Origin of the sequence: Mucilaginibacter boryungensis, assembly GCF_015221995.1 — a bacterium.
GTDB lineage: Bacteria > Bacteroidota > Bacteroidia > Sphingobacteriales > Sphingobacteriaceae > Mucilaginibacter > Mucilaginibacter boryungensis.
Genome location: NZ_JADFFM010000002.1, coordinates 517,823 through 575,493, shown reverse-complemented (window position 1 = coordinate 575,493; position 57,671 = coordinate 517,823). Strand labels below are relative to the sequence as shown.

At 42.4% G+C, this 57,671-nt stretch carries 56 protein-coding genes and 1 tRNA gene (1 of these 57 cut by a window edge); 30 read left to right on the top strand and 27 right to left on the bottom strand.

The features are described from left to right. Both fabG and IRJ18_RS15435 read left to right on the top strand, forming a co-directional pair. Positions 1-430, top strand: the 3' portion of a protein-coding gene (fabG, locus tag IRJ18_RS15440; protein WP_194107210.1) for a 3-oxoacyl-[acyl-carrier-protein] reductase. It extends 314 nt beyond the left edge of the window; 430 of the gene's 744 nt are visible here — the last part of the coding sequence; its start codon lies beyond the left edge, outside the window; its stop codon occupies positions 428-430. A gap of 201 nt (positions 431-631) precedes the next feature. Then, positions 632-2,707 carry a hypothetical protein gene (locus IRJ18_RS15435; RefSeq protein ID WP_194107209.1) on the top strand — a complete coding sequence of 692 codons (2,076 nt, stop codon included), beginning with the start codon at positions 632-634 and terminating at the stop codon, positions 2,705-2,707. An 88-nt stretch (positions 2,708-2,795) separates the two neighbouring features. Here IRJ18_RS15435 and IRJ18_RS15430 read toward each other — a convergent pair whose 3' ends face one another. Further along, positions 2,796-3,095, bottom strand: coding sequence for an FtsB family cell division protein (locus IRJ18_RS15430; RefSeq protein ID WP_194107208.1), 300 nt, complete (start codon positions 3,093-3,095; stop codon positions 2,796-2,798). Between the two features lie 23 nt (positions 3,096-3,118). Continuing rightward, entirely contained in the window at positions 3,119-3,304 is a 186-nt protein-coding gene (locus tag IRJ18_RS15425) for a hypothetical protein (protein WP_194107207.1), read from the bottom strand. A gap of 151 nt (positions 3,305-3,455) precedes the next feature. Here IRJ18_RS15425 and rpmH point away from each other — a divergent pair, with 151 nt between their 5' ends. The 4 genes from rpmH to tsaB all read left to right on the top strand — a co-directional run bounded on the left by rpmH (position 3,456) and on the right by tsaB (position 5,067). Beyond that, positions 3,456-3,614, top strand: coding sequence for a 50S ribosomal protein L34 (gene rpmH, locus IRJ18_RS15420; protein ID WP_173415870.1), 159 nt, complete (start codon positions 3,456-3,458; stop codon positions 3,612-3,614). 70 nt (positions 3,615-3,684) lie between these two features. Next, positions 3,685-4,065 carry a ribonuclease P protein component gene (locus tag IRJ18_RS15415; protein ID WP_194107206.1) on the top strand — a complete coding sequence of 127 codons (381 nt, stop codon included), beginning with the start codon at positions 3,685-3,687 and terminating at the stop codon, positions 4,063-4,065. Then, positions 4,062-4,307, top strand: a complete 246-nt coding sequence (gene yidD / locus IRJ18_RS15410) for a membrane protein insertion efficiency factor YidD (RefSeq protein WP_194107205.1) — start codon at positions 4,062-4,064, stop codon at positions 4,305-4,307. Before IRJ18_RS15415 ends, yidD begins: the two co-directional genes overlap by 4 nt. 79 nt (positions 4,308-4,386) lie before the next feature. Next, entirely contained in the window at positions 4,387-5,067 is a 681-nt protein-coding gene (gene tsaB / locus IRJ18_RS15405; RefSeq protein ID WP_194107204.1) for a tRNA (adenosine(37)-N6)-threonylcarbamoyltransferase complex dimerization subunit type 1 TsaB, read from the top strand. Here the strand turns inward: tsaB and IRJ18_RS15400 are convergent. Further along, the gene (locus IRJ18_RS15400; RefSeq protein WP_194107203.1) at positions 5,064-6,491 is read right to left on the bottom strand and encodes a DUF5723 family protein; all 1,428 of its coding nucleotides are present in this window, start codon (positions 6,489-6,491) and stop codon (positions 5,064-5,066) included. The two genes, tsaB and IRJ18_RS15400, sit on opposite strands and share 4 nt — an antisense overlap. Positions 6,492-6,617: 126 nt before the next feature. Next, the gene (locus IRJ18_RS15395) at positions 6,618-8,210 is read right to left on the bottom strand and encodes a hypothetical protein (protein ID WP_194107202.1); all 1,593 of its coding nucleotides are present in this window, start codon (positions 8,208-8,210) and stop codon (positions 6,618-6,620) included. A gap of 77 nt (positions 8,211-8,287) precedes the next feature. On the opposite strand from IRJ18_RS15395, the gene IRJ18_RS15390 reads away from it, so the two are divergent. The 3 genes from IRJ18_RS15390 (at position 8,288) to IRJ18_RS15380 (ending at position 11,925) form a co-directional block, all read left to right on the top strand. Next, a complete protein-coding gene (locus IRJ18_RS15390) occupies positions 8,288-8,674 on the top strand; it encodes a DUF423 domain-containing protein (RefSeq protein ID WP_194107201.1) in 387 nt (128 codons plus the stop codon). A 4-nt stretch (positions 8,675-8,678) separates the two neighbouring features. Continuing rightward, positions 8,679-11,165 carry a replication restart helicase PriA gene (priA, locus tag IRJ18_RS15385; RefSeq protein WP_194107200.1) on the top strand — a complete coding sequence of 829 codons (2,487 nt, stop codon included), beginning with the start codon at positions 8,679-8,681 and terminating at the stop codon, positions 11,163-11,165. Between the two features lie 100 nt (positions 11,166-11,265). Next, positions 11,266-11,925, top strand: coding sequence for a protein-L-isoaspartate(D-aspartate) O-methyltransferase (locus IRJ18_RS15380; RefSeq protein ID WP_194107199.1), 660 nt, complete (start codon positions 11,266-11,268; stop codon positions 11,923-11,925). A gap of 8 nt (positions 11,926-11,933) precedes the next feature. Here IRJ18_RS15380 and IRJ18_RS15375 read toward each other — a convergent pair whose 3' ends face one another. Then, complete coding sequence (locus tag IRJ18_RS15375; RefSeq protein ID WP_194107198.1) at positions 11,934-12,605, bottom strand: LolA family protein; 672 nt, start codon at positions 12,603-12,605, stop codon at positions 11,934-11,936. Between the two features lie 153 nt (positions 12,606-12,758). Further along, on the bottom strand, positions 12,759-15,377 hold the full coding sequence (locus IRJ18_RS15370; RefSeq protein WP_194107197.1) for an FtsK/SpoIIIE family DNA translocase: 2,619 nt from the start codon (positions 15,375-15,377) through the stop codon (positions 12,759-12,761). Positions 15,378-15,769: 392 nt separating this feature from the next. On the opposite strand from IRJ18_RS15370, the gene IRJ18_RS15365 reads away from it, so the two are divergent. Continuing rightward, positions 15,770-16,417 (top strand): ankyrin repeat domain-containing protein, encoded by a 648-nt coding sequence (locus IRJ18_RS15365; protein WP_194107196.1) that lies wholly within the window; start codon positions 15,770-15,772, stop codon positions 16,415-16,417. A gap of 82 nt (positions 16,418-16,499) precedes the next feature. After that, entirely contained in the window at positions 16,500-16,736 is a 237-nt protein-coding gene (locus IRJ18_RS15360; protein WP_194107195.1) for a hypothetical protein, read from the top strand. A 146-nt stretch (positions 16,737-16,882) separates the two neighbouring features. Here IRJ18_RS15360 and IRJ18_RS15355 read toward each other — a convergent pair whose 3' ends face one another. The 3 genes from IRJ18_RS15355 to IRJ18_RS15345 form a co-directional block, all read right to left on the bottom strand. Beyond that, a complete protein-coding gene (locus IRJ18_RS15355; RefSeq protein ID WP_194107194.1) occupies positions 16,883-17,173 on the bottom strand; it encodes an RNA recognition motif domain-containing protein in 291 nt (96 codons plus the stop codon). A 166-nt stretch (positions 17,174-17,339) separates the two neighbouring features. Beyond that, entirely contained in the window at positions 17,340-17,564 is a 225-nt protein-coding gene (locus tag IRJ18_RS15350) for a hypothetical protein (protein ID WP_194107193.1), read from the bottom strand. 332 nt (positions 17,565-17,896) lie between these two features. Then, positions 17,897-18,115: a hypothetical protein gene (locus IRJ18_RS15345; RefSeq protein ID WP_194107192.1), complete on the bottom strand. Its 219-nt coding sequence runs from the start codon at positions 18,113-18,115 to the stop codon at positions 17,897-17,899. A gap of 176 nt (positions 18,116-18,291) precedes the next feature. On the opposite strand from IRJ18_RS15345, the gene IRJ18_RS15340 reads away from it, so the two are divergent. Continuing rightward, a complete protein-coding gene (locus tag IRJ18_RS15340; RefSeq protein WP_194107191.1) occupies positions 18,292-18,627 on the top strand; it encodes a cupin domain-containing protein in 336 nt (111 codons plus the stop codon). A 65-nt stretch (positions 18,628-18,692) separates the two neighbouring features. Here IRJ18_RS15340 and IRJ18_RS15335 read toward each other — a convergent pair whose 3' ends face one another. The 7 genes from IRJ18_RS15335 to IRJ18_RS15305 form a co-directional block, all read right to left on the bottom strand. Further along, on the bottom strand, positions 18,693-20,489 hold the full coding sequence (locus IRJ18_RS15335; protein WP_194107190.1) for an ATP-binding protein: 1,797 nt from the start codon (positions 20,487-20,489) through the stop codon (positions 18,693-18,695). A gap of 73 nt (positions 20,490-20,562) precedes the next feature. Next, positions 20,563-23,256 carry a valine--tRNA ligase gene (locus IRJ18_RS15330; RefSeq protein ID WP_194107189.1) on the bottom strand — a complete coding sequence of 898 codons (2,694 nt, stop codon included), beginning with the start codon at positions 23,254-23,256 and terminating at the stop codon, positions 20,563-20,565. A gap of 193 nt (positions 23,257-23,449) precedes the next feature. Continuing rightward, entirely contained in the window at positions 23,450-24,661 is a 1,212-nt protein-coding gene (locus IRJ18_RS15325) for a glycosyl hydrolase family 8 (protein WP_194107188.1), read from the bottom strand. A 60-nt stretch (positions 24,662-24,721) separates the two neighbouring features. Further along, positions 24,722-25,645, bottom strand: coding sequence for an aspartate carbamoyltransferase catalytic subunit (locus tag IRJ18_RS15320; RefSeq protein WP_194107187.1), 924 nt, complete (start codon positions 25,643-25,645; stop codon positions 24,722-24,724). Positions 25,646-25,648: 3 nt separating this feature from the next. Next, positions 25,649-26,191 carry a bifunctional pyr operon transcriptional regulator/uracil phosphoribosyltransferase PyrR gene (gene pyrR / locus IRJ18_RS15315; protein WP_194107186.1) on the bottom strand — a complete coding sequence of 181 codons (543 nt, stop codon included), beginning with the start codon at positions 26,189-26,191 and terminating at the stop codon, positions 25,649-25,651. Positions 26,192-26,352: 161 nt separating this feature from the next. Then, positions 26,353-27,363: a recombinase RecA gene (recA, locus tag IRJ18_RS15310; protein ID WP_194107185.1), complete on the bottom strand. Its 1,011-nt coding sequence runs from the start codon at positions 27,361-27,363 to the stop codon at positions 26,353-26,355. Between the two features lie 288 nt (positions 27,364-27,651). Next, positions 27,652-28,293, bottom strand: a complete 642-nt coding sequence (locus IRJ18_RS15305; RefSeq protein ID WP_228072889.1) for a DsbA family oxidoreductase — start codon at positions 28,291-28,293, stop codon at positions 27,652-27,654. A gap of 128 nt (positions 28,294-28,421) precedes the next feature. Here IRJ18_RS15305 and dinB point away from each other — a divergent pair, with 128 nt between their 5' ends. The 3 genes from dinB to IRJ18_RS15290 all read left to right on the top strand — a co-directional run bounded on the left by dinB (position 28,422) and on the right by IRJ18_RS15290 (position 30,958). Then, positions 28,422-29,534 carry a DNA polymerase IV gene (gene dinB, locus IRJ18_RS15300; RefSeq protein WP_194107184.1) on the top strand — a complete coding sequence of 371 codons (1,113 nt, stop codon included), beginning with the start codon at positions 28,422-28,424 and terminating at the stop codon, positions 29,532-29,534. Between the two features lie 372 nt (positions 29,535-29,906). Further along, positions 29,907-30,125, top strand: a complete 219-nt coding sequence (locus tag IRJ18_RS15295) for a DUF2442 domain-containing protein (RefSeq protein ID WP_194107183.1) — start codon at positions 29,907-29,909, stop codon at positions 30,123-30,125. Continuing rightward, entirely contained in the window at positions 30,125-30,958 is an 834-nt protein-coding gene (locus IRJ18_RS15290; RefSeq protein ID WP_194107182.1) for a hypothetical protein, read from the top strand. The genes IRJ18_RS15295 and IRJ18_RS15290 overlap by 1 nt, the downstream gene beginning before the upstream one ends. A 121-nt stretch (positions 30,959-31,079) precedes the next feature. On the opposite strand, the gene IRJ18_RS15285 is transcribed toward IRJ18_RS15290, so the two are convergent. Both IRJ18_RS15285 and IRJ18_RS15280 read right to left on the bottom strand, forming a co-directional pair. Further along, a complete protein-coding gene (locus tag IRJ18_RS15285) occupies positions 31,080-33,473 on the bottom strand; it encodes a TonB-dependent receptor (RefSeq protein ID WP_228072887.1) in 2,394 nt (797 codons plus the stop codon). 351 nt (positions 33,474-33,824) lie between these two features. Next, on the bottom strand, positions 33,825-34,466 hold the full coding sequence (locus IRJ18_RS15280; protein WP_194107181.1) for an HAD family hydrolase: 642 nt from the start codon (positions 34,464-34,466) through the stop codon (positions 33,825-33,827). Between the two features lie 115 nt (positions 34,467-34,581). On the opposite strand from IRJ18_RS15280, the gene IRJ18_RS15275 reads away from it, so the two are divergent. The 3 genes from IRJ18_RS15275 (at position 34,582) to IRJ18_RS15265 (ending at position 36,754) form a co-directional block, all read left to right on the top strand. Then, positions 34,582-35,304, top strand: coding sequence for a CPBP family intramembrane glutamic endopeptidase (locus IRJ18_RS15275; RefSeq protein WP_194107180.1), 723 nt, complete (start codon positions 34,582-34,584; stop codon positions 35,302-35,304). 62 nt (positions 35,305-35,366) lie between these two features. Next, a complete protein-coding gene (locus IRJ18_RS15270) occupies positions 35,367-35,942 on the top strand; it encodes a pentapeptide repeat-containing protein (RefSeq protein ID WP_194107179.1) in 576 nt (191 codons plus the stop codon). Positions 35,943-36,172: 230 nt separating this feature from the next. Further along, positions 36,173-36,754: a fasciclin domain-containing protein gene (locus tag IRJ18_RS15265; protein WP_194107178.1), complete on the top strand. Its 582-nt coding sequence runs from the start codon at positions 36,173-36,175 to the stop codon at positions 36,752-36,754. 80 nt (positions 36,755-36,834) lie between these two features. Here the strand turns inward: IRJ18_RS15265 and IRJ18_RS15260 are convergent, their stop codons facing one another. Beyond that, complete coding sequence (locus IRJ18_RS15260; RefSeq protein ID WP_194107177.1) at positions 36,835-37,044, bottom strand: hypervirulence associated TUDOR domain-containing protein; 210 nt, start codon at positions 37,042-37,044, stop codon at positions 36,835-36,837. Positions 37,045-37,186: 142 nt separating this feature from the next. On the opposite strand from IRJ18_RS15260, the gene IRJ18_RS15255 reads away from it, so the two are divergent. The 4 genes from IRJ18_RS15255 (at position 37,187) to IRJ18_RS15240 (ending at position 43,437) form a co-directional block, all read left to right on the top strand. Beyond that, on the top strand, positions 37,187-38,821 hold the full coding sequence (locus tag IRJ18_RS15255) for a L,D-transpeptidase family protein (RefSeq protein ID WP_228072885.1): 1,635 nt from the start codon (positions 37,187-37,189) through the stop codon (positions 38,819-38,821). Between the two features lie 274 nt (positions 38,822-39,095). Next, entirely contained in the window at positions 39,096-41,681 is a 2,586-nt protein-coding gene (locus IRJ18_RS15250) for a non-ribosomal peptide synthetase (RefSeq protein WP_194107176.1), read from the top strand. A gap of 13 nt (positions 41,682-41,694) precedes the next feature. Continuing rightward, on the top strand, positions 41,695-42,561 hold the full coding sequence (locus tag IRJ18_RS15245; protein ID WP_194107175.1) for a beta-1,6-N-acetylglucosaminyltransferase: 867 nt from the start codon (positions 41,695-41,697) through the stop codon (positions 42,559-42,561). 27 nt (positions 42,562-42,588) lie between these two features. After that, a complete protein-coding gene (locus IRJ18_RS15240; protein WP_194107174.1) occupies positions 42,589-43,437 on the top strand; it encodes an alpha/beta fold hydrolase in 849 nt (282 codons plus the stop codon). A gap of 43 nt (positions 43,438-43,480) precedes the next feature. On the opposite strand, the gene IRJ18_RS15235 is transcribed toward IRJ18_RS15240, so the two are convergent. From IRJ18_RS15235 to IRJ18_RS15225, 3 genes are read right to left on the bottom strand one after another with little or no spacing between them, the layout of a single operon-like run. Continuing rightward, positions 43,481-43,915, bottom strand: coding sequence for a VOC family protein (locus IRJ18_RS15235; protein WP_194107173.1), 435 nt, complete (start codon positions 43,913-43,915; stop codon positions 43,481-43,483). A 38-nt stretch (positions 43,916-43,953) separates the two neighbouring features. Further along, entirely contained in the window at positions 43,954-44,451 is a 498-nt protein-coding gene (locus IRJ18_RS15230) for an SRPBCC family protein (protein WP_194107172.1), read from the bottom strand. Further along, positions 44,444-44,767, bottom strand: a complete 324-nt coding sequence (locus IRJ18_RS15225) for an ArsR/SmtB family transcription factor (RefSeq protein WP_194107171.1) — start codon at positions 44,765-44,767, stop codon at positions 44,444-44,446. The genes IRJ18_RS15230 and IRJ18_RS15225 overlap by 8 nt, the downstream gene beginning before the upstream one ends. A 243-nt stretch (positions 44,768-45,010) precedes the next feature. On the opposite strand from IRJ18_RS15225, the gene IRJ18_RS15220 reads away from it, so the two are divergent. The 3 genes from IRJ18_RS15220 to IRJ18_RS15210 all read left to right on the top strand — a co-directional run bounded on the left by IRJ18_RS15220 (position 45,011) and on the right by IRJ18_RS15210 (position 46,726). Next, positions 45,011-45,829, top strand: coding sequence for a helix-turn-helix domain-containing protein (locus IRJ18_RS15220; RefSeq protein ID WP_194107170.1), 819 nt, complete (start codon positions 45,011-45,013; stop codon positions 45,827-45,829). 66 nt (positions 45,830-45,895) lie between these two features. Continuing rightward, complete coding sequence (locus IRJ18_RS15215; RefSeq protein ID WP_194107169.1) at positions 45,896-46,336, top strand: DUF6223 family protein; 441 nt, start codon at positions 45,896-45,898, stop codon at positions 46,334-46,336. Between the two features lie 12 nt (positions 46,337-46,348). Next, the gene (locus IRJ18_RS15210; protein ID WP_194107168.1) at positions 46,349-46,726 is read left to right on the top strand and encodes a VOC family protein; all 378 of its coding nucleotides are present in this window, start codon (positions 46,349-46,351) and stop codon (positions 46,724-46,726) included. 74 nt (positions 46,727-46,800) lie between these two features. On the opposite strand, the gene IRJ18_RS15205 is transcribed toward IRJ18_RS15210, so the two are convergent. Next, complete coding sequence (locus tag IRJ18_RS15205) at positions 46,801-48,840, bottom strand: copper-translocating P-type ATPase (protein ID WP_194107167.1); 2,040 nt, start codon at positions 48,838-48,840, stop codon at positions 46,801-46,803. Positions 48,841-49,160: 320 nt separating this feature from the next. On the opposite strand from IRJ18_RS15205, the gene IRJ18_RS15200 reads away from it, so the two are divergent. Next, positions 49,161-49,622, top strand: a complete 462-nt coding sequence (locus IRJ18_RS15200; RefSeq protein WP_194107166.1) for a DUF3659 domain-containing protein — start codon at positions 49,161-49,163, stop codon at positions 49,620-49,622. A 755-nt stretch (positions 49,623-50,377) separates the two neighbouring features. On the opposite strand, the gene IRJ18_RS15195 is transcribed toward IRJ18_RS15200, so the two are convergent. Beyond that, on the bottom strand, positions 50,378-50,797 hold the full coding sequence (locus IRJ18_RS15195) for an SRPBCC family protein (protein ID WP_194107165.1): 420 nt from the start codon (positions 50,795-50,797) through the stop codon (positions 50,378-50,380). 106 nt (positions 50,798-50,903) lie between these two features. Then, positions 50,904-50,991: transfer RNA gene (locus IRJ18_RS15190), tRNA-Ser, on the bottom strand. 287 nt (positions 50,992-51,278) lie between these two features. Here IRJ18_RS15190 and IRJ18_RS15185 point away from each other — a divergent pair. Both IRJ18_RS15185 and IRJ18_RS15180 read left to right on the top strand, forming a co-directional pair. Next, a complete protein-coding gene (locus tag IRJ18_RS15185; protein ID WP_194108251.1) occupies positions 51,279-52,250 on the top strand; it encodes a polyprenyl synthetase family protein in 972 nt (323 codons plus the stop codon). Further along, a complete protein-coding gene (locus IRJ18_RS15180) occupies positions 52,250-53,302 on the top strand; it encodes a TerC/Alx family metal homeostasis membrane protein (RefSeq protein WP_194107164.1) in 1,053 nt (350 codons plus the stop codon). Before IRJ18_RS15185 ends, IRJ18_RS15180 begins: the two co-directional genes overlap by 1 nt. Positions 53,303-53,591: 289 nt before the next feature. Here the strand turns inward: IRJ18_RS15180 and IRJ18_RS15175 are convergent, their stop codons facing one another. After that, entirely contained in the window at positions 53,592-55,250 is a 1,659-nt protein-coding gene (locus IRJ18_RS15175) for an SUMF1/EgtB/PvdO family nonheme iron enzyme (RefSeq protein ID WP_194107163.1), read from the bottom strand. A 230-nt stretch (positions 55,251-55,480) separates the two neighbouring features. Here IRJ18_RS15175 and porV point away from each other — a divergent pair, with 230 nt between their 5' ends. Both porV and ispF read left to right on the top strand, forming a co-directional pair. Beyond that, positions 55,481-56,680, top strand: coding sequence for a type IX secretion system outer membrane channel protein PorV (gene porV, locus IRJ18_RS15170; RefSeq protein WP_194107162.1), 1,200 nt, complete (start codon positions 55,481-55,483; stop codon positions 56,678-56,680). Continuing rightward, complete coding sequence (gene ispF, locus IRJ18_RS15165) at positions 56,681-57,163, top strand: 2-C-methyl-D-erythritol 2,4-cyclodiphosphate synthase (RefSeq protein ID WP_194107161.1); 483 nt, start codon at positions 56,681-56,683, stop codon at positions 57,161-57,163. It begins immediately after the preceding gene. Between the two features lie 7 nt (positions 57,164-57,170). Here ispF and IRJ18_RS15160 read toward each other — a convergent pair whose 3' ends face one another. Further along, entirely contained in the window at positions 57,171-57,620 is a 450-nt protein-coding gene (locus tag IRJ18_RS15160) for a TonB-dependent receptor (protein WP_194107160.1), read from the bottom strand. Positions 57,621-57,671: the final 51 nt, after the last annotated feature.

Here is a 57,671-nt window from a genome sequence, read left to right as displayed (position 1 = left end):
GGAAAACTGGGACGAAGTGCTGAATGTGAACCTGAAATCAATCTTCAATGTTACCAAGGCCGCTTCTAAAATTATGATGAAAAACCGCAACGGTGTGTTCATTAATATGAGTTCGGTAGTTGGTGTGCAGGGCAATGCTGGTCAGGCTAACTATGCTGCTTCAAAAGCCGGCATCATTGGTTTCTCAAAATCTATCGCTAAAGAATTAGGTTCGCGTAATATCCGTTGCAACGTGGTGGCGCCGGGCTTCATTAAAACAGAAATGACGGAAGTGCTTGACCCTAAAGTGGTTGAAGGCTGGGCGCAGGCTATCCCGCTTAAACGCGGCGGTGAAACCGAAGACGTAGCGAATGCCTGCGTATTCCTGGCATCAGATATGGCAACTTACATCACCGGCCAGGTAATCCCGGTTGATGGTGGGATGTTGTAGGTTCAAGTCCGGAAGACCGAAAGTCGGAAAGTCCTGAAAAGATATATTGTAGAGGCGCGTGATTGCGCCTCTTTTTTATATAGTGATTATACAGGTGTAACATCTTTAACATAACCCTCATTCCCGCCTATCAACATTCATCATAATTTCGCATATTGCGTAAGCGTAAAACGTTCAACGTAATACGTATCACGTTAATATATGGTGTTTCTATTTTCAATTAACTGGGGTTCGGTTTCAGGGTGGTGGACGCTTGTTTGCCTGCTGCTTGGTGCACTGTATGCCTGGCTGATGTACCGCAACCCGGTAAATACTACACCAACCATTCGCAATATATTAGCCGCGTTACGTGGGTTAGCGGCGTTTGCTATCGCTTTTCTGCTGGTATCACCTTTGGTGAAATCGGTGAGTTACCAGCCGCAAAAACCATTGGTGTTGATAGCACAAGATAATTCAGAATCCATCAAACTGTTCAAATCGCCCGGTTTTGACGCCCAACAATTTGCTACAGATCTGGGCGGACTAAAGAAAGCCTTAGGCGATAACTACGATGTGCGTGAATATCATTTCGACGCCACTCTGCACGATGGCCTGACCAATGATTATACCGGCAAACAAACAGATATTTCAGCGGCGCTGCACCAACTGAATGACCGGTTTGTAAATCAAAACATTGGCGCGGTGGTGTTGGCTACCGACGGTTTGTACAACCGTGGTGCCGATCCGCAATACGAGGCTAAAAATATCAAAGCCAATATTTATACTATTGCCCTTGGCGATACTATCCCGCACCGCGACTTGCTGATCGCTAACGTAAACTATAATAAAACGGCCTTTCTGGGTAACGATTTTGAAATTGAAGTAATGGCTGCGGCTTATCAAAGTAATGGTGAAAATATCAGGCTAAGTGTAGCCGAAGATGGGCATGCAGTGGCATCGCAACAAGTACCTGTTACCAACGATGCGTTTAAAAAGAGCGTTAAAATAAAGCTGAGCGCAGATAAAAAGGGCATCCATAAATTCACTATTAGCATAGCGCCGGTTAAGAACGAGATATCGCTGCAAAACAATACGGAAACTATTTATGTAGAAGTGCTGGATGCACGCCAAAAGATATTATTGTTATACAACAGCCCACATCCGGATATTACCGTAATTAAGCAGGCGATAGAGAGCAATAAGAATTACGAATTAAAAACTATCCGTGCTGCTGAAGCCGGGGCTATCAACTGGAACGATTACAGCCTGGTGATTATGTATCAACCAGCCGAGGGCATGGCAGCATTGGCGGGTAAAAGTAAGGTGCCGGTGTGGTATATCGCAGGCAGTCAGACTGATTTGAACGTGCTTAATCAGGTGCAAAAAATTGTACAGATTAATGCCAACCGCGAGGAAATGCAGGAGGTGTTCGCACTGCAATCAAGCGGGTTCTCCTTATTCACCCTGTCCGATTCTACACAACAAAAGTTAACTAAATTGCCGCCGCTGCTGGCGCCCTATGGCAATTATAGCTCACCAGCTAATGGTATGCCCTTGTTAAAGCAAAAGATTGGTCAGGTACCTACACCATATCCATTATTAATTTTCGGGGAAGAAGGCGGTCGGAGGGAAGCGGTAATGACGGCAGAAGGCATTTGGCGCTGGCAACTTTCAGAATATCAAACTTATGGCAGCCACGCCGCGGTTGAGGAATTGTTGAGCCAAAGCGTACAATACCTTACAGTAAACGCCGGTCAGCAACGCTTTAGGGTTTACCCAGCCAAAAATATATTTGATGAAGGCGACAATGTACTGCTAAACGCGGAATTATATAATGATGCCTTACAACTGATAAACACGCCCGATGTGCGTACGGACATTAAGAGTGAAACAGGCAAAAGTTATAGCTTCCTGTTCAGTCGCAATGGGCAAAGTTATCAGCTTGATGCAGGGACGCTGCCTGCCGGCGAATACACTTATACAGCAGGCGTAAAACTGGGTGATAGGTCGTTAGCGGCGCATGGGCAATTCAACATTAAAGCGTTGAACCAGGAGGCGCGCCAAAGCACGGCTAACCATCAGCTGTTATATGCGCTCAGCAAGCAATCGGGCGGGGAAATGCTGCAGCCATCGCAGATCAGTAAACTTGTTGACCTGATCCGCAAGAACGAGACCATTAAAACTGTTGAATACGAGGATAAACACTATACCGACCTGATAGACCTGAAATGGGTTTTTGCGCTGATCCTGTTGCTGCTAAGTACCGAATGGTTCATGCGGAAACGGGAAGGGATTTGATTAATATAAATAGGGGCGTCATGTCGAAATTGTTTCGGCATCTCATCATGTAGGAAATTTGGCTCGAAGATAAACCGCGGTAACCCGATTATTTTTTTACTGAATCCCGGACCACTACAAAAACATCCTCATTATCCTTTTTCATCAGGTATTTTTCGCGCGCAAATTTTTCAAGGGCGTTGTTATCGGTATTCAATTCGTTTAGCTGCTTATTTACCTCGGCGGTTTCCTTTTGGTAAAAATCGCGTTCATGGCGCAGCTTAGTTACCTGCTGGCGGTATTGATATTGCGAGAAAAGGTCGTTCTTATCAAAAAATATCATCCATACCACAAAAGCTACGGTAACCAGGAAGAATTTATTTTTGAAAAGACCAATCAAGCGGTTCATACTGCAATAAATTAAATTTCGAGTTAAAAGTAGTGGTAAATGTGCAAATGTGCAAATACGTAGATATGCACATGGTGTGGATAACCGGCAATAGCCCGAGGCCATTCAACATAAACTCCGATAGTAGTGGAAACCCCGCAGCGTAGCGAGGAGTTGGAAAGGATAGCGGGACTATCGGCAGCCATGAAAAACTGACTTTCGTTTTTCAAGCTTAAATACTTTCAATACGGGAGATGGATAATCATCTGTCTCTATAGGAGATACTATACTGAACTTTTTTAAAATTAGGTTTGAAACTTTTAAATATTTACCCTACATTTGCACTCCTGTTTAAAAAGGAACGAATAGAAAATATAAGTCATGAAAAGAACGTTTCAGCCCTCTCAGCGTAAAAGAAGAAATAAACACGGTTTCCGTGAGCGTATGGCATCTGCCAATGGCAGGCGTGTTTTGGCCTCAAGAAGGGCTAAAGGCAGAAAAAGATTAACAGTATCTGACGAGCGTCGTCATAAAGCATAGTACGGATTGCTTGCTCCGGTAATGGAGTTTGACCGGTTATGCACAATCATATCGGGTCAATTTAGCAATAATGTATACCTTTAAAAAAGAAGAACGGTTATGTAATAAAAAGCTTATTGATGGGCTTTATCATAACGGTTCTTCTTTTTTATGTTACCCCTATAAGGTTTCATGGGCTTTTATTGAAACCGCGCCGGCACCTGCCCAGGTAGTTTTTGGTGTACCAAAAAAACGTTATAAACGCGCGGTTGACCGCAACCTGGTAAAGCGCCGCATGCGTGAGGCTTACCGCCTGCATAAGCAACAATTTTTGTACGATTTACTTACGGAACGTAATCAGCATATTGCCTTGTCATTGGTGTATGTGGGTAACGAAATACTGGCGTACGATTTTATAGAGAAGAAAATGCTGAAGATGCTTATTCAATTAGCCGAAGCTTTGCAAAAATGAAATGGTTGTGGAATATATTCAAAACCTTTATAGGCAGTATCTTCCTGCTTATTATTAAAATATATCAATATTTTGTCTCACCGTTAACCGGAGCATCATGCCGTTATACGCCCACCTGTTCGCAATATGGGGTAGAAGCTATAAAAAAGCATGGCGCGTTTAAAGGCGGATGGTTAACTTTGAAACGGATTGCCAGTTGCAACCCTTGGGGCGGCCACGGGCACGATCCGGTACCGGATTGAAATTTGAAGTCTTAAGTCGAAAGTTCTAAGGCAGGACAATAGACTTTTAACTTAAGACTATCTACTTAAGACTTAAAAGATGATCCTTCAGATAGAAACAGCTACTACATCATGCTCTGTTGCATTAACACAAGATGGACAGGTATTGGCTAAAAAAGAATTGAACCAGCGCAATGTACATGCCGAGGTGCTGACCTTGTTTATTGAGGGTGTTTTTAAGCATGCTGATAAACAATATGCCGATCTGGACGCGATAGCCGTGAGCAGCGGGCCAGGCTCATATACAGGCTTGCGTATTGGGGTCTCAACAGCCAAGGGGTTATGCTATGCATTGGATAAGCCTTTAATAGCTGTAGAAACGCTAAAGGCCATGGCTGATGGTATGATAAGCCGGTTGACACTTACCCCTGAAAGTTTGTTATGCCCTATGATTGATGCACGACGGATGGAAGTGTTCACAGCAATATTTGATATAAACGGGAACAAGATAACACCCACGTCTGCAGAAATAATTGATCAAAGCAGTTTTGCCGACTTACTTAATGATCATAAAATATACTTTTTTGGCGATGGTGCCGCCAAGTGCCGAGAAACTTTAACCCACCCTAACGCCATTTTTATTGATGGTTACGAAAATAGTGCCAATGACCTCACCTTTGCAGCACTAAAAAAGTTTAACAGCAAAGATTTTGAAGACGTTGCCTACTTTGAACCCTATTACCTGAAGGAATTTATTGCCGGTGTAAAAAAGATAGTTTAATCTTCTTTTTTAGTGATGCGCTGCCAAAAACGTTTTACAAAGTTACGGTGATCGCCCATTGGGATGCTGCTGGCATTGTAAGGATGTTCGATAACAGCGCCCATTTTAATGGAGAATCCCATAAAGAAATTCGCTCCGGAAAATGTACTGTTTTTTGAAATTTGGCTCGATGTTGTATTGGTAGACCGTGCTAAGCTTAGACTTTGTACCAGGCGGTCTGTGCCAATAAAAAATTCAGCATTAGGCGATTTTATCATTAATTGAGTGCCAATACTAAAAAAATGCATGTCACTATAAGCGCCGGTTAATGTGCCTACTAAATTGTGGTATTGAAAATGGTTAACCATTGCGGCGGTAAAGCCAGTATAAAACAATTCCTTTGATAAAATCACGGTAGGCGTATATTTAATATAGCTATTTAATAAATAAGCTTTTGATGCACTAACTTCCGCTTTACTGTTTGTAGGCGTAGTAAAACCATGCTCAACAGGGTTGCTCTGCACTAATGACGACGCGGTTCTGGCCATCCGGTTTTCGATACCGGGAAAAGAAAGACTATCAATTATACCCGTGTTATTAAAATGACCGGTATGGGATAAGCTGTTCCAGTGTATAAAGCCAAGGTCTTTAATGTTCAATTGAATCCTGGTTTTATCATCGGCTATATATAAAGTGCCGAAGCTAATGGATGCGCCAGGGTTCTTAGTACTCGGCAACAGGTCGTGAATAGAAAATTTGCCCGGATCAAAACTGGCGTAGTAATTACCTTCCATACTCAGGAAAGCACGGTCTTTGGCTCTGTCAAAATTGATGATCGAACGGTTAATATCAACCTTATTCATCACTACCCCCAATAACGCGCTTACCTTAACACCAAAAGCAAGATGTTCGTCAACATTTCCGCGATAGCTGACCCCGATCTGATGATAGGCCTGATAGTTAAACCTGTTATTAAACAAGTCGGAGTAACTGGCTTGTGAGAAAGCAGTATTATCGGCTACAAGTTGTACGCTTTCATCTGAAAACACTCCTCGGCCTTCAAAACGGCTTTGTGCAAAAAAGCCAAGTTCCTGGTCGCCGTTAAGGCTGTTATAAACTTTAAGCATAAAGGAATAAGCGTTTATATTGGCGTTAGCATAATTAAAGTTTTGCTTGCCAATAGTTAAGGCATTATCCTCATAATGGCCCAAAAACGCGCGGTTTTTTAGTGCGGCCTGTACATTTCCGGCTAAAGTGACATCGGTATTAAAGTTTGGAAAAAAAAGGTTGAAAGCTACTTTTCGGCTCGAATCGGGGATAAAGGCTTTTTGCGCAGGGTTCTCAAAAGCATCATATAAAGTCCCGGTATTATATTGGGAAAACTGTTGGGCCGATACACAGAAATGAAGTGTCAGGAAAATCAAAACAAATAGAAATCTCTTCATTCCGTTCAAGTAGCTTAGTGCGCTGGCAATAAAGATATAATTCAAAAATTATATCGCAATTAATTAAATAGTTTAATGTCCTTTAAACGCAATAATAATACCAATAGTTACGTATTTTTTTACAAATTAATTGTTAAGCGCTGTTGTATCTGTTTTGTTAAGGCGCATATTAAAATTTGTATAGAAATTCCCTTCGGCCGCACTGAATTGCCATGATAACGCGTAAAATTTATTTTCGATATTATTTTCAGGGTTAAATAAAGGCGAGAATTCAGGTTTCATATCCCGTTTTAATATGGGGAATATATTCTTGAAATGTAGAAAAAAGACAACGTTGCTGCGTTCGGGTAACAAGCTGTCAAAATCATTATACCCAACAGTTCTGTTCAGGAACTTTTGGTTTAAATAACTATCCTTATAACTATTCAATTCATTAACACTATTGGCGAGTATCAGGTAATTATCCAGTATCATAAAATAGGGATGATTAAGTATGCTAAAGCTATCTCCTAATAGATAAAAGGGCAATTTATTATACTTAAATTGACCAACATCATCGTTCATCATCTGACTGATGTTTACCATTAGCGGGCGTAATTGTGAGCCGTCTTTTACGGTAATGATGCCTAATTTTTCGTCGTACCGGGTTGTTAATATGGCAAATTCACCTGCTAATAAATTATTAAACTCGCTAAGCAGTTGTACGCCTGTTTCACTTTTAATTTTTTTAAACAGGTCTGCCTTTTCCGCAGCTAACCCTGCGGTAACATAGTATCGTGCTAAATCGGTAGTAAACCTTTTGGTATCGGATAACCCAAAGCAGGTACTAAGCGCTGTGGTAGAAGGAAATATCTCTTTTAGTTTCCCTTCGACCGGCTGCTGGTTACGGAACAGAGTTAAATAACTAGCTGACTGGTTGTGCTGTATATTGGTAAACCCATTAAACATCAGCGCATCTGTTTTGTAGTTGAGGGTTAAAGCTGACAGCGCGGGCAACATACGCAGGCTTTTAAATATGCCTGTGTTTTTATCTTTAAAAACCTGGTCGAAAAGCGGGGTAAGCTGCGCGTAGTTGATATAAAGATTTGCCAGCGAGTTTGTGTTTTGCTGATCGGGTATCAGGATAAAGCTTTGCTGGCTTTTTGCAGGGTGGTATTGCGCGCTTTGTAGCGCCAGGTCTTTTGAAAAACTGCCCGAGAGGATATGATTACCGCGGTTAACCAGATAAAAGCGTTTTTTTAGATCGGCAAAGTAAATATTGTAAGCATCTTTACCACCTAAGTTCAAGGTGGTGATAAGGATATCTTTATTATTTTGCTTAACTAACTGGTCCAGATGGCTGCTGTCAAATTTCTCTCCGCCAGCAATGGTGATCAGGAAATCGATACTATCGCGTGGTTGCCCCTGCAGCGAAACGTAAATATGCTGGCCGGTAAAAAAATTCTTTAGCAGTGGGTTGTTTAATAATTGAGCGCGCAACGTAGCAAGATCGTTTATTTTTTCCTTCCCTATCAGGCTGTTTAGCAGGTTGTTATTACCAAATATGTCGTAAAAGCCATCATCGTTACTAAATTCAAATATCAGCGCGGCAGTATTAGGTATACTTTGCATTACCCGGGTGGTATATGCAGTGGGAGTACTCAAGTTTTTAAAATACACTACAGTTATGGCCACGGTAGCGGCCAATAATAATGTGGTAGTGATAATAAGTTTCCTCATAGCTTGCTGTCATTCAAAGGTAGGATTTTTAAGTACTATCATTAAACTAATACTTTCAATTGGTAACTTAGCCGGGTATGAATAAACAGATCATCATTACTGCTTCGTTTTTTGGGATGCTGGCCGTTATTTTGGGTGCCTTTGGCGCGCATAGCTTAAAAGCTGTGCTTACACCCCAACACCTGGAAACTTGGCATACTGCTGTACAGTATCATTTCTACCACGTTTTTGCATTGTTGTTCCTTTCTACTTTTGCAAGGTTTAAAAGCAGACTTATTACTGCCAGCTATTACCTATTTACATTTGGTATAGTATTTTTCTCTGGATCGCTTTATCTGCTTTCCTGCCGCGATGCTTTGGGCTGGAACTGGCTTACCAAATTTGGCCTTATAACCCCGCTGGGCGGATTGTTATTTATAATTGGCTGGATAACTTTGGCACTGGCGGCGTACCGTAATAAATAGTTTTATGTTAGAACTTGCCGATGCACAGCATACCGACAGGAAGACACTTTTTGTTGAAGTGATCCTCCCGCTGACTATTGCTATCAACTACACCTATCGCATCCCTTACGAGATGAACGGGCAGGTAGAGGTTGGTAAGCGTGTTGTTGTGCAATTCGGTAAAAGTAAGATCTATACAGCCATTATTGCCCACATTACAGAACAGGCGCCGGCTAAGTATGAGGCCAAGTATATTATGGATATACTGGATGCAGAACCAATAGTTAACGCCGCGCAATTGCAGTTTTGGACCTGGCTGGCCGATTATTATCTGTGCAATATTGGCGAAGTGATGAACGCTGCCCTGCCATCGGCACTAAAACTGGCCAGTGAAACTAAGATTGAACTTAATAAGGAATTTGAAATAGACAGGTCGACACTAAACGACCGTGAGTTTTTAATTGTTGACGCGTTGGAATTGCAGCCCGAGTTAACGGTAAGCGATATAGCCAAACTGCTGGGGCAAAAAACTGTGATGCCGATATTGAAACTGATGTTCGAAAAGAACATTATCCATATCTCTGAAGAGGTTAATGATCGCTACAAGCCCCGCCGCCGCACCTTTATTACGCTTAACCCGGTTTATCACAATCAGGATCAGCTAAAGGAATTATTCTCTATTTTAGAAAAGCGTGCGCCCAAACAGGCCGATGCTGTGCTGGCCTACATCCAGCTATCGCGTAAGCAAAAAACTATCTCAAAAAACGAATTGATCGAAGCCAGTGGCGCCAGCGCAACTGCTATAAAGGGACTGATTGAAAAAGAAGTATTATTTGCCGAAGAAAAAACCGTAAGCCGCTTAATTGATGCCGATGACGAATTGGAAAGCAATTTTGAACTGAGTCCGGCGCAAAAAGTGGCCTTAACCGAAATACAGGACGGCTTTACACAGAAAGATGTATTGTTATTGCATGGGGTAACTTCATCGGGGAAAACTCAATTGTATATTCGCCTGATAGAGCAAATGGTGAACAATGGCAAACAAGTACTTTATTTGTTGCCCGAAATTGCCCTGACCACCCATATTGTAGAACGCCTGCGCCGTTATTTTGGGAATAGTATTGGGGTTTATCACTCCCGGTTTAATGATAACGAGCGGGTGGAAGTTTGGCAGAAGGTGTTGACCGGACAATACCGTGTTGTTCTGGGCGCACGCTCATCGGTGTTTTTGCCGTTTAGCGATTTAGGCCTTATAGTTGTTGACGAGGAACACGAAACATCGTACAAACAGTTTGACCCTGCACCCCGCTACAATGCGCGCGACGCGGCTATTTATCTGGGGAATATGTATCGGGCTAAGGTGTTATTGGGTTCGGCTACGCCGTCGATGGAGTCGTTTTTTAACGCGCACAATGGTAAGTACGGTTTTGTACAACTGACCGAACGTTTTGGCGGTGTACAAATGCCGCAAATTGAAGTGGTGAGCATTGCCGAGGAAACTAAAAAGAAAACCATACAGTCACACTTTACCAGTGTACTGATGAATGATATACATACGGCGCTGGCAGCGAAAGAACAAGTAATATTGTTTCAGAACCGGCGCGGCTATGCACCGGTAATTATTTGCAAAGTTTGCGCCTATACGCCTAAATGCATTAACTGCGATGTAAGCCTTACCTATCATAAAAGCAGCGGTAAACTGCATTGTCATTATTGTGGTTACCGAGAAGAATCGCCCTCGGTTTGCCCGGCTTGTGGATCGACACAATTAGAATACAAAGGTTTTGGCACTGAAAAAGTAGAGGACGAACTGAAGCTATTATTACCCGATGCCCGCATAGCGCGTATGGATTTGGATACCACGCGGTCAAAAAACGGCTTTCAGAATATCTTAAACGATCTGGACGAAAAGCGTATAGATATACTGGCAGGTACCCAAATGGTAGCCAAAGGTTTGGACTTTGCAGGTGTAACGGTTATTGGCATTATCAGTGCCGATAGCTTATTAAAGTACCCTGATTTCAGGGCTAACGAACGCGCCTACCAGTTACTTGCCCAGGTAAGCGGACGTGCCGGCAGGCGGGGCAAGCAAGGCAAGGTGGTGATACAAACTTACGACCCGAACCACCGGGTAATTAAACAGGTAATAGATAACGACTATGTTGATCTGTATAACACCGAAATGACGGAACGGAAAAGCTTTAAATACCCACCGTTCTATCGCCTGATACAACTTGATATTAAGCATAAAGATCCGGAAGTGCTATACCACCAGGCCGAATATCTGGCTAAGGAATTGCGTAAGCATTTTGACGATAGGGTTATTGGGCCTGAATACCCACTGGTGGGCCGTATCCGTAATTACTTCATCAAATCTATTATGATGAAGTTTGAAAAAGAAGGCATATCCATGCCAAAAGTAAAAGCCACCATCCGCGAGGTGATACTGCAATACAACACCACTAAACTAAGCAAGGGTAGCATAGTACAGCCGGATGTGGATCCTTATTAAAACTACTGCATTTATTCTCAACCGCTTAATAACAATGTGGATATTATCCTCAAAGCGCGTCTGCGAAAACCACCGTCTTTTGCCTAAATTAGCACTGTAAATGGCACATAAGTACATAGATAATTACAGGGAAAAAGGCGCGCGTAAGCGCCTGGTGGAAGTGTTAAGGAAAAAAGGAATTGAGGACGAGCGGGTGCTGGAGGCCATTGGCAAAATACCGCGCCATTATTTTTTCGATGAAACCTTTTGGGTGCAGGCCTACAAAGATATTGCGTTCCCCATAGGCGAGGGGCAAACCATTTCGCAGCCTTATACTGTAGCTTACCAAACCGAATTATTGCATATTCAAAAAGGCGATAAAGTGCTGGAAATTGGAACAGGGTCGGGTTACCAAACTTGTGTGTTAATGGAACTTGGCGCTAAAGTGTATACTATCGAACGTCAGGAAAAATTATACGATCGTGCCAAATGGGTGTTGTCTGCCAAAATGGGCTATAAGGCCAATTTCTTTTTGGGAGATGGCTCGATAGGTATTGCTGCACATGCGCCCTATGATAAAATAATCGTAACTGCCGGGGCGCCTACCGTGCCTGATGTCTTGCTTAAGCAGTTAAAAGTTGGCGGTATAATAGTGATTCCCGTTGGGAATGAAGACGCCCAAAAAATGGTGACCGTATTAAAAACCGGCGATAACGATTACGAAAAAATTGTACTGGGTACCTTCAGGTTTGTACCTTTGGTTGGCGATAGGGCGTGGTAACAGGTACATTACCTTAAATCAACTACCTCAACACCCGGATGTGCTTTTTTATCAAAAGTAAATTCACTATCACTTACCTTAACATTTGGCGTAATGGTATTAAGGGTGTAGGTATAGTGACTGCCGCCTTTATCAAATATCGTAGCGCTGTATAGTTGCTTTTTAACTTTGTCAATACTCAGGCGTATCTTAAAAAAATTCTTCCCAGCATCTTCAGGACTTAGATCTATCACCTGGCAAAGTTTGCCGTTAAATTTCTGATCGCCGGTATAAATGTATTTATAACCATGTTGGTATATGGTAAATAACTGGGCGGGATTCAACTCATCATCGCCTTTCCCTGCATTGTTTATCTGCACTTCTTTGTCGGCCTTCAAATAAGTCCATTGGGTTTTACCATCACTAATAATTTCCTGTTGAACTACGGTTTTGTTAGCCGGATCAAACAAAGTGACTTTGAATTTGCCTGTTTTGGCGTTGGCTAAAAGGATCCCGCTTTGCGTTTGTTTAGCATTAGCCTGCGGGTTGTCCATGGTAAATGTAAAATTGGTTTTAACCACGTTATACGCACGGAATTTGGCGCTAACCTGGCTTAGTATAGCTTTAGCCCTGGCGTCCTGCTGGGCAAAGGTATGCGTTGCGGTAAGCAACAGTATAATATATAGGGTTATCTTTTTCATGTGGAATTATAATACTTGTTAGATGGGTTTTGTTTAAAGAAGTTTAACATGGTCGACGCGTCATCCTGAATCTGTTTCAGGATCTCACAGGACAGGTAGCCACTTTGCAAATGGGATGCCGAAACAAGTTCGGCATGACGTCAAATTTAAGTGTTACTCCCCCTTACCCGCTAAACTTTCCAAATGGCGTTCCAGGCTGTATTCATCAGGATATAGCACATCGCGGGCTTTGCTGCCTTCAAATGGGCCAACTATACCTGCGGCTTCCAACTGGTCTATGATGCGACCGGCACGGTTATAGCCCAATTTAAGCTTACGCTGAATAAGCGAGGTGGAACCCTGCTGGTGCAAAACGATCAACCGGGCTGCATCTTCAAACATCGGGTCGCGATCGTCCGGGTCAAATTCTTTCGGGCTGCTGGCTTCACCTTCACCCACAAATTCAGGCAATAACAAGGCTGATGGGTAACCCCGTTGCGCGCCAATAAAGTCGGCAATTTTTTCAACTTCAGGAGTATCCACAAAGGCACACTGTAAGCGTATCAAGTCGCTGCCGGTTGACAGGAGCATATCCCCGCGACCAATCAGCTGGTCGGCACCTCCCGAATCCAATATGGTGCGTGAATCTATTTTAGATAATACCCTGAACGCCAAACGTGCCGGGAAATTGGCCTTAATAGTACCTGTAATCACATTTACCGATGGCCGCTGGGTAGCAATTACCAAATGTATCCCAATGGCACGGGCCAGCTGCGCCAATCGGGCAATTGGGGTTTCTACTTCCTTGCCGGCGGTCATCATCAAATCGGCAAACTCATCAACAATCAGTACTATGAATGGGAGGAAACGGTGACCATCATTCGGGTTCAGTTTCCGGTTAATAAATTTGGTGTTGTACTCTTTCAAGTTACGCACGCCGGCATCTTTCAGCAGATCATAACGCTGGTCCATCTCAATACACAGCGAGTTTAGCGTGTTTACCACCTTTTTGGTATCGGTAATAACCGCGTCGGCCTCATCGGGTAGTTTAGCCAAAAAGTGGCGCTCTATTTTGCGGAAAAGCGTTAGCTCAACCTTTTTTGGGTCAACCAATACAAATTTCAGTTCGGCAGGGTGGCGTTTATATAACAGCGAAACTAATATGGCATTAATACCAACCGATTTACCCTGACCGGTAGCACCCGCGACAAGTAAGTGCGGCATCTTAGCCAGATCGGCAATAAATACCTCGTTACTGATGGTTTTACCCAAGGCAATAGGCAAATCCATGGTATTGTTCTGCCACTTTTCGGTAGCCAAAACAGATCGCATGGAAACCATCTCTGGGTTTTGGTTAGGCACTTCAATACCAATAGTACCCTTACCCGGCATTGGCGCGATAATACGGATACCCAAAGCCGCAAGGCTTAAGGCAATATCATCCTCAAGGTTTTTGATCTTAGAGATACGCACACCAGGCGCTGGGATGATCTCGTACAAGGTAACTGTTGGCCCAATGGTGGCCTTTATCTTGTCTATCTCAATGTTATAATGGTTCAGCGTTTCAACAATCTTATTCTTGTTGGCTTCCAACTCTTCCGAGTTTACACTGATTTTGTTCGACCCGTGATTTTCCAGCAGATCGAGCGTAGGATATTTATAGCTGGACAGATCAAGCTTAGGGTCAAATGTGCCAAATTGTTCTACCAATGCATTAGCCGTTTGGCCAGTATCGCTTTGTTCAATGCTGGTAATTGGGGTAGGGCGCTCGGTCTCAACCGTGAGTGGAATGTCGCTTCCGGCTTCGGGCTCAGCGGTCAGTTCCGGCATCAGGGTCACCGGGTCGTGGCGCAGGGTGTTCTGTGTTTCAAGGTTAGTGTTTCGCGGTACAGCAGGCTCGTCATCGTCCTCATCAAAATTAACCGGGCGGACAGATACATTTGGCTGCTGAAGCTTTTCAGTATTAATGGGTACATGCTCGCGCCCGTTCTTCTTCCATTCTACCGGTTCTGATACTTCCTCGTCCAACAGTTCAATAGCTTCCGGTGTCATACCGCTTAAATCGCCGGCAAGTACCGGCTCTTTAGTGCGTTGCGGTAATTTAAAATCAATATTGTAGGCTATCACTAAAAATACCAGCACAACAAACAATAGCCCAAAACCAACCCCGGCCTGGCCTATTTGCGCATCCAGCAGGCGGTTACTCCAAAAACCAAATTCGCCTTCCAGGTAGTGCGCGTAATCGCTTACAAAACCATGTACAAAACCAATGGCCAATGAAAAGAATATAATGCCAAAAAAGGCGTAGCCCAAGGTTTTTGGAATAGAATAAAGCTTAACCCTAAATAGCAGACGGTAACCAATAATAAAGAAAACGCCGATGAACAGGAACGATGAAACACCAAACCACTCGTAAATAAACTGGTTAGCTAATAATGCGCCCAGTTTACCCAGCCAATTGTTCACTACCGGGTCTTTTATGCCGCTATCTAATAATTCCTGGGTGGTTTTAAACAGGTTGTGCCAGCCACCATTTGCCGGCGATACATAACTTTGGTCTTCCTGCCAGGTAAACAGGTACGATGTAAAGGCGATAAGGAAAAAGATAGAGGTAACCAATAAAAGTAACCCTGTAATTTTAATAAGCTTACCGCTCTCAAAATTGAACGAAGGCATACTTTCTCCGCGTGGTTTTGCAGGTCTTTGGCTGCTGCTCCTGGGTTTATCCTGCCCGGGTTCATCCCTATCCCCCTTAAACGTATTTGTTTTAAACTGATTTCCTTTTACCGGCATTCTGTATGAGCAATATATCGCAAATATAAAGTTAATAGATAAAACATATATCGGGGCAGGATTTTATTTATTTTGGATTTAACATTCTTTTTAACGTCATGCCGAACTTGTTTCGGCATCCCATCTGTAACGAATTAGCCACTCCGCGATTGGCTGAAACAAGTTAAATATGGCATACTTTTTGGAAAATGAACGTTTATATTTCATGGCAAGGGCAGCCCCGCTTTCCGCTACAAGTCCTCGTTCGCTACGCTTCCTGTGGGCTTTCCGCTGCAATCGCGTTTAGGTTTAACAGGCTGTGCACTGACAATCATGTCGGCAGTACACTCCATCGGTGAAATCATCCCACAATCGATGTAATCAAATCATAATTTTTCCGTATTATTGATTTAATGAATACCGACAAACTGGAAGAATATATTGCCGCCGGCGATTTGCACAGCATTAATACCTTATTAACAAATACGCCTGAACTTGCCAAAGCGCAAACTACGCATGGGGTATCGCCATTAATGCTGGCCTGTTACTTTCGCAAGCCCGAGGTAGCCAACCTGTTGCTGAAGTTTGTTGATGAGATAAACCTGTTTGAAGCCGCGGCGGTAGGTAAGTTTGATGTGGTAGCTTATGTAATTACCAATCACCCCGATTCGGTTAACGATTATGCACCCGATGGGTTCACTCCGCTTGGCTTAGCCTGCTATTTTGGTCAGGCCGAGGTAGCGCGTTACCTGGTGCTTAAAGGCGCCGATGTAAACTTGCCATCAAACAATGGTTTTCATGTGTATCCTATCCATTCGGCTGTGGCTGGTAATTATACCGATATTACCCGTATGCTGCTTAGCAACGGCGCGCAGGTAAATGTAAAACAGCAGGCCGGTACAACACCGCTGCATTCGGCCGCACAAAATGGCAACGTAGATATCCTGATCATGCTGCTGGAACATGGCGCCGAAGTGAACACCCGTATGGAGGGGGGTAAACTACCCGCCGATTTAGCTAAAGAGAAAGGCTTTAACGAGATTGCGGATATATTGAGTTAGGGATGTGAAGGGCGCAACTGTGAAGCAGGTGTGGGATATATATTAACAAAAAAGAAATTTAATAGGGACAAATTAAATAATAATGAAAGCAGAAAAGACAATAATGGTAACCGGTAAGGAGTACCAGCATATAAAAGAATACCTGGAGCACCATGCCGAATATGAATACGCTACAGGCAACGAATTTGACCCGCAGGTTATTAAGGTAACCGAAATATATTTAGATACCGACCCAGATTTTACACGCAATCCCAAACAGTTTGCCCGTGTAAACGATGACCTGCACGTGCAGGTGAAGATTGTTTATGAAGAGGAGTAGGTTGGAGATTAGAGATTAGTTAATCAGAGATTAGTAGGGCGTGTACAATCGTCTCTCCTTTTGGGAGAGTAGGGTAAGTTCCATAAAAAAAGCCGGACGGTACCGGCTCATGATTTTGTATAATGAATTGTGCTGTAGTGCCAGGTTTAGAACCTTGGCTTACGGCTGCCATTGCCACCGTTTGACGGGCGTGGGCCTTTATCTTCGGCAACGTTAACACGGATAATATTCTCGTAGTAACGTTGGCCATTCATGTGTTTAATTGCTTCTTTAGCTTCGTCTTCATTTACCATTTCTACGAAACCAAAGCCTTTGCTTTGTTTGGTTTGATGATCTTTAATGATGCGGAGCGATTTTACCGGCCCGAAATCACTAAAAACTTCTGTTAATTCGCCCTCTCCAACCTGTAAGGGCAGTCCTGAAATAAATACCTTCATTAAATATTTTGAAATTGTTTTTTGATGGTGCAAAGATACACATTTTAACGCCCTTATTTGTAGTAGAAAGGTAAATAAGTAGTGACCATTTATCAGTTTTACAGTTGTGAGTCCATAGTCTTGAGTTCGGTTGGAAGACCCAGAACTCATCACTTGCTACTAAAACTTACCTTCCAAACACCATCTTCCATAGTATAGCTACTTCGCGCTTTACGGCGCGGGGGCACTTTTCTTCAAACCGTATTGCCGGGCGAGGGCTTTCCTCATCATTTATGATGGGATGTGCCGGGTGCATCACGGTAAAATAATTGGCCATATCCATTTTTTTTACACTACTGCTGGTATGTACCAATGTGCCAAATTGGGTAAGTTTTTGATAAAACGCGTTCATAAGTTCAAGTTTTATTTTTCCATCAAATACAACAATAAAATAACATGTAGTTAAATTTATTGTTTAGTAAGATAATATCCTTTTTGTCAACAAGATATGCACAAGGAGAGCGCCGATGCTAACACAATATTAACAAGCAATGTGAATAAATATATTTGATTATGAATGGTTTAATAAACTTTAGAAAATGCCGGCTTGCGCGCTGGAAAGTGGTTTTTTACTACAGTAAAGCTATTGGTTTTTAACCAAAACAAAAATGTTATATTGAATAATTAACATTACCAATAAAAAAACTGATGTGGTTCAGCACCAGCTTTTTAAATAAAAGCTATTTATGAAATCTTAATAATTTTACCCTCTCCTGGTTTCTCATCATGGTTATCGTGCGGTTTTGGTATGGCTTTTACAATGCCCACCAGGGTATGTGCAATGGCGCCCATGGCACCAATGCCAAATTTTACAAAAGGTTTCATTACGCTTAAATCGTAATGGTTATGCTGGGAAAGGTTTGCCTTGCCCTGGTTCAATTTTTTTATATCGCGGCTTGCCATGTTGTTTTTAGTTTGAGTGTATATAAATAACAAGTACAACAATGTACATTTTGTTTGGACTACAGGAACGATTAAAAGCCCGTGTTTAGTATATTAGCTGTGGGTTGATTGGATGAGTTGTGGATAAGATTCACTACTCACTTAATTAACCATTCACTTAATTAACTACAAACCAAATGGCTGACCCCACTTTTTTTAAATTTGATGATATAGCAGTAAAGGAAATTGCCCCCGGTTTTTTCTCCAAACTAATACATACCGATACTAATACGGTTAACTTTATTGAAGTAGCGGCAGGCTGTTCGGTGCCGTTGCACAGGCATGTGCACCAGCAAATGTCGTTTGTGCTGGAAGGTATATTCGAATTGACGGTAAATGGTATCTCTCAGCAGTTGGATAAAGGGCAGTACGCTATCATCCCATCAAATGTAGAACATGGCGGCAAAGCCATAACAGATTGCAAACTGATCGATATTTTTAACCCCGCAAGGGAGGATTATAGAAGTTTGTAGTCTTAAGTTCTGAGATAAATTGAGCAATAAGACTTTAGACTCACAACTCAAAACTATGGACTAAATCACACCGCTTCCACCAGTGAATATATCTTCTCCTTCAACTCATCAGGCTTGAAAGGTTTGGATACGTAATCGTTCATTCCTGAATCGTATACCTTTTCTTTGATATCGAACAGGGCCGACGCGGTAAGGGCAATGATAGGGATGGCCGATTTTTTGGGGTCGGTCATTTTGCGTATTTCAATGGCGGCGTCAAACCCATTCATTATGGGCATTTGCAGGTCCATTAAAATAATGTTAAAGTTGCCATATTGCACCAATTCAACTGCCCGCTCGCCGTTTTCGGCAAAGGTGGGCACAATGTTCCACTTGCTAAATAATTTTTTCATCAGCATTACATTAACCGGGTTGTCTTCGGCAATTAATATTTGCAAACCATCCATCGGGTCGGCGTTTTGAACGGGTTCAGTTTCAGTAACTTCAACCACTTTTTCAGTTGATACCGGGAATTCCATATTGAAAGAAAATTCTGAACCAACACCCACCTTGCTGGTCACATGCATTTGTATATTCTGCAATTCAAGCAAGCGTTTAACAATTGCCAAACCTAAGCCAGTGCCGCCGTATTGACGGGTGGTAGTGATAGATTCCTGTGTAAATGGCTCAAATATAGCCTCCATATTAGCTTCCTCGATACCAATACCAGTATCCTTGATAGCGAAGTTTATAGACAGGGTATTGTGCCTGTCGCCTAATGAGGTTACGCGTACCCATACGCTGCCGGTTTGGGTAAATTTAATAGCGTTGCTCACCAGGTTAAAAATGATCTGGGTAATGCGTGTAGGGTCGCCAAATATGATTTTGTTTTTCAGGCGGCTGTCAACATCCAGGTAAAACTTCAGGCCTTTTTCTTCCGCTTTAATGATCTGGCCGCCGCAAATGTTCTCCATCAGTTCAATTAAATTGAACTTGATTTTTTCAAATTCCACCTTACCCGACTCGATTTTGTTAAAATCGAGCACATCATTTACGATAGACAGCAGGTTATTGGCCGAAAACTTCAGTATCTCCAGATTATCCAGTTGATCTGCCCGCGGGTTACTCATCATTAACAGGTTGCTCATCCCAATTACGGCGTTTAACGGCGTACGTATCTCGTGCGACATGGTAGACAAGAACTCCGATTTAGCGTGTGATGATTTTTCAGCCTTTTCTATCGATTTTTGATAGGCGGCATTCAACATGCTCTGCTCTTTGCCGGTATCATGCAGCTTCCTGATATTGTTAACGAAGGCATTATAAAAGTGGCTATGGATATAAATAATCATGATAAAATTGGCCAGTATACCAATAATAATAGTACTCTGATCAACTTTCTCGGGTTTGAATTCTATAAAATAACTATTACCATATTCAAACACCATAAAGGCCAGTACAGGTATCAGGTTAGCCAGCGAGTAGATCAGTCCCCAGCGTTGTCCCAGCATATAAAAGCTAAATAATACCGAGAGTATGATGACCTGAATAGAAACAATATCAACCGACTGAATGATTACAAAAACATTAAGCAAGTTGATGGTAGCTGCCAAAACCAGCAAGGCATGCGATATGAATTTCCAGTTGGGTACCCAGGTAAGATATTTGAACAGGATAACTACGCTAATTAGCAGCGATACCGATAGTGCTGTAAATATGGCCTGATGTTGTAGTAAAACGTTAACTGTAAGAAAGCTTAATGCCACAAATGCCAGGAACAAGCCATAATAAAGCAAACGGATACGCGCCTGATCGAGCATGGATTGCTCGCCGGATAATATATTTCTTAAGAAAATATTAAAAAAGTCAGGCTTTTTACTCATTTACAGTTATACCAACAACATTTAAATATATGATAAAGATCAAATATTATTGTGTGTACCTGTCCTGATGCAATTAGTTTGCCAGCGCTGCTAAGTTTTCTGTAAGTATTTTAATTTTTGCTTCCGCATCGGCCTTTTTCTTCATTTCATTCTCTACAATTTCCGGCTTTGCATTTTGTACAAAACGTTCGTTAGAAAGTTTAGCCATTACCGATTTTAAAAACCCCTGCTGGTATTCGATCTCTTTTTGCAGGCGTTCGGTTTCGGCAGCCACATCAATATTGTTGCCCAGGGGTATGTAAAACTCATCTGTACCCACTAAAAAGCTGGAAGCCCCGGCAATGCTATCGTTTACAAAGTCTATCGCGCTAATGTTACCCAGTTTGGCAATAACCGGCTGGTATTGCTGGTAATTAATGCCCGAGTTAACTTTTATACTCAGCGCTAAACTCTCTTTTGGCGATAGCTGCTTGCTGTTGCGGGTGTTACGTATATCGGCAATAATTTGTTTAATCACTTCTATTTCAGCGGTAAGCTGGGTATTAAATTTCCCGGATTTGGGCATTTGTGCCACAATGCAGCAATCATAGGCAGAACGTTCTCCAAATAATTCATCATGCCAAAGCTCCTCGGTAATGAAGGGCATAAACGGATGCAGGATTTTCAATACATCCTCAAAAAATTTAATGGTTTGCGTGTAGGTTTCCCTGTCAATAGGCTGCAGGTAAACCGGCTTGATCATTTCCAGGTACCAGGCGCAAAAATCGTCCCATACCAGTTTGTAGGTGGCCATTAACGCTTCCGACAGGCGGTATTGTTTAAAGTTGTCTTCAATCTCGGCCAGCGCTTCATTAAAGCGGCTGCCAAACCATTCAATGGCAGTGGTATTTGGGTTGCTTAGCTTATCGTCAACTTCCCAGCCTTTTATCAGTTTAAACGCGTTCCAAACTTTGTTGGCAAAGTTACGGCCCTGTTCGCAATGGCTTTCGTCAAACATCAGGTCGTTCCCCGCGGGTGATGACATTAGCATGCCTACGCGTACACCATCTGCGCCGTATTTATCCATCAGCTCAATCGGGTCGGGTGAGTTGCCTAATGATTTAGACATTTTGCGGCCCAGCTTATCGCGAACGATGCCGGTAAGATATACGTTTTTAAACGGCACCTCGTTACGGAATTCGTGCCCGGCCATAATCATACGTGCTACCCAAAAGAACAAGATCTCGGGTGCGGTAACCAAATCGTTAGTAGGGTAGTAATAGTTAATATCGGCGTTGTTAGGGTCCTTAAAGCCATCAAAAACCGATATTGGCCACAACCATGATGAGAACCAGGTATCCAGTACGTCTTCATCCTGTGTCAAGTCTGAAGTCGTTAGTTCTGAGTCCGAAGGTAAGTTCTTTATTAAGACTTCAGACTTAGAACTTAAGACTTGTTCAAGCGCTTCTTCAGCAGTTTTAGCAATTACAAACCGACCATTAGGTAAATACCAGGCCGGTATTTGCTGCCCCCACCATAATTGACGGCTAATGCACCAATCCTTCACGTTTTCCATCCAGTGGCGATAGGTGTTAATGAATTTTTCGGGGATCAGCTTGATATCGCCTTTTAGTACATAATCCAGCGCGGGTTTGGCCATCTCATCCATCTTGCAAAACCATTGCATAGATAGTTTGGGCTCGATAACCGCATCCGTACGTTCACTAAAACCAATTTGCGATTTATAATCTTCAATTTTTTCCAGTGCGCCGGCAGTATCAAGCAACACAGCTATTTTTTTACGGGCAGCAAAACGCTCCTCGCCAACTAAAATTTGGGCGTTCTCATTCAGTGTGCCGTCGTCGTTCAAAATATCAATAACCGGCAGATGGTGTTTTTGGCCCAGTTCATAATCGTTCAAATCGTGCGCCGGGGTAACTTTTAAGGCGCCCGTGCCAAAGTCCATTGTAACGTAGTCATCCGCAATTATATCAATTGGACGGTCTATTAATGGTATTCTTACCTGCCTTCCAATTAAGTTAACGTATCTTGGATCGTTTGGGTTAACACATATAGCCGCATCGGCCATAATAGTCTCTGGCCGAGTAGTGGCTACGACAATATGGTCCGGGAGCTCGGCTTTATGATTAACAGATTTTACGGTATTTACACCTAATAAAGGATATTTAATATAGTACAGTTTCTGATTTACTTCTTTACGGATAACTTCCTCATCGCTTACTGCGGTTTTACCCTGCGGGTCCCAGTTCACCATACGTACGCCACGATAGATCAGGCCTTTATTATAAAGATGTATAAAGGTCTCTATTACTGCATCGCTCAGGTCATCATCCATGGTAAACTTGGTACGGTCCCAATCGCAACTAGCGCCCAATTTCTTCAACTGGTCAAGGATGATGCCGCCATATTTCTCTTTCCATTCCCACGCATAACTCAAAAACTCAGCGCGGCTGAGGTCTTTTTTGTCGATACCACGCTCTTTCAGCATGGCTACTACTTTAGCTTCAGTAGCAATACTGGCGTGATCGGTTCCTGGTACCCAGCAGGCGTTTTTGCCTTGCATGCGGGCACGGCGTATCAGCACATCCTGGATAGTATTATTCAACATGTGGCCCATGTGCAGCACACCGGTGACGTTTGGCGGCGGGATCACAATGGTGTAAGGCTCGCGCTCATCGGGTACTGAGCGGAAAAAACCATTGTTTAACCAGTAATTATACCACTTGTCTTCGGCTTCCTTGGGCTGATACGTTTTAGAAATATTCATAAGTATGCAAAAATACGGATTTTGGGGGAAGTGGGAAAGGCTGAAAGTTAGGAAAGTCAGCAAGAGGCTTTAGTCCGTCATAGCGAGGGGTGTAACAACGTGGCTATCCCCACTTTGCAGGCAACTTCCTTATCGGGGATAGCCACGCTACGCTCGCTATGACGTGCATGAGAATAATCCTGCCATCCTTAAATCATGGTCCCCAGTAATTGCCGCTGATAATTATCATATCCAGCATTTTAATGCTGTTATCGTAATAATCATAATCCTTAAGCTTAAAGCGGATCAGATAATCCCAAACTGAATTAAGCCATTGCTGGTTTCTGCTCTCTGTCATAGCCGATACTGCGAAAGGGCCGATGAAACTCAGCGCCTCAAAGTACCGCTGCGGTAAATCGTTACCTTCTAAAGAATAACCGGCTGATATATTATCAGGGTTACCTTTGGTAGTTTCACGCAGCCACCGATTTATTTTACCGGTGATGGCTTTGGCGCGGGCATCGCCATTTAACAAGTAATCAACCCCAATGCGCCAGGGTACACGGCAGGCATTGTAGTTATAAGCGCCGTCATATTTTGATTCGAGATAATATGCTTTGGCAGGGCGCGGGTGCTTAACATTTCGGATAAAATCGGGTAGCAAACCAGCATCGGGGCTGTACCTATTTTGCATGGTGATGAACAACCGGTAAGTATTGTTCAATACTTTATCCCAGCGCGCATCGCCAGTAGCCGCTTTAAAAGCCCGCAGGTGCAATGGCATAAAATCAGACGATCGGGTATCGTAATAATCAGCACTGTCATATTCGGCGCCGTTGCTGATGAGAATGTTGTAGGTTTTAGGGTTGATCTCATAACGCATAATATCAGCCAATAATAATCGCGCCTCATGGGAATAATTCATAAGCCCGCTACTGCCCCATTCTTTATCCGCCAGCAATAACGCATAGGCAATATCCATATCGCCATCTGTGGCCGAAGAATGATCGGTGTTTTTGCAACCCTTGCCTTGTGCCCAGCCCATTAGATGCTGGCCTGACTTTGCCGGGTGACTTTTATAGTGGCGAAACAAAGCATCAAATGTGGCTTTAGCCGAAGGGTCATAACCAGCCATCAGCGCGGTGATCATCATGCCGTAACCTTGTCCCTCACTTACACTTTGCTTATTGCCCGGGCGTTCAAACCAAATATAGTCCTCGCCCGGTGTACATGAGTGTTTTACATACCGCTTTTTCCATTGGATATAGAACGTGGTTACCTGTTTGTCTAATTGCTGTTGGGAAAGATGATTGGGTTTAATACTGCCAGGCGCATATTTTACATGCCGGGGAAAAGGCATACGCTGGGCATGTAACGTAACGCTTAGATTTAATAATACAATGAAGGGCCAAATCCGTCTTATCATTTACATCTCCTGTTAGCTAAATATGCGTACATGAGATAGCCGCATCATAATACAGATCTCTTATTCCGTTTGACCTGCTAAGAGGAATAACACTGCCATACGTATGGCAACACCGTTCTCCACCTGGTCAAGTATGATGGATTGTTTGCTGTCGGCTACATCTGTTGTGATCTCCACACCACGATTTATCGGGCCCGGGTGCATCACGGTTATCTCTTTATCCAGCGAATCCAGTATCTCTTTATTCAAGCCGTATAGCATGGTGTATTCGCGCAGCGAGGGAAAGTACTTAATGTCCTGCCGTTCTAATTGTATGCGCAGCATATTGGCTACATCGCACCAGTTTAAGGCTTTGCGCAGATCGTGTTCCACCTTTACACCTAAGGATGTAATGTATTTGGGGATCAAAGTGGTTGGCCCGCAAACCATAACTTCAGCTCCCAGCATTTTAAGGCAAAGGATATTGGAAAGCGCCACACGCGAGTGCAGGATATCACCAACAATCACTACTTTTTTACCGGCCACATCACCATATTTTTCGCGGATGGAAAACGCATCAAGCAGGGCTTGAGTAGGGTGTTCGTGTGCGCCATCGCCGGCGTTCACTATCTGGGCTTTTACGTGTTTGGATAAGAATACGCCCGCACCCGCATAGGGGTGGCGCATTACCACCATGTCCACTTTCATGGCCAGGATATTGTTTACGGTGTCTATCAGTGTTTCGCCTTTACTTACCGACGATGAAGAAGCCGCGAAGTTCACTACATCCGCCGAAAGGCGCTTTTCGGCTAATTCAAATGAAAGACGCGTGCGGGTTGAATTTTCAAAGAAGATATTGGCAATAGTGACATCACGCAGCGAAGGCACCTTTTTTATCGGCCTGTTCAGCACCGACTTAAAATTATCAGCCGTTTCAAATATCAGTTGAAGATCGTTTTCTGTAAGGTCTTTAATTCCTAATAAATGTCTTGTGCTTAAAGCCATATTTTAGTTTCTATCTGATAATAAAACAACTTTATCTTCACCGTCCGTTTCTTTCCAGCTTACCACTACCTTTTGCGACGCTATGGAATCTACCTCAATGCCTGTATAATCTGCAGCGACAGGAATGTGACGTGAATAACGCCTGTCCACCAGTGTCAAAAATTCTATCTTCTCCGGGCGACCAAAAGCCATCAGGGCATCCATAGCCGCGCGGATAGTACGGCCGGTCCAAAGCACGTCATCCATCAGGATCACTTTTTTACCTTCCATCACAAAGTCAATACGGGTTTGGTTGGGTATTAATTGCTCGCGGCGGCGAAAATCGTCACGGTAAAAAGTGATGTCAAGGTCGCCGTGCAGGATAGTGCTTTCTGGTAATATCTTGCGTAATTCTTCTGCTATGCGCTTGGCCAGATAAATACCACGTGGTTGTATACCGATAATGACTGAGTTAGAAAAATCGTTATGATTTTCAATTAACTGACGGCATAAACGTTGTATGGTAATTTGAAATTTCGGACCGTCGAGCAGGGTAGGATTAAGCATCGTTGGGTTGATTTGGGCAAAGGTAGGAAATAAGTTTAAAGTCCGTAGCCATAAGTCTAAAGTTTTTAATACTCTCCAAATACAAAAACGTCCTGACCGTTTACCGATCAGGACGTTTTCGTTATATAAAATCCGACTTAAGACTCGGAACTCAAAAAAACTTATTCCGCTTCAGCCAGGCTATCGCCGGTTACTACTTCCCTTATTTTAGCTTCCAATTCTTCCATCAGCTCCGGGTTATCCAGTATCAGTTGTTTCACCGCGTCGCGGCCCTGGCCAAGGCGGGTTTCGCCATAGCTAAACCACGAGCCCGATTTTTTAATGATGTTATGATCAACACCAAGATCGATAATTTCACCAGCTTTGGATATACCTTCGCCAAACATAATATCAAACTCGGCTATGCGGAATGGCGGTGCCACTTTGTTTTTCACAATCTTAACTTTTACCCGGTTACCTGAAACCTCGTCGGTATCTTTAATTTGCGATATACGGCGTACATCCAAACGTACTGAAGCATAGAATTTCAAGGCGTTACCACCGGTTGTAGTTTCGGGGTTGCCAAACATTACGCCAATTTTATCGCGCAATTGGTTAATGAATATACAGCAGCACCCGGTTTTGCTAATAGTACCGGTAAGCTTACGCAATGCCTGAGACATTAAACGTGCATGCAGGCCCATTTTCGAATCGCCCATTTCGCCTTCTATCTCGCTTTTTGGCACTAAAGCCGCAACCGAGTCGATTACCAAAATATCAATAGCGCCCGAACGGATCAGGTTATCAGCAATTTCTAAAGCCTGCTCGCCGTTATCCGGCTGAGAGATCAGCAGGTTCTCTACATCTACGCCTAATTTTTTGGCATAAAAGCGGTCGAACGCATGCTCCGCATCAATAAAGGCAGCAATACCACCGTTACGCTGCGATTCGGCAATGGCGTGTATGGCTAAAGTAGTTTTACCTGATGATTCCGGTCCGTATATTTCTATCACACGGCCTTTAGGCAAACCGCCTACACCCAGGGCAATATCCAAACCCAACGATCCGGTCGAAATCACCTCGATAGGCTCAATCTCGGTATCGCCAAGTTTCATAATAGTTCCCTTACCGTACGATTTTTCCAGCTTATCAAGGGTAAGCTGCAATGCTTTTAATTTATCTGCGTTACTCATCTTAAAAATTGTATATACAAATGTAAATAAATAATTTACAATTACTAATTTTTTTAGTAATTATTTTAAAGAAATTCTGAAACGTTGATTTTCAGCTTAGAATATTAGCAGAATTCAACCACAATCCTTAAGTAAACATAGGGATATGCCTACAGGTTGGCAAATTTGTTTATCCACATTGACGGTATTGAAAGTTAATAAATATAGCGTTGCCTTCGGCCCGGGCTGTACGCTTATACTGCAGGCATTAGCCACGAGGCCGGTATCCACTTCCAACCCTAACGCGACTTACTGAACATCTTCGAACGCCTTTTCCAGCGTTTGCAAAAATACCTCGGTGGGTTGCGCGCCCGATACGGCATATTTATCGTTCATTACAAAAAACGGCACGCCGCGGATGCCCAGTTGTTGGGCTTCTTCAATATCGTGCTTAACGGCGTCGGCGTAAGCATCGGTATTAAGCACCTGCTTCAGCTCATCAGCATCAAGGCCAATGCTTGTGCCTAATGCAATTAATGTATTATTGTCCGCAATGTTTTTGCCTTCGGTAAAGTAGGCTTTAAACAACGCTTCTTCGGCAGCATCACCCAGGTTATGTTTTTTGGCTAATTGCACCAAGCGGTGCGCGTCGAAACTGTTAGCTACCACGGCACGGTCAAAATCGTAATGTAACCCAACAGACTGGGCCATATCGCTCACCTGCTGGTTCAGTTGTTTGGCATAATCCAGTTGCCAGCCTTTAATATCGGCCAGGTACTGATGTATGCTAATGGTTGGGTCGGTCACCTGGTCTGGGTTTAGCTGGAAGCTTTTCCAGGTAATTTCCACCTTATCCGCATTGGGGAATTGTGCCAGGGCTTCTTCAAACCTGCGCTTGCCTATATAACAAAACGGGCACATCACATCCGACCATATTTCAACTTTCATCATATTAGTTATTTAAGCAGCAAAGCTAAAAAATGGTTTGTCAGGGTGTGGTAATATTGCCGCAATTTGCGGGCACGCCGGGGTGGCTAATTACGATAGCTTTTGCCAAAATTTCCTAATTTGCATGGCCAATGGAAACCACTGCTGAAACCATTTACCGTAAAATTATCCATATTGATATGGATGCTTTCTACGCGTCGGTTGAGCAGCGGGATAACCCCGAGTACCGGGGCAAGGCGCTGGTGGTTGGTGGCTTACCTGAAGGCAGGGGAGGTGTAGTAGCTACTGCCAGTTACGAGGCGCGTAAGTTTGGTGTCCGCTCGGCCATGCCATCTAAAAGGGCGCAGCAACTTTGTCCGCATGCCATATTTATCCGGCCGCGATTTGAAGCTTACAAAGAAGTATCGCGGCACATCCGCGAGATATTTAGCCGGTATACCGATTTAATAGAACCTTTATCACTAGACGAAGCCTACCTTGATGTCACTACTGATAAACTGGGTATCGGCTCGGCTATTGATATTGCCAAAGAAATAAAGCAAGCTATTAAAGATGAATTGCAACTGACGGCTTCTGCGGGTGTTTCCATAAATAAATTTGTTGCCAAAATAGCTTCTGATATCAACAAACCCGACGGTTTGAAGTTCATTGGCCCATCTAATATCGAAGCGTTCATGGAAACCTTGCCGGTGGAGAAATTTTATGGTGTTGGCAAGGTTACAGCCGATAAAATGAAACGTATGGGCCTGCATTTTGGTGCCGATCTGAAAAAGCTGACCGAGGAAGAAATGGCCCGCAATTTTGGTAAGACGGGCAGGTTTTATTACCAGATAGTACGTGGGATTGACGACCGGCCCGTACAGCCGCACCGCGAGACAAAATCACTGGGCGCCGAGGATACTTTTCCGTATGATTTGACGGAGGTAGAAGAGATGAATGCCGAACTGGACAAAATAGGGGAGACCGTTGTTAAGCGCCTGAGGCGTTATGAATTGCAGGGCCGGACTATTACGCTCAAAGTAAAATACAGCGATTTCAGGCAGATCACCCGTAACCAATCGTTCAGCAAACCGGTAGATGATTATGAAACTATTGTAACTACCGCTAAAAACCTGCTATTGAACAGCGGCATTGAAAATGTGCGCATCCGCTTGCTGGGTATATCACTATCCAACTTTGGCGAACTACAGGAACGCCCGCCCAAACAGGATAATACCGGGCAGTTGTCCATTTTTGATGAATAGCTAACAAAAGCGCCATCCTGAACTTGTTTCAGGATCTCATCATGCCTGCTACGCTAATACTTACAAGTGGGATGCCGAAACAAGTTCGGCATGACGTTGAGTGAAATTATTATTTAAATTTCAGGCCGTTGTTGGAGTTGTCTCCAACAACATTTCGCAGGGCTATTTAGAAATTGTTGGTGACAACACCAACAATGGCGGTAAATATACAACTACGTCATTGCGAGGAGTGAAACGACGTGGCAATCCCCGACATGCAAGCCGCTCTGCTTATCGGGGATTGCCACGCTACGCTCGCAATGACGTGTTTTGGTTATGGTTTATTCATTTTTTATTTCCATCCCCAACACAAATTAACCACCTTTGCTTTGTATGGCACTGTTCACATCGCGTAAGCAAAAAAAAGATATTAAACTATCCTTTCAGGATGATATGCTTTTTGTGGAAACACCTGATGGCAAGCAGCAGGCTATTCCGCTTACCTGGATGCCGCAGCTAAAAAATGCCAGCGCCGATGAACAAGCCGACTGGCATCTGACCGATAAAGGCATCCGCTGGGAAAGATTGAATGTTGATATAAACTTGTCCTGATGACGTTTGAAGAGTTTTTTAAAAAGAAGAAAATAGATCTGTCCGCCCTGCAAAACGGCGAGCCTGGATTATTTGCTGAATTTAAGGACCACTATGAATGGATGGGCGAAAAAAGCTTCGACCATACCAAAAAGTATTGGTTCAACCAGTTGCGCCACCGCTTTCCTGCCCCTGTTGAAGCTAAAGTTGAGAAGGTTCATATTGAAAATCAACTTGCTGAACAGACTATTACAGAAGCGTTGACTGAAACGGCCGCACCGGCATCAGTAGGGTTTAAACCTCGTTTCAAGGCGGGTATAGTTAATAAACCAGCGGAAGATAAGCCGGTTGAAGCAATGCCTGCACCAACTGAAGACAAACCTGCCGAAACGCCAACCCCGGCACCTGCCGTTGGTTTTAAACCACGTTTCAAGGCAAGTATGGTAAGTAAACCAGTGGAAGAAAAACCTGCAGAGGAAACACCCGCAGAGGCAAAACCTATTGAAGAATCGCCTGAGGCGCCACAGGCCAAACCAGCGGTGGGCTTTAAGCCACGTTTTAAAGCAGGTGTGACAAATAAACCTGCTGAAGAGAAGCCGGCTGAGGTTATACCGGCACCTGAAGAAAAAACGGAAGATGCCACAGTTGAAAAGTCTGCTGAAACCGCACCAAAACCAGTGGGTTTTAAGCCACGTTTTAAAGCTGGAGTAACCAACAAACCGGCAGAAGAACAGCCCGCTGAAGCCGCGCCGCCTGCAGCCCAAGAAAAAACTGATGAACCACCAGCCGAACAGCCCGCCTCTACTGCACCAAAACCCATGGGTTTTAAGCCGCGGTTTAAGGCTAAGGAATAAATAAAAATGTCATTTCGAACGAGGTACGAGGAGAAATCTTCTACGGCATGATTGTCGCGTGTAAAAGATTTCTCCCTCCGGTTCGAAATGACATGGTGTGTATTATTCGAATACCAGGTTATTAAAACCTCACATTCAAACTTGCTAAAAAGTTGATCGGCGCTTGAGGGAAAAAGTAGTTATAGTTCACCACTTTGCCACCTTCAACATCTGGGTAAGTAGCCCCGTCTGATTGATACTTTTTGCTGAATACGTTATTTACCAGCAAGCCTACACCTACATTTTTAACACCTTTAAAGCTGAAATTATAGTTCAGGCGCACATCATTCACAAAATAAGCATCCAGGGAACGGCTCGCGGTCGAGGTGTTATCCAGGTATTGTTTGCTTACATATTTGCTAATGAAAGCAATCTCAGTATTTTTTATCGGGCTATAAGCAATAGTGCTCGATCCGGTAAAGTTTGGCGAATAGGCAATATCAGTTTTACTGTATTGGGTTGCATCCAGCTTATCGGTATCGTAGTTATATAGAAACTGTTTAAAATTCTTTACTTTATTGGCACTCACCGTTGCATTAACCGACCATGTTAACGGTTGGGCAATCTTTATCCGCGCGCTGCCTTCAATACCCGCCCGGTAGCTGTTATCAATATTGGTACGGATAGCTTCTCCTACATCATTCAGCGATCCGGTTAGTACCAGTTGGTTTTTATACAGCATATAAAAGCCGTTGATGCTTGCGCCAAAGTTTGGCTGACTGAAACGATAACCTGCCTCAAAATCAGTCAAATGCTCGGCCTTCGGGCGACTTAACGGTGATGAATTGGTAAAATCGCTGCGGTTAGGTTCGTGGTTAGCAATTGCAACCGAGGCATAGATATTGCTTTGATCATTAAGACTATAAGTTATACCGGCTTTAGGGTTAAAGAAGTTTAGACTGGCCTGCTGTTGCACATTGTTCAGGTTACGGTCAAACCCCAGGAACGAATAGTAAATATGGCGGTATTGTAAATCGCCATACAACAATACATCGCCTAAACGGTATTCAGCCCTGCCGAAGATATTGAAATCGGTTTTCTTGGCATTATTGCGGGCGTACTCATAATCAGGTAAAATATTAGTGCTTTGTTGGGTCCACTCAATATTATCATAGTGCTGACCTTTATATTCATTGTAAGCACCGCCCAGTTTTAAATCAAGTTTGTTCGATGCTATGTAATTGAAGTTATAAGTTAACCCATAAAAATCATTGTTCAGCCAAAGGCGGCGCACCAGGTCGGTTTCTGTGATGGTAGTCCCGCCAACGGTAACAGGGGTAACGCCATAATCGGCCAGGGTCTGATCGTTCTTAAACTCCTCGTAATAGCCAAAGCCTTTGGTATAATGCAGCGCGCCGCTGAATGAAAGCTTACTGCTCAATTGCTGGTCGTACAGTAACTGGTAATAATTTTGCGTATAGTTATCGGTTTGGTTTTTATAGTAAGAGCCATTGCTGTTAATATAACCCAACTCGTTATACTTTCTGTTTCCGGCTTTTACACTATCCTCGGGCACGCCATCCCAAGCCTGGTAGGTTTGCTCGTAACCCGAGAATACATTCAGGCGTAACACACTGCTTTTGCCATAGTAAGCACCACTTAGGAAATATGATTTCAATTTAGAAAAAGCACGGTCTATATACCCATCCGAGTTCATCCGCGATAAGCGGCCATCTACACTGAAATGCCCGTTTAATAAACCTGTGCCCAGGCTTACGGTATTTTTGATAGTGCCGTATGAACCTGCCGAGTTATTCAACTCGGCATAAGCCGAATCGCGGCGGGTAGTGGTTTGGATATTGATACTGGCACCAAAAGCGCCTGCACCGTTGGTTGATGTGCCTACACCGCGTTGCACCTGGATATTATCTACCGATGAAGCCAGATCGGGCAGATCGACAAAATAAACGCCCTGGTCTTCGGCATCATTAAGTGGGATGCCATTCAGGGTGACATTTATACGGGTAGGATCAGAGCCACGAATACGGATAGCGGTATAACCCACGCCTGCGCCCGCATTTGAAGTAACCACGGTTGATGGTGTTTGCTCCAGCAGGTATTCAAAACCCCGGCCCGAGTTATTTTTATCGATATCTTTTTTGTTAAGATTGGTAAATGCCGTTGGCGATTTACTGCTTGCACGCGTGCCGTTTACGGTTACTTCCTCGGTTAAAAAGGTATTAGGTGATAAAGCGATCGTCAATACCAAACTGCTGCTAATCTGCTGTGTATGTGTGGCTGTAAAATAGCCGATATATGATACATTGATAACATAATTACCGCTTTGAGGGATGTTTAGCCGGTATTTACCATTTTGATCGGCAGCCGTTTGAATAGATGTGTTTTGGATACTGATAGTAGCGCCAGGCAGCGGCTGATGGGTTTTGATATCTGATATTGTACCAGATACTACAATTTGTGCCACGGCCAGGACAGGCAGCAGCAGGGCGGTTATCGCCGTGAATAATTTTTTCAATGTGTGTTAAATAAAACTTGTTAAACCATCTGCCCACCAGGGTACAATGTGCAGTACACTTAACTTATTACCTTTCCCTCCGCCGGCATTATCCGGATCAGGTGTATGTTTAAGTTTTAAGTCGGTAGTTTAAAGTCTTAAGTCGAACGCGCTGACTTCGGACTAAATACTTTTAGACTTTATACTTAAACAATGGGTATGATCTCAGCCTGTCTTTCAGTTTTGATTGCTCAAAGCAAGGCACCCCCTTGAGAATTATGGGGCAAAGGTATATTTTATTTTCAATTTTGAAAACCTGATCCCGAATTTGCTTACATAGCCATTTTAGGGATGGCACAAATGAAGAATTAGTTATGCTGAAGCGATTGGTCCGTTTGTGTCGGGAATGATGCCCCGTTTCTTTAATTCCACCAGTAGTTCATCGGGGCCGACAAAATGAATTGATGGTATCCCTAATTCTTCGGCCGCTGCAACATTCCGGTAATTATCATCAATAAACAAGCATTCGGAGGGTTTTAACTGGTAGCGGTTCAGCAGGATATGATAAAATTCGGGGAATGGCTTGCGAACTTTCTCTACACCGGAGATTACGATACCATCAAACTGGTTTAAAACTACGTATCGCTGCCGTGCAATGTCGAATGTTTCAGCAGACCAATTACTTAGCGCATACAATTTATATTTACCGCTTGCTTTTAACTGGTTAAATATAGCTGCAGTACCTTCAATAATACCGCCCAGCATTTCATCCCAGCGGGTATAATAGGCGCGGATGTTGGCTTCGTGTTCGGGATATTGGTTGATCAATATATCGGTACCTTCCTGTAAAGAACGCCCCATATCCTGTTCCTCGTTCCAGTCCATGGTGGTAATATTGGCCAGGAAATATTTCATTTGTTCCTCGTCGTCAAATAATTTCCGGTACAGGTGATGAGGATTCCAATCAATTAGGACCATTCCCAGATCGAATATAATGGCTTTGGTGGTGTTCATAGGAACAAAAGTATATCATTTCGGCAGCAGTGCGAAACTACTGAGTTAAGCGATTAATTGATTTAGCAGATGGCTTTAAAATTCATACATTCAGCCCTTACTACAATAACAACTGATGGAATTAAACCAAGGCGATGATCTATCGCCAAAACCCGGCAAAACCGTATTAATTATAGGGATTGTACTGATATTTGCTTTCCAGCTAATTTTTGGCCGCTTACTGGTATTAGCCCGACTGGATAGCCTTACCACACTGGTGTTGTCGCGGTTTATCTATATAAGCCTGGTCGGTCTGTTATACATATATGCCCGCAAGGCCGAACACCAGGATTTTCTGCTATGGGACGAGCACTATCCCGTAGAGTTTTATTTTAAATGGGTCATATTACTTTACCTGCTCACTTTTGCGGCCCAAATTGTATCGGCCATACCTATTTGGTTTGGCTGGCACGATAATACGGCGGTGTTAATGAAATGGATGCGCATAATTGTCAGCCGTTATTGGCTGTTGCTATTTTGTGCCATTACCGCCGGCATTACCGAGGAATTGATATTCAGGGGATACTTGCTTACCCGGTTGCAGCAATTGTTTAAAAATACTTATATGCCGGTAATTATTTCAGCTACACTGTTCTCGGTGCTGCATTTTAGTTATTTTAACCTGCGCGAAATCATTTTCACATTCCTTATCGGCATTATTACGGGAGTGCATTATCAGCGATATCGCAATATCCATGTATTAATCATCATGCACTTTTTTGTAGATTTTGTGGCATTCTTATTGGCAAGGTATGCTTTACTGCATCATATAAAAATGCCGGGAATGGGATTATTTTAGCATAGCCGTGCCGAATTTTGCCAATACCGCTATCATATGCTTATAAACAGAAACCTATAGATATGGACGCCTTAATTTACGATGACCACCTGTTTGAAGATCAATCCTTTACCGGAATGACAGTGAAGGGTCTCGAGTTTCAAAGCTGTGTGTTCAAAAAATGCGATTTCAGTAACAGCGACTTCGCTCAGAATAAATTTTTGGAATGCACTTTCGATGGCTGCAACCTCTCCATGCTCAAACTAAGTGGCGCAACCCTTAACGATGTGCAATTTAAAAACTGTAAAATATTGGGTGTCCTGTTTTATGAGTGCCAGGATTTCCTATTCAGTGTGTTTTTCGATAACTGCATTATGGATTACTCGTCGTTTATGCTGAAAAAGATGTTGAAGACCAGGTTTGTGAAGTCGTCTTTAAAGGAAGTTAATTTTACACAAGCTAATTTGGCAGGTTCGGTGTTTGATCAAACCGATCTTTCCGGTGCTGTTTTTAACCAAACCGATCTTTCATCAGTCGACTTTATTACTTCATTCAACTACAGTATCGATCCCGAGATCAATAACATCCGTAAAGCAAGTTTTTCCATTGATGGCGTGGCTGGCTTGTTAGAAAAGCACCAGGTAAAAATTGTGTATTAATTGTTCGGATGAACGACAATGCAAACCGTCGATAAATAATGAGTACTTATTAGCAGGGAGATTTTTTAGACTGATAGCCAGTAGCTTAAACACAATAAACCTTAAAAAAGCAACAAATTGACCAAAATTAAGTTATAGTTTAACAAATTAAGTAAATTATAAAAAGGAGACATCATAGCAATACTTTACACATTAGCATTTTTAATAAAACCTAAAAGTAAATTGATATTATGAAAAAGTCCTTTTTAGTAATTGCTGCATCCTTGTTAGTTTGTTTTACGGCCAGCCAGGCAATGGCACAAACTGATACCGCTAAAAAAACAACTACAACTACCACCATTACAACAACTACTACAAACAATGCCGCTGCCGATGTAGTTGGCGCTTTAAACAGTAACCCCGATTATACCACAGCCGCACTCGCTGTAAAAACCGCCGATTTGGAAAGCGTGTTGAAAACCGGGGGGCCATATACCATATTTGCCCCAAACAACAACGCCTTTACTAAGTTGCCCGCCGGTAAACTGGATAGCTTAATGAAAGACCCTGTGAAACTTTCAGCCTTGTTAAAGGGGCATATAGTTAATGGTAAATATGCCAAGGCAGATATTATTAAAGCCTTAACCGCAGGTAAGGGCAAAGCCACACTAACTACGCTTGACGGGCAAACCTTAACCCTGTCTATCAGCAAAACAAGTACTTTGCAATTAACCAACGCGGCTGGTAGCACGGCTGAAGTTACGCTGTATGACCTAATTGGCGGTAACGGCGTTGTCAATGGATTGAACGGGGTATTACTGCCCTCAAAATAATTTAGCTGTTATAAAAAAAGAGATCCCTCTGACTAAATCGCCAGGGGGACTTTTTGTTTACCGGGGCAGCTGTTAATACCCTAAATTTTCTGTAGTGCCGAACCTTTATGGGTAGCAATATGGTCGCTTTTGTCGCTTTTAATTTCGTATTGCGGGTCTTCGGGACTGCAATGATGAATATAACCTTTGTAGTTAAAATCAGCGGTATGGATTTTAATAATTTTGCCGGTTACATAACCTGCTTCTGAATTCCACTTTACGTGGTCGCCTATTTTAAAACTGTTTTTCATCTCTTAAATCAATTAGCCAATATTATGCCGAAAATGGATCAAACTAACATGATAAATGGCAGCCAGATAATGACCTGCATCATTTTCCTTGTTTTTTAATAGATTTATCTTAGCAAGATACCAGTCAGTTCTGGTAGGCAGCATGATATATCATAAGCATCTTCAATTTGTTGTATTATCATTTTTATTAACAGCCGGAACTTTAAGCGGTTGCGGGCAGCGTATTAAGGGTAAATATAAAGCTGACACGCTAACGCATGATTGGAAACAAACTATACCGGGCAATTTTAGCGGGCAAACAAAAAATACTTTTGATAGCATACAGATTACCCAATTCATAAAAAAGCATCCTAAATTCAGTGCTTATGCAGGCGAGATCCATGATTTTTACCAAAGAAGGGGTTTTGCCTATGCCTGGTTTGAAAATAAAAAATTAATTGAGCAAGCAAATAATTTGGCCAGTAGGGTATTAAACCTGCAAAATGAAGGCATCAACCAACCGGCCCCTTATCAAAAGGAACTGGACTCGTTAATTTATAATGCCGATATACATCAGCACCAGCCAAATATCCAAACGGAGTTAATGCTGACGGCTCAATATTTTGTTTTCTCTAAACTGGCCTGGCAAGGTATGGATGATACGATGAGCCGTTCGGCCCGGTGGTACCTGCCCCGCAAAAAGGTAGATTATCAGCAATACCTGGATAGTTTATTAAAAGAAACCGCAAAAAGCCAGTTGCCAGCCGAACCTGTTTACCGGCAATATGATCTGTTAAGGGCTTTTTTGAAAAAGTATCGCGAATTGGCTGTGCGCGGAGACTGGTCACCAATTGTCTTGTCTGCCAAAATCCGGCCGGGTGATTCAGCTATCGTCGTTCCGCTCATCAAAAAAAGGCTATTTGAATTAGATGATTTTCATGGAGATACCCTTAACCGCGTTTTCACCACGGAATTGCAGGATGCAGTTAAGCGTTTTCAATACCGGCATGGCTTATTAGTGGATGGTTTATTGAATAAGGCGACCATGGCGGAACTTAATGTGCCTTTAAAAAGCCGTATAGAACAACTGATAGTTAATATGGAACGCAGCCGCTGGTTGCCGGTGAACCTCCATTCGGATTACCTGGGGGTGAATATCCCCGAATTTAAGCTGCATGTATATCATGCCGACAGCTTGTTATGGAGTTGTAATGTAGTTGTCGGGCAAACTGTTCACCAAACCACCTTATTTTATGGAGAGATTAAGTATGTGGTATTTAGTCCCTATTGGGAAGTGCCGCAAAGTATTGTACGTAAGGAGATCATCCCCCAACTGAAAAAAAATCCGGATTATTTAGCGACACACCGAATGGAAATTACCGGCTACAAGGAAGGCCTGCCCGTTATCCGGCAATTGCCTGGTCCCGAAAATTCATTGGGCCTGGTGAAGTTCCTGTTTCCAAACAATTATAATACTTATCTGCACGACACGCCATCTAAATCGCTCTTTGGCGAAACAACACGGGCTTTCAGCCATGGTTGCATCCGGGTACAGGAACCGGCTAAACTTGCCAACTTTCTCCTAAAAGATAAAAAAGGCTGGGACGCCCAAAGAATAGAAAAAGCAATGTCCGCAGGCAAAGAGCAATATGTAACGATAGAGAATAAAGTGCCCGTTTTCATTACGTATTTTACCGCGTTTATAGATCGTGAACAGAGACTAAACTTCCGGAAAGATATTTACCAGCTTGACGGTGCCATGGCCGGGATGTTATTGAACGATAAACATCTGCCATAGGCTTCCTGATATTATTTAGAAATACCATTCCGTTGGCTTTTTAACGTAGTTGATCCGCATGGACTACAACCTTGATCATTTATAGCTAATTAATCGGTGGCAAACTGAGCGAAATTAGATTTGTCCTGCGCCCAGTTGGGCATTACTATACCTCTCCTCTGTAATAATTTTGATTTAAAAGTTAATAAAACCAAATGGTGTGGTTTTTATTTATATTTTTAAAACGATTAGAAGTATACATGAACTACCTAAACTTGGCCCGATAAAATAAAATATGGTTACTGTAGCCGAACTAATAGATAATCAGTCTGCCATACATCCTAATAAAATTGCAATAAAGCATGGTGAGCGTACTTGTACCTACCAAGCTGTAAACGAACTTTCGAATAAATTTGCAAAAATTATTATGGCAAACGGCGTAATGCCGGGCGACATTTTAGGTGTAGCGGTAAACCGTTCGCCCGAGATGATTATTTTACTGTTAGCCGTTATAAAAACAGGGGCCGCCTACCTGCCAATAGATATAAACTTCCCGACCGACCGTATTAATTATATGCTTAATGATTCGGGGGTGAAGGTGATGATCACACAAAAACAATTTGAAACCCAGTACCAGGATAATTTCAAAGTTATTTGTGTGGAAAACATGGTGTGTGAAAGTAATAACTACAATGCAGACACAGTGCCGGTATTAATTAATGAGGATAGTCTCGCATATATTCTGTACACATCTGGTTCAACCGGCCGGCCTAAAGGCTGTAAAGTAAAACATATTGGTTTAACAAATTTGTTGTTAAGCGTACAAAAACTACCGGGCATGGTTGCTGATGATGTGATGTTGCATATCACGACCATATCATTTGATATTGCCGAATTAGAAATATACCTGCCCCTTATTACCGGCGCTACGGTTGTAATTGCCGATGCCGAAATAGCCCGGGACGCCCGGGCGCTATTAGAAACCGCCATTAACGAAAATATCACTATTATGCAGGGTACGCCGTTTATGTGGCGCACTATGCTGGAAATAGGCTGGGTACAACGCTTGCCAATTAAAATATTTTGCGGCGGCGAAGCCATGAGCAAAGACCTTGCACAAAAATTGGTTGTACGGTGCAACGAACTTTGGAATATGTATGGGCCTACCGAAACTACCATCTACTCTATCATTAAAAAAGTTGAGCAGGACGATGAGGTGATAACCATTGGTCACCCTATTGATAATACGCAGGTTTACATTTTAGATGAAAACCTGAATAAAGTAGCCGATGGTGAAGTCGGAGAGATTTATATAACTGGTGCAGGTGTGGCCGAGGGTTATATTCACAAACCCGAACTAACAGCAGAAAGGTTTATTGACAATAAATTCTCGGGGACACCCGGCAGTAAAATGTATAAGACCGGCGATTTGGGCAAGATTTTGGACAACGGCGAAATATTATGCCTTGGCCGGGTCGATCATCAGATCAAGATCAGAGGGTACCGTATTGAAACCGAAGAGATTGAGTTTCAGCTAAAGCAGCAGCCTAATATCAAGGAAGCCCTTATCACTTTGTACGAGGATAGCTTGCATAACGAACATTTAATTGCTTATGTAGTCCCTGCAAAAAAAATAGACCCTGCAAATCAGGACAATCTTGTGAAGCAGTGGAAATCAGCCTTGGGCGAGAAACTGCCTGTTTATATGGTACCGGGCATCTATACGGTAATTGATAGCATCCCGCTTATGCCTAATGGCAAGATCGATCGCCACTCGTTACCTGAGCCGGTTATTAATAAATACTCAAAATCATACGAAGCGCCGCATACCGCAACAGAAATTGCCTTAACCAACATTTGCCTTAAAAGTATAGCTACGGATAAGATCGGCATCAACGATAACTTTTTCGAGATAGGGATCAACTCGCTGATGGCTGTTAGTATAATGGTGCAGGTTGAAAAAGAATTTGGTAAGCGCTTGCCGCTGTCGGTAATGATGAAATATCCGACCATTAAGGAACTTGCACAGGTTATCGAAAATCCTTCGCTACAATCGACCTATAAAACCCTGGTACCTATTAAGCCAGCAGGGAGTAAGATCCCTGTATACATTATCCATGGCATTGGTTTAAACTTGCTTAATGTATACAATATGGTTTCCAATCTGGATATCCAGCAGCCTGTTTATGGCATCCAGTCCATCGGTCTTGACGGAACTATGGAAGTGCCGGATACGATAGAAGAAATAGCCGCTTTTTATATTAAAGAAGTTTTAAAGCACGACCCGGTGGGCCCATATGCCTTTGCAGGGTATTCATTTGGCGGTTTTATTGGGTTTGAAATGGTAAAACAACTAAAAGCCATGGGCAAAGATGTAAAACTACTGGCCATGTTTGATACCAACCTTCAATTGCCGTCACATCAATATTCACTACCCAAAAAATTTGCTGTTAAATTTTTACGTCAGTTTAAAAAATTTGGCTATCGCATTTTTACAATACTAAACCAACCGCTCGATCTGGCTAAATACTTAAGAGAAAACAACAAGGCCCGTGTAAAAAGCATGTTAAACAGATTTGGCATTTTAGAAAAACAAGATGGCGAAGGCCTGCCGGAATTTATGCAGGAGATATCGAACAAATTAAATCATGCTTTTTTAAAATATCGGGTACAGCCTTATCATGTAAAAATTGACATATTTAAAGCTAAAAAAAGGTTGTACTATATAGATGATTCAAAATATTTAGGTTGGAGTGAATATGCATTAGATGGGGTCGAGGTGCACTCCGTTCCGGGCGATCATAAGGATATGTTTGATGAAGGTAACTCCAAAATACTGGCAAACATTTTTCAGCGCAGATTAGATGAAATGAATTCGTAATTTTAGTTAAATTATGAGATTAGCACATTTTATACTCGCCCATAAAAACCCTCATCAACTTGAACGTTTGGTAAAAAGGTTAATGCATGCCGATGCCGATATTTATATCCATCTGGATGCAAAAACGGATATAACACCATACAAACACATAGCAACTTTACCCAACGTTTTTTTCACCGAACCCAGAAAGCCGGTTGGCTGGGCCGATTTTACTTGTATCCCGGTTTGTTTAGACGCTTTTGACGACATCCTTAATACCGGCAAAACATATAGCCACATTAACCTGTTAAGCGGGCAGGACTATCCTTTAAAAAGTGCCGAAGATATCCAGGCATTCCTTTTTCAGCATCCCGATAAAACGTTTATGCGTTACCGCGATATTTATAAAGATTGGCCTGTAACTATATCACGGTTGGAAAAATATCACTTTGGTGTTTACAAGTTCCCGTTAAAGTATCGCCTGCAATGGCTGGTAACTAAGTTTCCATGGTTTTTCCCTAAAAAGCGATTGCCCAATAACTTAACAGCTTATGGGCGGTCGCAATGGTTTGCTATCGACCCGGTATGCGCGCGCTACGCTATAGATTACATGAGGGAAAACCCTAATGTATTCCGGTTTTTTAAAATGACCTGGGGCTGCGATGAAATTGTTTTTCAAACCATACTTATTAACTCGCACCTTAAAGACAGGGTTATAAACGATCATTTAAGATACATCCGCTTTAAAAGGGGTAACGCCAACCCGGATATATTAACCATGGACGATGCTAAAATATTAGTAGATTCAGGTAAGTTTTATGCCCGTAAGTTTGATACGGAGAAAGATGAAAAAATATTAGATTATTTGGATGATATTGCCGGATACAAAGCTGCTACATAGTAAATGTTACTTACAAACCACATTAGTATGAAAACCCCTGTTTTACTAACTGTATTTATTATTTGCTTAGTAATAGCTGCTTGTACAAAAGTACCTTATGGTGATAATAGCAGGGCTGGCAAATTTTATAATATCCGTGGTTTTAAAATGTATGCGGAAACATATGGTAGCGGGGAACCATTATTAATGATACATGGTAACGGGGGCAGTATCAGTACATTTGCGGGTAATATTCCCTATTTTGCTAAAAAGTATAAGGTTATAGTTGCCGATAGCCGGGCGCAGGGCAAATCGCGCGATGATAGGGATTCTATCAGCTTTGAAATGATGGCCGATGATTATGCCGTCCTGCTTGATAGCATGCATGTAGATTCGGCCTATGTTATTGGCTGGAGCGATGGGGGTATCAATGCCTTATTACTGGCTATGCGTCATCCCGAAAAGGTAAAAAAACTTGTGTCATCAGGTGCAAACCTTTGGCCCGATTCAACCGCAATGGAACCAAAAGTGTGGCTGGATGAAAAGCGCGAAGCACCAGGTTTTGAAAAAAAGATGAACAGAAGCCCGGTGGAGAAGCAAAAGCAAAAAATGTTTTTGCTTGATTGGCTACAGCCGCATATAGCGCTGAATGAACTGAGTAAAGTAAAATGCCCCGCGTTAATTATGTGCGGCGATCATGATATGATCAGGAGAGACCATACCGAAAACATCTACAAGCATATCCCCCGGGCAAATTTATGGGTAGTTTCGCATTCGGGCCATGGCACCTTGTTCGAACACAAAAGAAAGTTCAATTATAATATCGATGATTTTTTTACCAAACCCTATAAATCAACCAATACTTATGGGTCGTTTTTATCAGGGTTTGGTTTATAACAGCGGCTAGGTTATGTAGTACTGCCGTTTGCTTCGGTGAAACTTACCCGTTATAATTAGGGTCAAACTCCACTATCCATTCTATACCATATTTGTCTCTAAACATGCCGGCATAAGTACCCCACGGGCCTTCGCCGATAGGGCCCTCAACATCTCCGCCCGCTGATAGTCCGTTGAATATTTTATCGGCCTCTTCCTTGCTTTCTGCACACACTGCTATTTTAGACCTATTCTCGTTCTCGCTTACCCGACCCATGAATTCAGGTACATCATTTGCCAGTAATACGTTGTTTTTGCCAATAGGTAAACCAATGTGCATTATTTTATTTGCTTCGCTTTCTGCAACTTGAAATTCATCGCTTGCCAGGTCCTTGAAGCGAGTGATCTTTGTGAACTCGCCGCCAAAAACTGATTTGTAAAAAGTGAACGCTTCTTCGGCATTTCCGTTGAAGTTGATCCAGGGGTTAATTGCTCTCATAGTTTTTATTTTTAAATGTGATTGTAAATTTTTCTTTGTTATTTTTCCGATAAGGTGGCCAATAGCTCTTCCAGGTTTTTTAGCGTCATGGTGAAGCCTATCTTGAAGCCTTCCAACAATTTCTCCAATCGTTCAAACGATTCGTTGTAAATAGTAATATCCACTTTAGTGATACCATTTTGTTCGCTGAAATTGTAGTCCCAGTCAGATCCCGGCAGTTCGCGGTTTTCGTCTTTGTCCGAAAAGGCGTTGTACATTTTAAAGTTGGTTTTCGGGGTAATGGAGGTAAATTCCTGTACCGACCAACGCTCCACCCCATCGGGACTTATCATTGCGTAAAACCGGCGACCGCCTACTTTAAAATCCATATACTTGGTTTTGGCGCGCATAGGTGCGGGCGCGCCCCATTGGTCCAGTAGTTCTGCCTTAGTAAAGGCATCCCACACTAATGATAAGCCGGCATTAAACTCCCTGGTTATATATACCTTTTTCGCTGCTTTGTCAACGTTAAAATCAAATAGCAAACCGTTACTCATTTTCCTGTTTTTTTATGGTTGTTAATAATTGGTCAAGTTGGTTAAACTGAGTTTCCCAGTTTCGCCTGAACTGGGCTAACCAGTGGTCAAATTCCTGCATCTTTTTTGCATTAAAGTGATAATATATCTCCCGGCCGCTGTGTTCGGGTTTAATTAATTCGCATTCGTGCAATACTTTAATATGCTTTGATACTGCCTGGCGGGTCATATCAAATTTTTCGGCCATTGTATTGGGTGTCAATGCCTGTATAGCCAGTAATGTTAAAATAGCCCTGCGGGTCGGGTCGGCTATGGCCTGGAATATATCTTGTTTCATATTCGAATACTAAAATGAGCAACTCTCAGGTTGCAAATATATATGCAACTTTTGAGTTGCGCAAATATATTTGAAATTATTTTTGAATATATTACACTCAGCGATTGCTGTCTCTTTAAATTTAATTCGTAGCAAACACTATTTAAAATATACCGAAGTATATTATAACAACTTGATATTGTTATTTTTACGTTTCCGTTAGTGGGGGCTTGAAAGCAGTATAAATAAATTAAACAAATAGCAATGAACTTTAAAATCATACAACCGCCGCCACAACTTGCGGGTTATGTTCGGTTCTTTTGGTTTTTAGAGGGCAGTGCTTCAATAGATAATCCATTTGTACATCACGCATTTGCTTATTCCTATCCCGAACTTACTTTTTGCTACAAAGGTCAGTTCAACTACCTGTTTGGATTTGAAAAGGGGCAAACGTTATCTCCCGGTATTTATGGACAGACGCATACCTTTAGCAAGGTAACAGCAAAAGCAGATTTCGGAATCTTTGCCTGTTATTTATACCCCCAGGCTTTTATGCAATTATTTGGCATCCCGGCCAACGAATTAACAAACCACTATGCAGATATGAAAATGCTTTGCGGTAATGACGGCGAAGTTCTTGAAGAAAAAATAATGCTGGCTTTAGACAACAACGAACGAATTAAACTCATAGCTGATTTTTTGGAATCGCGGCTAAGGAACATCAAGACTGAATATTCAAAAATGCATTCGTTTATTAACGCGATTTCGATGACTCAGCCGGTAACTTCTGTCAAAGCTTTGGCCGAAAACAACTTTTTATCATTAAGGCAGTTTGAAAGGAGATTCAAAGAGTTTTCCGGATTCAATCCCAAATTATTTTTACGGATCATGCGGTTTAACTCCGTATTAAACAAACTTTCGCAGAATAGATCGTTAGCTCAAATAGCCTACGATTGCGGTTATTATGACCAATCGCACTTTATTCACGATTTCCAAAAATTTTCAGGTTATAATCCCAAAGATTATTTCAAACCGGAAACGATCGCTGCTACTGACCGGGGGACAATTGAGTTTAAAAAGTAAAATGTCGCTTTTTTACAATTTCAATAGCTTCCCGAAAGATAGTTTTGCATCAAAAATAATAATCATATGAAAAACTATATGCTCTACACCTTATCGATCTGCCTGATAAGTGCTTTATCTTTTTTGTTAACAGAAAAAGCATTTTCTCAAACAGACCAGAAGGGGGGAAATACTACCTATGTAAAAGGTGTAACGCCCGGGCGGGCGAAAGCGCTTATGGCCGTAGCCGTAGGGTTAACAAGTCTGATTGTTGGCTTATCGGCCAGGAGGCGCGCCGTTAGACAGATTGGGCCCGGTAAAGGAAAGAATGGCGCTATGGTTGCTTTGATATTAGGGCTTGCGGGCATTATTCTCAGTATACTTCACCTTAGTACTTCTGTTGGCGCTGTTTTCGGATCGGGCAGTGGAAAAGCCGGGGCAATTGTTGCCCTGATACTCAGCTTAATTGGGATAACGTTTAGCTGGCTGGCCCTTCGTTATAAAAAAATAGATACTAATCTCAACTGATAAAATTTTGTAATGGATACCAATAGCGTAAATATCCGGTACATGGTTGAAAATGTTGATAATGCAGTGCAATTCTACACGCAATACCTCGGTTTTACATTGACGACAAATGCAGCTCCTGCGTTTGCTGCCGTAATTAAAGGGAACCTAAGATTATTATTAAGTTCAAGGACAAGTTCTGCAGGCAAAGCTATGCCCGACGGATCATTACCTGTTCCGGGCGGATGGAACCGTTTCCAGCTTATTTTTGACGACTTAGAAGCTGAGGTTGCGAAACTTAAATCCCAAGGGCTTCATTTTCGTAATGAAATTATTACCGGCCCGGGAGGTTCTCAAATACTGCTTATTGATCCGTCTGGAAATTTGATAGAATTATTTCAGCCAATATAGAAGGCGGCATATCACATAATTAGATATGGATCTATTGGAAGCTATCGACGGTTTGTTTGAGATGCTCTCTATAATTAAGATTGAACTTTCAATAAACCTGCATTAATGGCAACCACAACCGTGCTAACGGTCATCAACACAGCGCCAATTGCCGGACTCAACAAAATGCCCTGGTTGTACAAAATGCCTGCCGCAAGCGGTATGGTTATAATGTTATAACCAGTTGCCCAGGCAAGGTTCTGGATCATTTTCCGGTAAGTGGCTTTACCAAACAGGATCAGGTTTACAATGTCTTTAGGATTGCTGTTGACCAAAACAATTCCGGCAGTTTCAGCAGCAATATCGCTGCCTGAACCTACGGCAATGCCAATATCGGCTTGAGCTAAAGCCGGGGCATCATTTACGCCGTCACCTGTCATGGCCACAAACTCATTTTTTTGCTGAAGCTCTTTAATTTTTTCCAGCTTCTCATGGGGCAGCACTTCCGCGAAAAAACCATCCATTTTCAATTGTGTACTTACACTTTCAGCTACCTGCTTGTTGTCTCCGGTTAGCAAAATTGATTTAATATTATTATCGTGCAATGTGGCTATGGCGTCTGCCGATTCCGGCCTGATAGCATCAGCCAGGGCAACAAAACCAGCCGGTTGATCATTTATCAACACAAACACCACCGTCTCATTGCCAGTCGCGCTGTAATCCGGAGGAAGTTGCAAATTGTTTTCTTTAAGATAACCGGGACTAACGATCTTAACGTGTTTCCCTTCTGCCACGCCCGCTACGCCTTTACCGGTGATCGCCTTGAAATCTTCCACGTGAGGCAAAGCCAGGTTACGTTTTTTTACTTCACTTATAATACCGGTTGCAATAGGGTGTTTAGAGTTAGCTTCCAGGGCACCGGCTAAGCGAATGAGTTCATCTTCATTTGAAGGCTGTTCACCTATGGTAACAATCCGTGACACTTCAAACTTCCCTTTGGTCAAGGTTCCGGTCTTGTCAAATACAACGGATGTGATTCTGCGGGAGTTTTCAAAAGCAGTTCGGTTCTTAATCAGCAGGCCATGCTGTGCAGATAGCGAAGTTGACTTGGCAACAACAAGCGGAACGGCGAGACCAAGCGCATGGGGACAGCAGATGACGATGACGGTAACCATCCGCTCCATAGCAAAGGCGATATCGTGGCCTAAACTTATCCAGGTGACAAACGTAGCAATACCGGCCAGGAGGGCAATAATAGTTAACCACCGTGCGGCTTTATCAGCCAATAATTGTGTGTTAGATTTAGCCTCCTGTGCGCTTCGCACCAAATCAACTACCTTAAAGAGATAGGAATCCTTGCCGCTATGGGTAACCCGAACTTTTAATGAACCGTTTCCGTTAACCGAGCCCGCAATCACCTTTTGTCCCCTTGTTTTTTGCACGGGCTTAGATTCGCCCGTTAGCATAGACTCATTCAGGTAACTGTCACCTTCTTCAACCAGGCCGTCTGCCGCGATTTTTTCACCTGGTTTTATCAGAATAAGGTCGCTTTCCTTCAACGTTTCCGTCTTAACGTCCGTTGTGCCATCGTCTTTTATCAGGTGAGCAGTAGAGGGCATGAGTTGAACAAGTAGTTCCAACTCACGTGAAGCGCCTGCGACCGACCTCATTTCGATCCAGTGCCCAAGCAGCATGATGAGGATGAGCGTTGTCAGTTCCCAAAAGAAATCCATTCCGTTAAGTCCAAATACTGTTGCGGCACTATAGCCATAAGCTACAGTTATCGCGAACCCGATCAGGGTCATCATATCCGGATTTTTTGCTTTCATTTCCGAAAACCAGCCTGTCAAAAAGGGCCATCCTCCGTAAACGAACACTACGGTTGACAACAAAAAAAGGAGGTACTGGCTGCCGGAAAAACTGATCTGCACTTGTAGCCACTGCTGTATCATGTGCGACAAAAGCAAGATCGGTACCGTTAATATCAATACTACATAAAAACGCTTCCGAAAATCAGCGATCATTGCATTATGGTTATGGCCGCCATGTCCCATATGCTGATGATCCATACCATAATGTCCGTTTTCATAAGCCGCGGTTTCGGTCATGTTATGCTGATGATGCTGATGTTCCATAGTATTTGTCTTTAGTATTTTAACGTTGTACATTTCCAATTTCTTTGATAATCAAAGTTAAGCCGGCGGTGCCCTGAAAACGCAGAGACACTACAGATAAAGGGTATGAACAGTTTCTGATCACGATACAAATGTTAGCATTTCAGCGCTTAGGGTTTTATATAATTTTTCTTCGTTTTTATAAAATTAACCGAATCTCGCGAACCACAGTAATTATAAAAAATACATAACGTGTTGATAGTGATGTTAATCATTTTTAAAACTGACAGTTATCAGCCCTTTTCTTCCGTCCGCGCTTTACTTTGGCTTAAAAAAGAATCATGAAAAAGGCAATCTATTTAATATTTGCAATAACCACTTTAATTATAGTTGGTTTTGCACCTGCGTATTCGCAAACAGAGCCCAGATCAGTGGCTGCAAATCAAATTCACATTAACAAAAAAGGTGAGATACATGACCACGGTGGTACCTTATTAGGTTATATCAGTAAAGATGATATCGTAAGCGATGCCAAGGGCAATAAAGTATATTTTATAGACCGCGAAGGCAATGTTATCGATGCTAAGGGGAACAAATTAGGAAAAGCAGCAAAGAACGGCTTTTATTTCAACAACAAAGGTGAGCAGGTTTTGAAGGTGGCGGATAAAGACGCTGAGGAGTGTGAGATACTTGATCCTGCAGGGCATAATTTGGGAACCACGCACAAGAATTACAAGCTGCATGCCTGTGCCGCCCACTGTTTATTCTTAAAACAGAAAACAACTCCTCACCCGGTACATTAGAGATCATTGAATTGACAAGGGTGGCGACGCGGCAACAGAACCACCTGTAAAACGGCTTGCCAGATTTTTCTGTATCAGAAGAACTTTTTCGCCCTCAATTTCCAAATTGGGATCCGCCTTTAATAACTCATTGGGACTGGCAACATCAAACCTATTAATGGCGCGCATAATCCGTTCAAATAACTACTCTTCCAGTTTTCGTTTTTCTTCAAGGGAGCCTTTTACATTTAATTCTGTATGATCTCTTCTGATGATTCTTTACATCTTAAACGTTTGTTTCCGAAAACAAATAACTTATACCAGTAGCGTTTATAAATCTTTCCGAATACTACAGCATCATTTTCAACGAAGATATTAAGCAGGTCACTATCAGTATAATTATCGAAATTATTCATAATTGCACTTGCCGCTAAAAGCAGGAGGTTTAATTGGATTTATAGCTTATTGTCAATTAACAAATAATAACCCGCATTTTAATAACCAAACAAATTATTGAAAGTCCTTTGGATCTATTTTAAAGGGGTACTGCTTTGCGAGTTGTCAATAAAAATATAAATTCTTAATTGATCGGATCAAATTGGTTTTTACACCACTAATCTACAAAAAAGATACTTTTAACCATCATGCACTGTTGTGTATCCTCTATAATTTTATGTTGGCATAATTGTAATGATTTTAATAATATTATTAAATCGCTTATTAGCCTTAAAACGGTTACCATGCCTACATTAAATTCTAATTACTCCTATCTCTTGTTAATTATCTGTGACGACCTTTAACATTTCAAACATTACTTCCCAGCTTTCTTTTGTTTTACTTGTGTCAATTCCCGATTGCGAAAATATTAGTTCACAACCGTTTTGTTTATTTCTTATTTTAATTGATACTTTGCTTACTCCGGAAAAATGCCGGGGAACTTCTAATGTAAAAACTAATTTATTAGGTCTTTCTATTTCTAAATATTCGCCGAAATGGTCAACCTTTTCATTTTTATTTAGTTCTAAAATTGAAAATTTACCACCGACTTTTAAATCTGTTTTTATAGAAAGGATTTGGTTGTCAAGACTTTTAAACAGCCAAGATTTCATCAATTCAGGTTTTGTCCAGGCATCGAAAACAGCGGAGGGTGGAACCGAAAAGAAACGGGAAAGAATTAATCGACTACTTTGTTCCATAAATAGAAAACGTATTATGACTCAGACAAGTTTGACCGATGTAAAAAATAAAAACCCACTTAATGATAGTTTAAGTGGGTTTGACTGGTATTGAATTTTGAAGTTGCGGAGAGGGAGGGATTCGAACCCTCGATACACTTTTGGCGTATACACACTTTCCAGGCGTGCTCTTTCGACCACTCAGACACCTCTCCTGATTTTTTTGCGGATTGCAAAAGTAATACAATCCGGCGGTTATACAACAAAAAAGCGCAGCCACAAAGCCACGCTTTAACCAAAACCTAATTACAAAAACTATTACATACGCAAGCCGGTAACCACACCAGGCTCTAATAAATTCCTGTAGATGGTATGATGCAAAAAATCAATAATGGTTTAATCGGTAAAAAAATTAAGTGGCCAAAAATGCAGAACGGTTTTTTTACTTATGTTTGTTGCGGATACTATTAAAAAAAGAAAAATAAAATCTGCCTACGCCCGCATGTTGAGCATCGACGAGATCAAAAAACCTATAGCTGCTGATATTGATGTTTTTGAAGACCGGTTTAAAGCGTCTATGCAAAGCTCGGTGCCGCTGCTCGATCGTATTACCCACTATATTGTAAAACGGAAAGGCAAGCAGATAAGGCCTATGTTTGTGTTTTTTTCGGCCAGTATGTGCGGAGGGATTACGGAAGCCACACATCGTGGCGCTGCTTTAGTTGAATTGCTGCATACTGCAACCCTGGTGCACGATGATGTAGTGGATAATTCCTATCAGCGCCGTGGGTTCTTCTCTATCAACGCTCTATGGAAAAATAAAATAGCCGTTTTAGTAGGTGATTACCTGCTATCAAAAGGGCTACTGCTTTCTATTGATAACGGCGATTTTAACTTGCTGAAAATCGTATCGGAAGCGGTAAAACAAATGAGTGAAGGTGAATTGCTACAGGTAGAAAAGGTGCGCCGGATGGATATAGATGAGCCGGTATATTACGAAGTGATCAGACAGAAGACAGCCTCATTGATTGCCTCCTGCTGTGCCTGTGGTGCTGCATCGGCTGGTGCAGATGAAAACACTATCGAGAAAATGCGGTTATTTGGAGAGAAGATAGGTATTGCCTTCCAGATAAAAGATGATATGTTTGATTTTGGTACGGATGATGTGGGCAAACCTTTGGGGATTGATATTAAAGAAAAGAAGGTTACACTTCCGCTAATATACGCACTGAAAAACTGCTCGTCATCAGAAAAAAAGCATATCATCAATTTGGTAAAGAACCATCATGACGATGCGAAAAAAATTACTGAGATCATCAGGTTTGTAAATAATGCCGGTGGACTGGAATATGCCGAAACGCAAATGAAAAAGTACCAGGCTGAAGCTTTTGAAATACTAAATACTTTTGCCCCCGGCGCTGCGCGTACCGGCCTTGAACAATTGGTGCGCTTTACTACTGAACGAAATAAATAATGTCGAACGAACTGATTTTTATACTGGGTTTTGTGGTTTTCATTTTTTTAATGATGGCTGTTGACCTTGGCTTATTTGGTAAATCGGATAAACCGGTATCTATTAAACAAGCCGGTATTATGAGTGGGGTATGGGTACTGCTTTCACTCAGTTTTTATGTATTAATCCTGAATTACGGCCATCTTTTACACCATATAGATAACTTTGCGGCATTACAGCAAATTAATATTGACCATCTGCACCGGCTTAAGCTTAACCCTAACGATTTTGCTGGCAGTTTACAGCTATACCGTAAAACCCTGGCCTTAGAATTTATTACAGGTTATGTGATAGAATACGCTCTCTCTGTTGATAATATATTCGTTATCGTGCTCATTTTTACTGCTTTCGCGGTTAATCCAAGGTATTATCATAAGGTGTTGCTTTGGGGTATTATTGGCGCGGTGGTTATGCGTTTCCTGTTCATTTTTGTTGGGGCATCGTTAATTACACATTTCCATTGGGTTATGTATATTTTCGGGGCATTTTTAGTGTATACAGGGGTAATGATGTTTATTAACCGTAATGATGAGGAAGAGATCGATCCCCAAAATCATAAGGTAGTTAAGTTCGCGTCAAAATACTTCGCAGTTCATCCTAAGTTCGAGGGCGGCAAATTCTTTATCAGGATAGACCGTAAAAAACTGATCACTCCATTGTTCCTGGTATTGCTGATCATCGAGGTAACCGATCTTGTTTTCGCGGTAGATTCTATCCCGGCTATCTTTTCGGTAACAAAAGACCCTTATATCGTATTTTTCTCTAATATCTTCGCTATCCTGGGCCTGCGCAGCATGTTCTTTTTGCTGGTTAATATTATCGATAAATTCCACTATTTAAAAACCGGACTGGCTGTGTTACTGGCTTTTATAGGCGTAAAAATGCTGGCTGGCGAATACGCTGAAAAGGTAGGTTTAACCACTATGAGGTCACTGCTTATTATCCTGGCTATATTAGTGGTAAGCGTGATAGCATCGCTTGTTTTCCCAAAACAGAAGGAAGCGGTCAATTAAAATTATTAGCGCATCTTATTGCTTATTTTTGCTAAAAAATGGTAGCATTTTAACCGTTTCGAATAATTATAAATAATTAAAGATAATAATAAATTATTAGCAGTTTTTTGGTGGTTTTCCCGGTTTTTAAACCATAGAACCCCGTCTGTTTATTTCTTGCCTATTGTCCTGGTTTTTGATGAGATAAATTTGAGGCAATAGTTGTAGGAGGAGGGGGGATTGTATTAAAAGAAAAAGGCCCGATTTTCATCAGGCCTTCCTTTTTTAATATTTTTGCTTTTCTAATATTTTACTTCTTCGTATTAAAGTTTTTCGCTTTCTTCACGCTGAACTCCGGTTTGCCGTTGGGATTAATTTCAGGCGGTCCCTGGTAGTTCATAGCACAACGGAAGCCAATTTCAGCGCTGGCGTCATCCTCGTCTAAATAACGGCGGGTTGCCGGGTTTAACCAGTAGGCCCTGTCGTTCCACGAGCCGCCTTTATATACTTTTGATTTATCGCTGATCAAAGTAGTAACGCCGTAAAGTACAGTGCTCACAGTGTCATTGTAACCACGTACGTCCGGAGTATAAGGTTTACCGGCAATTGGGTTTTTAGCAGCGGGCTTAGCAGCAGCAGTAGTATTTGCCGGCGCACCGCCTTTAGCAGCTTGTTGCTCGGCAACCATTTCTGCCCAGGTTTGCTTTTTGTTCGATTTTGCAGGCACTTTTATTGGTCTGCCGTATTTATCTTTAGCATATAACCCTTTAACGGCGTCGGCATATTGTTTATTCGTAAACTCGTTACCACGGAATGGGTTAAAATCATCTGTCTCTTCAAACGAAGTTTGGCGGTAAGTATCGCCGGTCCACTCGTTTACGTTGCCTGCCATGTTATACAAACCAAAATCGTTTGGCTGGTATGAGCGTACTGGGGCTGTAATGTCAGCCTTGTCATTCAGGTAACCGCCAACACCGGCGTTATCGCCGCCGGTACGTTTAAAGTTGGCCAATATCAAGCCGCGTGTTCTTGCTTTCGGCGACCGCACACCCATGCCATTCCAGGGATATATTTTACCTTCTGTAATATTTTCAAATTGGGTATTACCGGCTAAGCCTAAAGCGGCATATTCCCACTCAGCTTCGGTAGGCAGGCGGTAGCCAGGGCGTAGTATACCGTCTTCGCGGCGTACAGGGCGCCTTACTTTGCCCGAACCAGTGTTTTTTAATGGATTAAGATCAAGCGGCATTTTTTTGCCATCAATACCGGTACCTTTATATTGACCATTCAAATAAATATCTGTATTGAAAGGGATCTTACTTGAATCAACTGCACCGGTTCCCGCTGTAGTGCCAGCCGCGCCGCCAGTAGCACCTGCGACGCCCCCTTTTGCACGTGTTTTCCAATCTACCAACTGGCCGCGTTCACGCAAAATATTCTCGTTCATGCGTTGGGTACGCCAATCGCAATAATCCTGCGCCTGGTCCCAGCTTACCCCAACAACGGGATAGTCCTGAAATTCAGAGCCGCGCAGATAATTATCTACATAAGGTTCGTTGTAAGATAACGGCCTTCTCCAAACCAGCGTATCCGGAATGGCATTGTAGTATAATTCACGGTCGTCGGGGAAATTAGTTTGCAGCCAGTACAGGTACTCGCGCCAATCGTTATTAGAAACTTCGGTCTCGTCCATGTAAAATGTCGAGATAGATTTTCTTTTACGTACGTTATTGTATTCGTAACTAACGTCTTCGCCAGCGCTGCCGCCTTGTACAAAGGTACCGCCCTCAATAGCTATCAGGCCAGGGCCGGGGGCGGGGTGTGTTTTTCTAAACACCTGGAAACCGCCATTGTATTTATCATTATAACGCATCCCTGTTTTTGGTGATTGTTGCTTTGAAGCACAACCAGCCAGTAAAAAACCAGAGCCCAACAGCACTAAAACATACCTGCTAAAATTCATTTTCATGCAATTACAATTAATCAGAGCGTAAATTTAATTAAATTATTGAAACTTATTACCGATTCTAAATTAGCGATAATTTTTCAATCATGTTACAATATTACCGTTAAACGAAATTTATGCGGTTTAGGTTATATTAAATTGAATAATTTTGATTGGCAATAAGTTTTTTATATTTATACATTAATTTTGCAAATGTGTTTTGCGTGTGTTGAAAAATTTGAAACAACGTTATAATGAAGATATTTTCCCCTGGTTTTTTTAAAATAAGTTCATTTGTTGCGGTAATGCTGCCTTTGGCGCTTAAGGCGCAAGTTGTTGGGCCAACAGGTACCAACACCAACGGCACCAGTGCAAATGCGCCAAGGGCCGGGGCGCCGTTCCTGACCATATCCCCCGATTCCCGCTCGGGAGCTATGGGCGATGCGGGCGTTGCGCTATCTCCGGATGTTAACGCAACTTTTTGGAACCCCGCAAAACTGGCATATATTGAAGGGCAAAATAATCTTTCTTTATCCTATAGCCCATGGTTAAGGCGCCTGGTGCCCGATGTTAGCCTGGCTTATTTAAGCTACGCCCGCAAGCTGGATGAGCGTAATACCTTAGGGGCATCTTTACGTTATTTTAATTTAGGTACAATTGAACTGGTTGATAATTTGCAAAACCCATTGGGAAGTTACCGCCCTAACGAGTTTTCGTTCGATGTTTCCTTTGCCCGAAAATTTGGTCAGGATTTTTCATTGGGTTTAACCGGCCGTTATATCTATTCAAGTTTAACCAACGGAAGCTTTTCTGCCGGGCAGCAAACAAAACCGGCCAGCGCTGTAGCTGCCGATGCTTCCATGTACTACAAAAAAACCACGCAGCAATTTGGTAAAGAAGCGCTTTTTGCTTTTGGTGTCGATCTATCTAACATCGGGTCGAAAATTGGTTATACGGATAACGGGCCGAAGGATTTTTTACCCGCTACGTTACGCATAGGCGCCGCTAATACCTGGTACATCGATGACTATAACGAGTTTACCTTTGCCTTTGATATTAGTAAACTGCTGGTGCCATTAACCATAACCGACAGCAACGGTAATGTAGTCAGCAACGATCAATCGGTGCCATCGGGCATATTTAATTCATTTGGCGAGGGTTTTTCTACACAGGCTAAGCAATTAACCTATTCGCCGGGTATCGAATATAGGTACAATAAACAATTTGCCTTAAGGGCAGGGTATTTTTATCAGAACCCGCTTTACGGAGGCAACCAATACCTTACCATGGGGGCTGGTTTTAAGTACGATAACTTTGATATCGATTTCTCTTACCTGGCGGCTAATCAACAGCAAAGCCCGTTATCAAACACACTGCGGTTCTCGCTTATTGTTAATTTTGGTGCGGCAAAAAAAACCGATACCAAAACGGATAACCAAACCGGGAAAAAGTAAATGGCTAAAATAAAAGTTGGGTTTGGATTTGATGTACACCAGTTAAAAGAACAGCACCCGTTTATAATGGGCGGGGTTAACTTGCAGCACACATCCGGCGCGTACGGCCACTCGGATGCCGACGTATTGTTACATGCTATTTGCGATGCTTTGCTGGGTGCAGCCAACCTGCGCGATATTGGCTTTCACTTTAAAAACACAGACGACCGCTGGAAGGGCATTAGCAGCCTGGTACTGTTACAACACGTAATGGAAATGCTTCAGGAAAAAGGCTGGGGCATTGGTAATATAGATGCGATGATATGCCTGGAAGCCCCAAAGATAAACCCGCATATCCCGGCTATGACAGCTAATATAGCCAGGGCGGCCGGTATCGATGAAGACGATATCTCTATAAAAGCTACTACTAACGAACAGATGGGCTTTATAGGCCGCCAGGAGGGCGTGGTAGCGTATGCGGTTTGTTTGATAGAAAAAATATAAACGCCTGTTAATTACCCGGCCCGCTATTAAAAATTTTGTTAATCCCGGGCGATCCGCTTTTAAGGGTAATTAAAACCACCCCATTTTTTGCGGCATTGCCATATTTCTCAACCGCTGTGCTATTTTTTAATATATCTATTTTATCAATATCCTGTGGGTTAATAGCAGCAACCGGGTTTGTTTGTGATGTGTCCGACCGGAAGATGGCTTTACCATTCAAAAAAATAATGTATAAAGGCTGCATTAACTTCCCGCGACTGGGGGCGCATATGCGTATGGTGTATTTGTTTGTATCGGGGTGTTTGCTGGTTTCAATGCGGGTGAACGCCTGTAGGGGTTTGGTACTTTTTATAATAAGTGGTGGCTTTGCAGTAGTTAGGACGGGGCTGCTGTCTTTTTGTGCTACGGATATAGCATGTATTAGTACCGATAAAATGGCCAAAAAAACCGATCTCATAACGTTAGCAATAAATGGATAACCTAATGATGCATATGAGGGTAATATTCC

What these genes read in the sequence shown, in the direction of transcription:
- IRJ18_RS15435 (WP_194107209.1), top strand. Translation starts at nt 632, where the DNA reads ATGGTGTTTCTATTTTCAATTAACTGGGGTTCGGTTTCAGGGTGGTGG.
- IRJ18_RS15430 (WP_194107208.1), bottom strand. Translation starts at nt 3,095, where the DNA reads ATGAACCGCTTGATTGGTCTTTTCAAAAATAAATTCTTCCTGGTTACC.
- rpmH (WP_173415870.1), top strand. Translation starts at nt 3,456, where the DNA reads ATGAAAAGAACGTTTCAGCCCTCTCAGCGTAAAAGAAGAAATAAACAC.
- IRJ18_RS15415 (WP_194107206.1), top strand. Translation starts at nt 3,685, where the DNA reads ATGTATACCTTTAAAAAAGAAGAACGGTTATGTAATAAAAAGCTTATT.
- yidD (WP_194107205.1), top strand. Translation starts at nt 4,062, where the DNA reads ATGAAATGGTTGTGGAATATATTCAAAACCTTTATAGGCAGTATCTTC.
- tsaB (WP_194107204.1), top strand. Translation starts at nt 4,387, where the DNA reads ATGATCCTTCAGATAGAAACAGCTACTACATCATGCTCTGTTGCATTA.
- IRJ18_RS15400 (WP_194107203.1), bottom strand. Translation starts at nt 6,491, where the DNA reads ATGAAGAGATTTCTATTTGTTTTGATTTTCCTGACACTTCATTTCTGT.
- IRJ18_RS15395 (WP_194107202.1), bottom strand. Translation starts at nt 8,210, where the DNA reads ATGAGGAAACTTATTATCACTACCACATTATTATTGGCCGCTACCGTG.
- IRJ18_RS15390 (WP_194107201.1), top strand. Translation starts at nt 8,288, where the DNA reads ATGAATAAACAGATCATCATTACTGCTTCGTTTTTTGGGATGCTGGCC.
- priA (WP_194107200.1), top strand. Translation starts at nt 8,679, where the DNA reads ATGTTAGAACTTGCCGATGCACAGCATACCGACAGGAAGACACTTTTT.
- IRJ18_RS15380 (WP_194107199.1), top strand. Translation starts at nt 11,266, where the DNA reads ATGGCACATAAGTACATAGATAATTACAGGGAAAAAGGCGCGCGTAAG.
- IRJ18_RS15375 (WP_194107198.1), bottom strand. Translation starts at nt 12,605, where the DNA reads ATGAAAAAGATAACCCTATATATTATACTGTTGCTTACCGCAACGCAT.
- IRJ18_RS15370 (WP_194107197.1), bottom strand. Translation starts at nt 15,377, where the DNA reads ATGCCGGTAAAAGGAAATCAGTTTAAAACAAATACGTTTAAGGGGGAT.
- IRJ18_RS15365 (WP_194107196.1), top strand. Translation starts at nt 15,770, where the DNA reads ATGAATACCGACAAACTGGAAGAATATATTGCCGCCGGCGATTTGCAC.
- IRJ18_RS15360 (WP_194107195.1), top strand. Translation starts at nt 16,500, where the DNA reads ATGAAAGCAGAAAAGACAATAATGGTAACCGGTAAGGAGTACCAGCAT.
- IRJ18_RS15355 (WP_194107194.1), bottom strand. Translation starts at nt 17,173, where the DNA reads ATGAAGGTATTTATTTCAGGACTGCCCTTACAGGTTGGAGAGGGCGAA.
- IRJ18_RS15350 (WP_194107193.1), bottom strand. Translation starts at nt 17,564, where the DNA reads ATGAACGCGTTTTATCAAAAACTTACCCAATTTGGCACATTGGTACAT.
- IRJ18_RS15345 (WP_194107192.1), bottom strand. Translation starts at nt 18,115, where the DNA reads ATGGCAAGCCGCGATATAAAAAAATTGAACCAGGGCAAGGCAAACCTT.
- IRJ18_RS15340 (WP_194107191.1), top strand. Translation starts at nt 18,292, where the DNA reads ATGGCTGACCCCACTTTTTTTAAATTTGATGATATAGCAGTAAAGGAA.
- IRJ18_RS15335 (WP_194107190.1), bottom strand. Translation starts at nt 20,489, where the DNA reads ATGAGTAAAAAGCCTGACTTTTTTAATATTTTCTTAAGAAATATATTA.
- IRJ18_RS15330 (WP_194107189.1), bottom strand. Translation starts at nt 23,256, where the DNA reads ATGAATATTTCTAAAACGTATCAGCCCAAGGAAGCCGAAGACAAGTGG.
- IRJ18_RS15325 (WP_194107188.1), bottom strand. Translation starts at nt 24,661, where the DNA reads ATGATAAGACGGATTTGGCCCTTCATTGTATTATTAAATCTAAGCGTT.
- IRJ18_RS15320 (WP_194107187.1), bottom strand. Translation starts at nt 25,645, where the DNA reads ATGGCTTTAAGCACAAGACATTTATTAGGAATTAAAGACCTTACAGAA.
- pyrR (WP_194107186.1), bottom strand. Translation starts at nt 26,191, where the DNA reads ATGCTTAATCCTACCCTGCTCGACGGTCCGAAATTTCAAATTACCATA.
- recA (WP_194107185.1), bottom strand. Translation starts at nt 27,363, where the DNA reads ATGAGTAACGCAGATAAATTAAAAGCATTGCAGCTTACCCTTGATAAG.
- IRJ18_RS15305 (WP_228072889.1), bottom strand. Translation starts at nt 28,293, where the DNA reads ATGATGAAAGTTGAAATATGGTCGGATGTGATGTGCCCGTTTTGTTAT.
- dinB (WP_194107184.1), top strand. Translation starts at nt 28,422, where the DNA reads ATGGAAACCACTGCTGAAACCATTTACCGTAAAATTATCCATATTGAT.
- IRJ18_RS15295 (WP_194107183.1), top strand. Translation starts at nt 29,907, where the DNA reads ATGGCACTGTTCACATCGCGTAAGCAAAAAAAAGATATTAAACTATCC.
- IRJ18_RS15290 (WP_194107182.1), top strand. Translation starts at nt 30,125, where the DNA reads ATGACGTTTGAAGAGTTTTTTAAAAAGAAGAAAATAGATCTGTCCGCC.
- IRJ18_RS15280 (WP_194107181.1), bottom strand. Translation starts at nt 34,466, where the DNA reads ATGAACACCACCAAAGCCATTATATTCGATCTGGGAATGGTCCTAATT.
- IRJ18_RS15275 (WP_194107180.1), top strand. Translation starts at nt 34,582, where the DNA reads ATGGAATTAAACCAAGGCGATGATCTATCGCCAAAACCCGGCAAAACC.
- IRJ18_RS15270 (WP_194107179.1), top strand. Translation starts at nt 35,367, where the DNA reads ATGGACGCCTTAATTTACGATGACCACCTGTTTGAAGATCAATCCTTT.
- IRJ18_RS15265 (WP_194107178.1), top strand. Translation starts at nt 36,173, where the DNA reads ATGAAAAAGTCCTTTTTAGTAATTGCTGCATCCTTGTTAGTTTGTTTT.
- IRJ18_RS15260 (WP_194107177.1), bottom strand. Translation starts at nt 37,044, where the DNA reads ATGAAAAACAGTTTTAAAATAGGCGACCACGTAAAGTGGAATTCAGAA.
- IRJ18_RS15255 (WP_228072885.1), top strand. Translation starts at nt 37,187, where the DNA reads ATGATATATCATAAGCATCTTCAATTTGTTGTATTATCATTTTTATTA.
- IRJ18_RS15250 (WP_194107176.1), top strand. Translation starts at nt 39,096, where the DNA reads ATGGTTACTGTAGCCGAACTAATAGATAATCAGTCTGCCATACATCCT.
- IRJ18_RS15245 (WP_194107175.1), top strand. Translation starts at nt 41,695, where the DNA reads ATGAGATTAGCACATTTTATACTCGCCCATAAAAACCCTCATCAACTT.
- IRJ18_RS15240 (WP_194107174.1), top strand. Translation starts at nt 42,589, where the DNA reads ATGAAAACCCCTGTTTTACTAACTGTATTTATTATTTGCTTAGTAATA.
- IRJ18_RS15235 (WP_194107173.1), bottom strand. Translation starts at nt 43,915, where the DNA reads ATGAGAGCAATTAACCCCTGGATCAACTTCAACGGAAATGCCGAAGAA.
- IRJ18_RS15230 (WP_194107172.1), bottom strand. Translation starts at nt 44,451, where the DNA reads ATGAGTAACGGTTTGCTATTTGATTTTAACGTTGACAAAGCAGCGAAA.
- IRJ18_RS15225 (WP_194107171.1), bottom strand. Translation starts at nt 44,767, where the DNA reads ATGAAACAAGATATATTCCAGGCCATAGCCGACCCGACCCGCAGGGCT.
- IRJ18_RS15220 (WP_194107170.1), top strand. Translation starts at nt 45,011, where the DNA reads ATGAACTTTAAAATCATACAACCGCCGCCACAACTTGCGGGTTATGTT.
- IRJ18_RS15215 (WP_194107169.1), top strand. Translation starts at nt 45,896, where the DNA reads ATGAAAAACTATATGCTCTACACCTTATCGATCTGCCTGATAAGTGCT.
- IRJ18_RS15210 (WP_194107168.1), top strand. Translation starts at nt 46,349, where the DNA reads ATGGATACCAATAGCGTAAATATCCGGTACATGGTTGAAAATGTTGAT.
- IRJ18_RS15205 (WP_194107167.1), bottom strand. Translation starts at nt 48,840, where the DNA reads ATGGAACATCAGCATCATCAGCATAACATGACCGAAACCGCGGCTTAT.
- IRJ18_RS15200 (WP_194107166.1), top strand. Translation starts at nt 49,161, where the DNA reads ATGAAAAAGGCAATCTATTTAATATTTGCAATAACCACTTTAATTATA.
- IRJ18_RS15195 (WP_194107165.1), bottom strand. Translation starts at nt 50,797, where the DNA reads ATGGAACAAAGTAGTCGATTAATTCTTTCCCGTTTCTTTTCGGTTCCA.
- IRJ18_RS15185 (WP_194108251.1), top strand. Translation starts at nt 51,279, where the DNA reads ATGTTGAGCATCGACGAGATCAAAAAACCTATAGCTGCTGATATTGAT.
- IRJ18_RS15180 (WP_194107164.1), top strand. Translation starts at nt 52,250, where the DNA reads ATGTCGAACGAACTGATTTTTATACTGGGTTTTGTGGTTTTCATTTTT.
- IRJ18_RS15175 (WP_194107163.1), bottom strand. Translation starts at nt 55,250, where the DNA reads ATGAAAATGAATTTTAGCAGGTATGTTTTAGTGCTGTTGGGCTCTGGT.
- porV (WP_194107162.1), top strand. Translation starts at nt 55,481, where the DNA reads ATGAAGATATTTTCCCCTGGTTTTTTTAAAATAAGTTCATTTGTTGCG.
- ispF (WP_194107161.1), top strand. Translation starts at nt 56,681, where the DNA reads ATGGCTAAAATAAAAGTTGGGTTTGGATTTGATGTACACCAGTTAAAA.
- IRJ18_RS15160 (WP_194107160.1), bottom strand. Translation starts at nt 57,620, where the DNA reads ATGAGATCGGTTTTTTTGGCCATTTTATCGGTACTAATACATGCTATA.